The organism is Streptomyces sp. NPDC057424, from assembly GCF_042803315.1.
GTDB lineage: Bacteria > Actinomycetota > Actinomycetes > Streptomycetales > Streptomycetaceae > Streptomyces.
The window spans coordinates 1-56,445 of record NZ_JBHVCP010000035.1; the positions used below are offsets into that span (position 1 = coordinate 1).

The 56,445-nt window shown below is 70.9% G+C and carries 47 protein-coding genes and 4 pseudogenes (1 of these 51 only partly in view); 28 read left to right on the forward strand and 23 right to left on the reverse strand.

Going from position 1 to position 56,445, the window contains the following annotated elements; translation table 11 throughout:
- Window positions 1-98: 98 nt before the first annotated feature.
- Window positions 99-406: pseudogene (locus ACFU3E_RS24960) on the forward strand (ABC transporter permease); the annotation flags it as partial.
- 96 nt (window positions 407-502) lie between these two features.
- On the opposite strand, the gene ACFU3E_RS24965 reads toward ACFU3E_RS24960, so the two are convergent.
- On the reverse strand, window positions 503-1,417 hold the full coding sequence (locus tag ACFU3E_RS24965) for a helix-turn-helix transcriptional regulator (protein WP_384162263.1): 915 nt from the start codon (window positions 1,415-1,417) through the stop codon (window positions 503-505).
- 179 nt (window positions 1,418-1,596) lie between these two features.
- On the opposite strand from ACFU3E_RS24965, the gene ACFU3E_RS24970 reads away from it, so the two are divergent.
- The 3 genes from ACFU3E_RS24970 to ACFU3E_RS24980 all read left to right on the forward strand — a co-directional run bounded on the left by ACFU3E_RS24970 (window position 1,597) and on the right by ACFU3E_RS24980 (window position 4,019).
- The gene (locus ACFU3E_RS24970; protein WP_384162266.1) at window positions 1,597-2,637 is read left to right on the forward strand and encodes an NAD(P)-dependent alcohol dehydrogenase; all 1,041 of its coding nucleotides are present in this window, start codon (window positions 1,597-1,599) and stop codon (window positions 2,635-2,637) included.
- A gap of 147 nt (window positions 2,638-2,784) precedes the next feature.
- Window positions 2,785-3,168 carry a VOC family protein gene (locus ACFU3E_RS24975; RefSeq protein ID WP_384162269.1) on the forward strand — a complete coding sequence of 128 codons (384 nt, stop codon included), beginning with the start codon at window positions 2,785-2,787 and terminating at the stop codon, window positions 3,166-3,168.
- Window positions 3,169-3,257: 89 nt separating this feature from the next.
- Window positions 3,258-4,019 carry an SDR family oxidoreductase gene (locus ACFU3E_RS24980; RefSeq protein WP_384162272.1) on the forward strand — a complete coding sequence of 254 codons (762 nt, stop codon included), beginning with the start codon at window positions 3,258-3,260 and terminating at the stop codon, window positions 4,017-4,019.
- A 74-nt stretch (window positions 4,020-4,093) separates the two neighbouring features.
- Here ACFU3E_RS24980 and ACFU3E_RS24985 read toward each other — a convergent pair whose 3' ends face one another.
- The 3 genes from ACFU3E_RS24985 to ACFU3E_RS24995 form a co-directional block, all read right to left on the reverse strand.
- Window positions 4,094-4,789: a DUF4389 domain-containing protein gene (locus ACFU3E_RS24985; protein ID WP_384162275.1), complete on the reverse strand. Its 696-nt coding sequence runs from the start codon at window positions 4,787-4,789 to the stop codon at window positions 4,094-4,096.
- A 126-nt stretch (window positions 4,790-4,915) separates the two neighbouring features.
- On the reverse strand, window positions 4,916-6,040 hold the full coding sequence (locus ACFU3E_RS24990) for an AI-2E family transporter (protein WP_384162472.1): 1,125 nt from the start codon (window positions 6,038-6,040) through the stop codon (window positions 4,916-4,918).
- Between the two features lie 178 nt (window positions 6,041-6,218).
- Entirely contained in the window at window positions 6,219-7,496 is a 1,278-nt protein-coding gene (locus tag ACFU3E_RS24995; protein ID WP_384162278.1) for an ATP-binding protein, read from the reverse strand.
- Between the two features lie 450 nt (window positions 7,497-7,946).
- Between ACFU3E_RS24995 and ACFU3E_RS25000 the strand changes: the two genes are divergently transcribed.
- A complete protein-coding gene (locus tag ACFU3E_RS25000) occupies window positions 7,947-8,321 on the forward strand; it encodes a peptidase inhibitor family I36 protein (protein WP_384162281.1) in 375 nt (124 codons plus the stop codon).
- Window positions 8,322-8,372: 51 nt separating this feature from the next.
- Here ACFU3E_RS25000 and ACFU3E_RS25005 read toward each other — a convergent pair.
- Window positions 8,373-8,552 (reverse strand): annotated as a pseudogene (locus ACFU3E_RS25005) (winged helix-turn-helix transcriptional regulator); the annotation flags it as partial.
- A gap of 30 nt (window positions 8,553-8,582) precedes the next feature.
- Window positions 8,583-9,701 (reverse strand): hypothetical protein, encoded by a 1,119-nt coding sequence (locus ACFU3E_RS25010; RefSeq protein WP_384162284.1) that lies wholly within the window; start codon window positions 9,699-9,701, stop codon window positions 8,583-8,585.
- A gap of 118 nt (window positions 9,702-9,819) precedes the next feature.
- On the opposite strand from ACFU3E_RS25010, the gene ACFU3E_RS25015 reads away from it, so the two are divergent.
- On the forward strand, window positions 9,820-10,974 hold the full coding sequence (locus tag ACFU3E_RS25015) for a cystathionine gamma-synthase (protein WP_384162287.1): 1,155 nt from the start codon (window positions 9,820-9,822) through the stop codon (window positions 10,972-10,974).
- Between the two features lie 18 nt (window positions 10,975-10,992).
- On the opposite strand, the gene ACFU3E_RS25020 is transcribed toward ACFU3E_RS25015, so the two are convergent.
- The 3 genes from ACFU3E_RS25020 to ACFU3E_RS25030 all read right to left on the reverse strand — a co-directional run bounded on the left by ACFU3E_RS25020 (window position 10,993) and on the right by ACFU3E_RS25030 (window position 12,691).
- Window positions 10,993-11,241: a hypothetical protein gene (locus ACFU3E_RS25020; RefSeq protein WP_384162290.1), complete on the reverse strand. Its 249-nt coding sequence runs from the start codon at window positions 11,239-11,241 to the stop codon at window positions 10,993-10,995.
- Window positions 11,242-11,266: 25 nt separating this feature from the next.
- Window positions 11,267-11,770 (reverse strand): sigma factor-like helix-turn-helix DNA-binding protein, encoded by a 504-nt coding sequence (locus ACFU3E_RS25025; protein WP_384162293.1) that lies wholly within the window; start codon window positions 11,768-11,770, stop codon window positions 11,267-11,269.
- A 414-nt stretch (window positions 11,771-12,184) separates the two neighbouring features.
- Window positions 12,185-12,691, reverse strand: coding sequence for a MarR family winged helix-turn-helix transcriptional regulator (locus ACFU3E_RS25030; protein ID WP_384162295.1), 507 nt, complete (start codon window positions 12,689-12,691; stop codon window positions 12,185-12,187).
- Window positions 12,692-12,854: 163 nt separating this feature from the next.
- Here ACFU3E_RS25030 and ilvA point away from each other — a divergent pair, with 163 nt between their 5' ends.
- The 3 genes from ilvA to ACFU3E_RS25045 all read left to right on the forward strand — a co-directional run bounded on the left by ilvA (window position 12,855) and on the right by ACFU3E_RS25045 (window position 16,066).
- On the forward strand, window positions 12,855-14,084 hold the full coding sequence (gene ilvA / locus ACFU3E_RS25035) for a threonine ammonia-lyase (protein WP_384162298.1): 1,230 nt from the start codon (window positions 12,855-12,857) through the stop codon (window positions 14,082-14,084).
- Between the two features lie 150 nt (window positions 14,085-14,234).
- Window positions 14,235-15,212: an ATP-binding cassette domain-containing protein gene (locus tag ACFU3E_RS25040; RefSeq protein ID WP_384162301.1), complete on the forward strand. Its 978-nt coding sequence runs from the start codon at window positions 14,235-14,237 to the stop codon at window positions 15,210-15,212.
- Complete coding sequence (locus tag ACFU3E_RS25045; RefSeq protein WP_384162304.1) at window positions 15,209-16,066, forward strand: ABC transporter permease; 858 nt, start codon at window positions 15,209-15,211, stop codon at window positions 16,064-16,066. Before ACFU3E_RS25040 ends, ACFU3E_RS25045 begins: the two co-directional genes overlap by 4 nt.
- Window positions 16,067-16,124: 58 nt before the next feature.
- Here ACFU3E_RS25045 and greA read toward each other — a convergent pair whose 3' ends face one another.
- On the reverse strand, window positions 16,125-16,622 hold the full coding sequence (gene greA / locus ACFU3E_RS25050) for a transcription elongation factor GreA (protein ID WP_384162307.1): 498 nt from the start codon (window positions 16,620-16,622) through the stop codon (window positions 16,125-16,127).
- A gap of 178 nt (window positions 16,623-16,800) precedes the next feature.
- Entirely contained in the window at window positions 16,801-17,199 is a 399-nt protein-coding gene (locus ACFU3E_RS25055; protein ID WP_384162310.1) for a DUF4307 domain-containing protein, read from the reverse strand.
- A 147-nt stretch (window positions 17,200-17,346) separates the two neighbouring features.
- Here ACFU3E_RS25055 and mca point away from each other — a divergent pair, with 147 nt between their 5' ends.
- Window positions 17,347-18,228: a mycothiol conjugate amidase Mca gene (gene mca, locus ACFU3E_RS25060; RefSeq protein ID WP_384162313.1), complete on the forward strand. Its 882-nt coding sequence runs from the start codon at window positions 17,347-17,349 to the stop codon at window positions 18,226-18,228.
- Window positions 18,221-18,514 (forward strand): hypothetical protein, encoded by a 294-nt coding sequence (locus ACFU3E_RS25065; protein ID WP_384162316.1) that lies wholly within the window; start codon window positions 18,221-18,223, stop codon window positions 18,512-18,514. Before mca ends, ACFU3E_RS25065 begins: the two co-directional genes overlap by 8 nt.
- Before the next feature lie 185 nt (window positions 18,515-18,699).
- Here ACFU3E_RS25065 and ACFU3E_RS25070 read toward each other — a convergent pair whose 3' ends face one another.
- The gene (locus ACFU3E_RS25070; RefSeq protein ID WP_384162319.1) at window positions 18,700-21,897 is read right to left on the reverse strand and encodes a tetratricopeptide repeat protein; all 3,198 of its coding nucleotides are present in this window, start codon (window positions 21,895-21,897) and stop codon (window positions 18,700-18,702) included.
- A 169-nt stretch (window positions 21,898-22,066) separates the two neighbouring features.
- Between ACFU3E_RS25070 and ACFU3E_RS25075 the strand changes: the two genes are divergently transcribed.
- The 5 genes from ACFU3E_RS25075 (at window position 22,067) to ACFU3E_RS25095 (ending at window position 30,774) form a co-directional block, all read left to right on the forward strand.
- Window positions 22,067-24,100, forward strand: a complete 2,034-nt coding sequence (locus ACFU3E_RS25075) for a thioredoxin domain-containing protein (protein ID WP_384162322.1) — start codon at window positions 22,067-22,069, stop codon at window positions 24,098-24,100.
- A gap of 146 nt (window positions 24,101-24,246) precedes the next feature.
- Window positions 24,247-25,536: a glycosyltransferase gene (locus ACFU3E_RS25080; protein WP_384162325.1), complete on the forward strand. Its 1,290-nt coding sequence runs from the start codon at window positions 24,247-24,249 to the stop codon at window positions 25,534-25,536.
- Window positions 25,533-27,182 carry an ArnT family glycosyltransferase gene (locus ACFU3E_RS25085; RefSeq protein WP_384162328.1) on the forward strand — a complete coding sequence of 550 codons (1,650 nt, stop codon included), beginning with the start codon at window positions 25,533-25,535 and terminating at the stop codon, window positions 27,180-27,182. Before ACFU3E_RS25080 ends, ACFU3E_RS25085 begins: the two co-directional genes overlap by 4 nt.
- Window positions 27,179-28,372 (forward strand): glycosyltransferase, encoded by a 1,194-nt coding sequence (locus tag ACFU3E_RS25090; RefSeq protein WP_384162331.1) that lies wholly within the window; start codon window positions 27,179-27,181, stop codon window positions 28,370-28,372. Before ACFU3E_RS25085 ends, ACFU3E_RS25090 begins: the two co-directional genes overlap by 4 nt.
- Window positions 28,369-30,774: a galactose oxidase-like domain-containing protein gene (locus ACFU3E_RS25095; protein WP_384162334.1), complete on the forward strand. Its 2,406-nt coding sequence runs from the start codon at window positions 28,369-28,371 to the stop codon at window positions 30,772-30,774. The genes ACFU3E_RS25090 and ACFU3E_RS25095 overlap by 4 nt, the downstream gene beginning before the upstream one ends.
- Here ACFU3E_RS25095 and ACFU3E_RS25100 read toward each other — a convergent pair.
- From ACFU3E_RS25100 to ACFU3E_RS25115, 4 genes are all read right to left on the reverse strand, one after another.
- A complete protein-coding gene (locus ACFU3E_RS25100; protein WP_384162337.1) occupies window positions 30,771-31,493 on the reverse strand; it encodes a Mut7-C RNAse domain-containing protein in 723 nt (240 codons plus the stop codon). The two genes, ACFU3E_RS25095 and ACFU3E_RS25100, sit on opposite strands and share 4 nt — an antisense overlap.
- Window positions 31,494-31,497: 4 nt before the next feature.
- On the reverse strand, window positions 31,498-32,160 hold the full coding sequence (locus ACFU3E_RS25105; protein WP_384162340.1) for a TetR/AcrR family transcriptional regulator: 663 nt from the start codon (window positions 32,158-32,160) through the stop codon (window positions 31,498-31,500).
- Between the two features lie 5 nt (window positions 32,161-32,165).
- Entirely contained in the window at window positions 32,166-33,893 is a 1,728-nt protein-coding gene (locus ACFU3E_RS25110) for a DHA2 family efflux MFS transporter permease subunit (RefSeq protein ID WP_384162344.1), read from the reverse strand.
- Window positions 33,894-34,006: 113 nt separating this feature from the next.
- Window positions 34,007-34,720, reverse strand: a complete 714-nt coding sequence (locus ACFU3E_RS25115; RefSeq protein ID WP_384162347.1) for a hemolysin III family protein — start codon at window positions 34,718-34,720, stop codon at window positions 34,007-34,009.
- Between the two features lie 327 nt (window positions 34,721-35,047).
- Between ACFU3E_RS25115 and ACFU3E_RS25120 the strand changes: the two genes are divergently transcribed.
- A complete protein-coding gene (locus tag ACFU3E_RS25120) occupies window positions 35,048-36,877 on the forward strand; it encodes a phosphoenolpyruvate carboxykinase (GTP) (RefSeq protein WP_384162350.1) in 1,830 nt (609 codons plus the stop codon).
- A gap of 204 nt (window positions 36,878-37,081) precedes the next feature.
- Here ACFU3E_RS25120 and ACFU3E_RS25125 read toward each other — a convergent pair.
- A pseudogene (locus ACFU3E_RS25125) lies at window positions 37,082-37,306 on the reverse strand (hypothetical protein); the annotation flags it as partial.
- Between ACFU3E_RS25125 and ACFU3E_RS25130 the strand changes: the two are divergent.
- Both ACFU3E_RS25130 and ACFU3E_RS25135 read left to right on the forward strand, forming a co-directional pair.
- Window positions 37,303-37,596: pseudogene (locus tag ACFU3E_RS25130) on the forward strand (Scr1 family TA system antitoxin-like transcriptional regulator); the annotation flags it as partial. The pseudogenes ACFU3E_RS25125 and ACFU3E_RS25130 overlap by 4 nt on opposite strands.
- Window positions 37,577-37,789 carry a DUF397 domain-containing protein gene (locus ACFU3E_RS25135; RefSeq protein WP_384162353.1) on the forward strand — a complete coding sequence of 71 codons (213 nt, stop codon included), beginning with the start codon at window positions 37,577-37,579 and terminating at the stop codon, window positions 37,787-37,789. The pseudogene ACFU3E_RS25130 and the gene ACFU3E_RS25135, both read left to right, overlap by 20 nt.
- 695 nt (window positions 37,790-38,484) lie before the next feature.
- On the opposite strand, the gene ACFU3E_RS25140 is transcribed toward ACFU3E_RS25135, so the two are convergent.
- The 3 genes from ACFU3E_RS25140 to ACFU3E_RS25150 all read right to left on the reverse strand — a co-directional run bounded on the left by ACFU3E_RS25140 (window position 38,485) and on the right by ACFU3E_RS25150 (window position 44,025).
- Window positions 38,485-41,847, reverse strand: coding sequence for an RHS repeat-associated core domain-containing protein (locus tag ACFU3E_RS25140; RefSeq protein ID WP_384162356.1), 3,363 nt, complete (start codon window positions 41,845-41,847; stop codon window positions 38,485-38,487).
- A 414-nt stretch (window positions 41,848-42,261) separates the two neighbouring features.
- Complete coding sequence (locus ACFU3E_RS25145; protein ID WP_384162359.1) at window positions 42,262-42,681, reverse strand: hypothetical protein; 420 nt, start codon at window positions 42,679-42,681, stop codon at window positions 42,262-42,264.
- 132 nt (window positions 42,682-42,813) lie between these two features.
- Window positions 42,814-44,025 carry a pyridoxal phosphate-dependent aminotransferase gene (locus tag ACFU3E_RS25150; protein ID WP_384162362.1) on the reverse strand — a complete coding sequence of 404 codons (1,212 nt, stop codon included), beginning with the start codon at window positions 44,023-44,025 and terminating at the stop codon, window positions 42,814-42,816.
- Between the two features lie 126 nt (window positions 44,026-44,151).
- Between ACFU3E_RS25150 and ACFU3E_RS25155 the strand changes: the two genes are divergently transcribed.
- Window positions 44,152-44,874: a hypothetical protein gene (locus ACFU3E_RS25155; RefSeq protein WP_384162365.1), complete on the forward strand. Its 723-nt coding sequence runs from the start codon at window positions 44,152-44,154 to the stop codon at window positions 44,872-44,874.
- A gap of 162 nt (window positions 44,875-45,036) precedes the next feature.
- The gene (locus ACFU3E_RS25160; RefSeq protein ID WP_384162368.1) at window positions 45,037-45,963 is read left to right on the forward strand and encodes a serine protease; all 927 of its coding nucleotides are present in this window, start codon (window positions 45,037-45,039) and stop codon (window positions 45,961-45,963) included.
- Between the two features lie 21 nt (window positions 45,964-45,984).
- Here the strand turns inward: ACFU3E_RS25160 and ACFU3E_RS25165 are convergent, their stop codons facing one another.
- Complete coding sequence (locus ACFU3E_RS25165) at window positions 45,985-47,598, reverse strand: amidohydrolase family protein (protein WP_384162371.1); 1,614 nt, start codon at window positions 47,596-47,598, stop codon at window positions 45,985-45,987.
- Window positions 47,599-47,611: 13 nt separating this feature from the next.
- Complete coding sequence (locus ACFU3E_RS25170) at window positions 47,612-48,886, reverse strand: amino acid deaminase (protein ID WP_384162374.1); 1,275 nt, start codon at window positions 48,884-48,886, stop codon at window positions 47,612-47,614.
- A gap of 142 nt (window positions 48,887-49,028) precedes the next feature.
- Here ACFU3E_RS25170 and ACFU3E_RS25175 point away from each other — a divergent pair, with 142 nt between their 5' ends.
- The 4 genes from ACFU3E_RS25175 (at window position 49,029) to ACFU3E_RS25190 (ending at window position 51,888) form a co-directional block, all read left to right on the forward strand.
- On the forward strand, window positions 49,029-50,063 hold the full coding sequence (locus ACFU3E_RS25175; protein WP_384162378.1) for a sugar kinase: 1,035 nt from the start codon (window positions 49,029-49,031) through the stop codon (window positions 50,061-50,063).
- Entirely contained in the window at window positions 50,060-50,821 is a 762-nt protein-coding gene (locus ACFU3E_RS25180) for an IclR family transcriptional regulator (protein WP_384162382.1), read from the forward strand. The genes ACFU3E_RS25175 and ACFU3E_RS25180 overlap by 4 nt, the downstream gene beginning before the upstream one ends.
- Complete coding sequence (locus ACFU3E_RS25185) at window positions 50,818-51,228, forward strand: RidA family protein (RefSeq protein ID WP_384162384.1); 411 nt, start codon at window positions 50,818-50,820, stop codon at window positions 51,226-51,228. Before ACFU3E_RS25180 ends, ACFU3E_RS25185 begins: the two co-directional genes overlap by 4 nt.
- A gap of 159 nt (window positions 51,229-51,387) precedes the next feature.
- The gene (locus ACFU3E_RS25190; protein WP_384162387.1) at window positions 51,388-51,888 is read left to right on the forward strand and encodes a hypothetical protein; all 501 of its coding nucleotides are present in this window, start codon (window positions 51,388-51,390) and stop codon (window positions 51,886-51,888) included.
- 15 nt (window positions 51,889-51,903) lie between these two features.
- Here the strand turns inward: ACFU3E_RS25190 and ACFU3E_RS25195 are convergent, their stop codons facing one another.
- Window positions 51,904-53,256, reverse strand: a complete 1,353-nt coding sequence (locus tag ACFU3E_RS25195) for a M14 family metallopeptidase (protein ID WP_384162390.1) — start codon at window positions 53,254-53,256, stop codon at window positions 51,904-51,906.
- Window positions 53,257-53,484: 228 nt separating this feature from the next.
- On the opposite strand from ACFU3E_RS25195, the gene ACFU3E_RS25200 reads away from it, so the two are divergent.
- From ACFU3E_RS25200 to ACFU3E_RS25210, 3 genes are all read left to right on the forward strand, one after another.
- The gene (locus ACFU3E_RS25200) at window positions 53,485-53,922 is read left to right on the forward strand and encodes a LuxR C-terminal-related transcriptional regulator (RefSeq protein WP_384162393.1); all 438 of its coding nucleotides are present in this window, start codon (window positions 53,485-53,487) and stop codon (window positions 53,920-53,922) included.
- A 37-nt stretch (window positions 53,923-53,959) separates the two neighbouring features.
- Complete coding sequence (locus ACFU3E_RS25205; protein ID WP_384162396.1) at window positions 53,960-54,859, forward strand: anti-sigma factor RsbA family regulatory protein; 900 nt, start codon at window positions 53,960-53,962, stop codon at window positions 54,857-54,859.
- Window positions 54,860-55,239: 380 nt separating this feature from the next.
- Window positions 55,240-56,445: the 5' portion of an Nramp family divalent metal transporter gene (locus tag ACFU3E_RS25210; protein WP_384162399.1), read on the forward strand. The gene runs 111 nt beyond the window's last position; the window shows 1,206 of its 1,317 coding nt (coding positions 1-1,206); its start codon is at window positions 55,240-55,242; its stop codon lies beyond the right edge, outside the window.

The following is a 56,445-nucleotide window of genomic DNA, read 5'->3' on the forward strand; positions in this document are numbered from 1 at the left end:
CCCCGGACGAGGGGTGGGCGGCGGCCTTTCGGTCTCTTCTCATCCATCTCTTATGCGCGGCTCAAGTCCTCATCACCGACCGTCCCCAGCTTGCGGCCATGTTCTTCACCTGTCTGAGGCGCGAGTTGCGCCGCCGCAGAAAGGCGGCCCTCCTCGTCGCCTCCGGACTCGCGCTGGGTATCGCGCTGGTCATCGTCGTCACGTCCGTGTACGCCGGCATGGGCAGGGCGAGGACAAGGTCCTCCAGTCGCTGTACGGACTGGGCACGGACATGACCGTCACCAAGGCCGTGGCACCGGCCGGGAGCAGCTCCGAGCGGCCGCGCTTCCGCTTCGACGCCCAGGACGACGGCTCGGGCGGTGAGCAGAGCAGCGACCGCGTCATGGTGCAGGGCTTCCAGACGCTGGTCCGGCGGGCCCGCCGCGTCAGCAGGGTTCTCGCAGGACTGCCGCAGTGACAGTGGTGATCACCGGCCCGGGGGCGTCCGAGGCGCCGGCGGCTCTCACTCCGACGGGGTCGAAGTCCTGGTGCCCGAGCGGGTCGCGTCCGCCCCCCAGCTCGCCAGCAGGCGCAGAGCCTCGGCCGACGGGGTGTCCGGTTCCGCGTGGAACGTGATCAGGGACTGCTCGCCGTCGTCGACCAGGCGGAACGTCTCGAAGGACAGGGTCAGGTCGCCGACCAGGGGGTGGCGCATGCGCTTGACGCCGTAGCTCTTCTCCTTGACGTCGTGGGCGGCCCAGAGGCGGCGGAACTCCTCGCTCTTCACGGACAGCTCGCCCACCAGGGCGGACAGCTGCGGGTCGTCCGGGTGGCAGCCCGCGTCCATGCGCAGATAGCCGACCATGTCCTTGGCCTTCTGGTCCCACTCCACGAACAGCTCGCGGTACTCGGGCCGCAGGAACACCAGCCGCGCCCAGTTCCGCTCCGGCGCCGGCAGTTCCGCCCAGTCGCCGAAGAGGGCCGCGGCCATCCGGTTCCAGGCCAGGACGTCGGAGCGGCGCCCGACGACGTACGCGGGGACGCTGTCGATCGAGTCCAGCAGATGCCGCAGCGCCGGCCGCACCTGCTGGTTGCGCGCCACCGGCTTCTTCTTGTGCTGCTTCGGCTTCGCCAGATGCGTCAGGTGCGCGTGCTCGGCGTCGCTCAGCCGCAGGGCGCGCGCGATGGCGTCCAGCACCTCCGCGGAGACGTTGTGGCCGTTGCCCTGCTCCAGCCGCGTGTAGTACGCCACGGACACCCCGGCCAGCTGCGCGAGCTCCTCGCGGCGCAGCCCGGGCACCCGGCGCCGCCCGAAATCGGGCAGACCCACGTCCTGCGGCTTCAGCCGGGCCCGCCGGGTGCGCAGGAACTCGCTGAGCTCGGCGCGCCGGTCCAGGCCGCCACCGGCCGTCTGTGCGGGTTCGGGCTGTTCGTCCATGCCTCCAGTATTCACGGTCGTACGCACACGAGCCTGACCCCGCCAGTGGTACGCACCGTGTGCGTACGCAAAACCGTGGTCTGGGTGAGCACCGGCGGATCGGGCACGCTGGTGATCGTGCCCGGTCAGAAGATCCAGAAGGCAGCCGGGCACACAACCCCGCTAGGAGAACCCCCGGCATGACCACTGTTGCTGCGTACGCCGCTCCCGCTCCCAAGGCTCCGCTGGAGCGCACCACCGTCGAGCGCCGCGAGGTCGGCGAGTTCGACGTCCTGATCGACATCAAGTTCGCCGGCATCTGCCACTCGGACATCCACCAGGTCCAGGAGGGCTGGGGCGAGGCGATCTTCCCGATGGTCCCCGGCCACGAGATAGCCGGTGTCGTCTCCGCGGTCGGCTCGGGCGTCACGAGGTTCGCGGTCGGCGACCGTGTGGGAGTCGGCTGCATGGTCGACTCCTGCCGCGAGTGCGAGAACTGCAGGGCCGGCCGGGAGCAGTACTGCGTGAAGGGCAACGTCCCGACGTACAACGGCATCGGCAAGGACGGCGAGCCCACCCACGGCGGCTACGCGCAGAACGTCGTCGTCGACGAGAACTTCGTCGTCCGCATCCCCGACGGCCTGTCGCTCGATGTCGCCGCGCCGCTGCTGTGCGCCGGCATCACCCTCTACTCCCCGCTGCGGCGCTTCGGCGCCGGCCCCGGCCAGAAGGTCGCGATCGTCGGCCTGGGCGGCCTCGGCCACATGGGCGTGAAGATCGCCCACGCGCTCGGCGCCGAGGTGACCGTGCTGTCGCAGTCCCTGCGCAAGCAGGAGGACGGCCTGCGGCTGGGCGCGGACCACTACTACGCCACCAGCGACCCGAAGACCTTCGAGGAGCTGGCCGGCACGTTCGACCTGATCGTGTCCACGGTGTCCGCTCCGCTGGACTTCAACGCCTACCTGTCGCTGCTGAAGCCCGAGGGCACGCTGGCGAACGTCGGCGCCCCCGAGGAACCGATCTCCCTCAACCTCTTCTCGGTGATCGGCGGCGGCAAGACCCTCGCCGGTTCCATGATCGGCGGCATCGCGGAGACCCAGGAGATGCTGGACTTCTGCGCCGAGCACGGCCTCGGCGCCGAGATCGAGCTGATCCGCGGTGACCAGATCAACGAGGCGTACGAGCGGGTCCAGGCCAGCGACGTGCGCTACCGGTTCGTGATCGACACGGCGACGATCTGACACCGGGCCTCTGTGCAGCGGCCCTGAGGGGCCCCGGCCGTGCGCCGGGGCCCCTCAGGGCGTTCGTGATGCACGACGGGGTCCAGGCGGGGTACACATGGGGGAGTGCACCAAGGGGTTCGCCAGGTACGTCAGGGGAGGCCCACCATGACCGTGCAGCTGAACCACACCATCGTCGTCGCCCACGACAAGCGCGCCTCGGCCCGGTTCCTGGCCGATCTCCTGGGGCTCGACGTGAGTCCGCCCTACGGCCCGTTCCTCCCGGTCGAGATCCCCAACGGCGTGACGCTCGACTTCATGGACATTCCCGGCGACATCACGCCGCAGCACTACGCCTTCCTCGTCTCGGAGGACGAGTTCGACGAGATCTTCGGCCGCATCCAGGAGGCCGGCCTGACGTACTGGGCGGACCCGTTCCACAGCCGCCCCGGCGAGATCAACCACAACGACGGCGGCCGCGGAGCCTACTTCGACGACCCCGACGGCCACCGCCTGGAGATCATCACGAGGCCCTACGGCAGCGGCGGCTGAAACTCCCGCACCCCCGCTCGTCACATCGTCGCGCCGCAGCCCGTCATACCGGCGAAGGCGACCACACGATGAAGAGCTGGGGAGCAGTCATGACAACACCGATCCTGGTCACCGGCGGCACGGGCACCCTCGGCACCCACGTGGTCCCGCTGCTGCGCGCCTCCGGCCACGACGTGCGGATCCTCACCCGGCACGCCCGCCCCGCCGCCGACGGCGTCGAGTACGTCACCGGCGACCTGCTGAAGGGCGAGGGGGTCGAGGCCGCCGTCGACGGCACCCGGACCGTGCTGCACCTGGCGGGCGGCCCCAAGGGCGACGACGAGGCGACCCGCGCCCTGGCACGCGCGGCGTCCCGGGCCGGCGTACGGCACCTGGTCCACATCTCGGTCATCGGCGCGGACCGGGTGCCGCTGGCCTGGATGCGCACGAAGCTGGAGTCGGAGCGGGCCGTCGCCGGCTCGGGCATCCCGTGGACGACCCTGCGCGCGGCCCAGTTCCACGACCTCGCGCTGACCCTGGTCGAGAAGATGGCGAAACTGCCGGTCCTCCCGGTCCCCGGGGGGCTGCGGCTCCAGCCGGTGGATCCGCGTGAGGTCGCCGCCCGCCTCGCGGAACTGACCCTCGGCGCCCCGTCCGGCCTGGTCCCGGACCTGACCGGGCCGCACCTCTACGACCTCGCCGCCCTGGCCCGCCCATACCTCCGCCTGACCGGCAGGCGCCGTCCTGCGCTGCCGGTGCGCATCCCCGGGAAGGCGGGGCGGGCGTACCGGGCGGGGGCGAACCTGACGCTGGACGGGGCGGAGGCGGGGAAGCGGACCTGGGAGGAGTTCCTGGGGGAGAGGCTGGGCTAGGAGCCTCGGCCCGGCGTCCGGCCCGGCCCGGCGTCCGGCCCGGCGTCCGGCCCGTCCTGGGCCCTTCAGCCGGGTCAGGTCTTGGTCAGCGGGGATGCCGGTGGTGACGCCGGTGGTGCCGCGGGCTGGGGCTCCTGCCCGCCCATGTCGAGCCGGAACGGCGGGTACTGGTCGGTCAGCAGCGCGGCGTAGGCCGCCACCCGGGCCGCCCAGCGGGCGAGGCCGATCAGGAAGTCGAAGAGATGCCGCGGGTAGCGGGCGGTGAAGAGCAGGATGACCACGGCGACCAGGGAGAGGAAGGGCATCAGCCCGCCGTTCCGCCAGCCGTCCTCACCGCCCCAGCCGCCGCCGGTGAACATCGCGACGACGATGTACTGCGGGATCGCCAGCAGCCACCACTTCACCAGGACCAGCCCGCGGGACAGCCGCTCGGGATAGGCGACGTCGAAGCGCGCCGGGTAGTCGGGCACGTCGGCGAGGGTGAACGGCGGGTACCGGTCGGTGCCGAGCGCGGTGTGCGCGTAGTAGCTGACCCGCCAGTTCCAGCGCAGCACGCCGACGCTGAAGTCGAAGAGGGGCCGTGGGTAGCGGGCGGTGAACAGGATGGCGAAGAAGGCGATCACGGTCACGACGACGAACGCGATCCACAGGAACACCAGCACGATGTAGTGAGGGATGGCGAGTAGCCATTTCACCAGCCACATCCACCGGGACAGGCGGGGATCGACGGACGCCTCCAGACGCACGGGTGACGCGGCGACAGGAATCATGGGCGGCTCTCCTCTCGCCTGCAGACTCGCAAGCGAGGAGAGCCCCCGCGACCCGGGCGGGGCCGTTCGAGCGTCGGGCCGGATGCCCCTGCGGCCCCGCTACGACGGACCGCTACGACGGGACCGCTACGAGGTGGCGGCGGCTCCTGGGCCCGGTTCGCCGGTCCCCGGTTCATCGGCCGCCGGTTCATCGGTCGCCGACTCACCCGCGGGATCGACGAGCTGCTCGCGCACGTAGTTCCAGACCACCGCGATCAGCGCGGCGACGGGCACGGCGAGCAGGCTGCCCACGATGCCGGCCAGGCTGCCGCCCAGGGTCACCGCGAGCAGCACCACGGCCGCGTGCAGGCCGAGCCCGCGGCTCTGGATCATGGGCTGGAAGACGTTGCCCTCGAGCTGCTGCACCACGACGATGATGGCCAGCACGAGCAGCGCGTCCGTCAGGCCGTTGGAGACGAGCGCGATCAGTACCGCGACGAAGCCGGCGAACAGGGCGCCGATGATCGGCACGAACGCCGAGACGAAGGTCAGCACCGCCAGCGGGAGCACCAGCGGGACGCCCAGGATCCACAGGCCCAGGCCGATCAGGACGGCGTCGAGCAGACCGACCGCCGCCTGGGACCGCACGAAGGAGCCCAGGGTGGCCCAGCTGCGGTCGAACACGGCCGGGATGTCGGTGGCGAGCCGGCCGGGCAGCTGACGGGACAGCCACGGCAGGAACCGCGGGCCGTCCTTGAGGAAGAAGAACATCAGGAAGAGCGCGAGGACGGCGGTGACGACGCCGTTCACCACGGTGCTCACCCCCGTGACGACAGCGCCCACCATGCTGCCGACACCCTCCTGGGCGCGGGAGACCGCGCTGTCGAAGGCCTGGTTGATCTGCGCGTCGCCGATGTTCAGCGGCGGCCCGGAGGCCCACTCGCGCAGCCGCTGGATCCCCTCCACGACTCCGTCGGTCAGCTCCCCCGCCTGGGACGCCACCGGCACGGCGATCAGCGCCACCACACCCGCGGCGATCACCAGGAACGACACGGTCACGACCGACGCGGCCAGCGCGGGCGGCCACCCGCGCCGGCGCAGGAACCGGGCCACCGGCCAGGTCAGCGTGGTCAGCAGCAGCCCGACCACGAGCGGCCACACGATCGGCCACATGCGCCCCAGAAGCCACAGAGCCACCGTGAGCATGGCCAGCACCAGCAACAACTCCGCGGAGAAGCGCGCCGATATCCGGAGCGCGGCGCGGGATTTCATGGAACTCAAGGGGGCAGTCACGGGAGCACCCTATTGCCATGGTGCGAGCCGTCCGGCACGGGGCGCGAGATGGGTGTGGCCGGTGACCGCGGGGCCGCAAACGCCACCAACCGCATTCAGGTGAAGCACTTCGTCGATGCCGTCGGCGTGCTGGTGAGGCGGACAGCGCGTGGGCTTCTCAGAGCCGGCTGTACTTGTCTATGTCTTCCGCGAACTCTTCGATCGCCTGTGCGGTGAGCGTCGGCCGGGTGTCGGCGATGGCTGTCATGTAGTCCTCGGTCGCCGCCGGTCGACCCTGGCGAAGGGTGACTTCGCGCTCGAACGCCGCCTGTGCCCCCTTGCGGGCCGCGAACTCGATGTCGGCCGGAGTGAACAGGTCGCTGGCCTGGACGAGCTGGTCGATGTCCACCGACGCGGCGGAGGTCGTGAGATAGCGGGTCCAGATCGCCGCGCGCGCGGAGGCGTCCGGTGGGCCTATGGGGATGACGTAGTCGAACCGGCCCGGCCGCAGGAACGCCGCGTCGAGAGAGCGGATCGAGTTGGTGGCACAGACCAGCAGCCGCGCGTCGTGCTCGCGGAAGACGGGGATGAGTTTGAGCAGCTCATTGGTCACTCCGTGACCGGGATCGACGGCCTTCCCGGAGCGCGCGCCGGCGATCTCCTCGACTTCGTCGATGAAGAGCAGCACCGAGTCGAGTTCTGCCAGGTCCGCGAAGGTCTCCCGCAGGGCCGCGGCCAGGCCCTCGCTCGTGTCGGCCGCGAGCCGGGAGGGGAAGAGTTCCACGAACGGCCAGCCGAGCCGCGAGGCGACCGCTTTGGCGAAACTGGTCTTCCCCGTACCCGGCGGGCCGAACAGGATGATCGCCTTGGGCGGGGTGACGCCGTACCGGTCCGCCAGTGACGGCTCGGCCAACGGGAGCACGACACGGCGGTCGACGACCTGCTTCTCCCCCTCCCTGCCGGCCATGGCGTTCCACAGACCGTCGGGCAGCATGCGGCCGCCCAGTGCCGCGAGGACCTCCGTGTTGGCGGCTCCAGGGGATTCGACCTTCTCGTAGTAGGTGAGATCGTCGCGGAACAGGTAACCGGAGTTCTCCAAAGCCTTCGTCCCCGCGGCGCCGGCGGGCAGCAGCGCGCTGATGTGACTCACGTCCAGTGCCCGCAGCCGCCGTTCGAGATCGGCGAGGAGAGCACTCCCGACCCCCCGCTCGCGCCAGCGGGATGCGAGCGCCACCAGGAGGATCCACGCCCGCTTGCCCTGTGCCTGCGCGATGGCCACGCCGACGAGTTCGTCGCCGACCACTGCGACGACGGCCGTCTGTCCGGCCTTGGCCGCCGTCATGACCTCGGAGATCGCGAACACCCGGTCCTCGTCGGCCCGGCGGCTCTGGTCCCAGATCTCGATGGCCTGGTCGAGATCGTCGTCGTGATAGTCACGCAGATGCCAAGCGGGCATCGCCACCACCTCACACGGCGCGGGAGTCCCATTGTTCCGCCGCGGGCGTCCCGTGACCAACCGAGGCCGGATCCGGAAGCAGACCCCGATCGTCGGGCGGGCCCGAGTGCGCCGGGCGACGATCCGACGGTGACCTGCGTCCCCGGTCCCTTCCGCCGGCTCCACCCAGGCCGACACGCGCGCAAAACAGGCGTTCGGAACCAGCGCATCGTGAGCACGTCCAACGAGCACCCAGAGAAGTGTTCCGCGCCCCGGCTTGCACGAGCACCTCGGCCTGCCCACCGACGAGCCCCCGATCAGCGTCACCCGCGAATGCCGCACCCAGACATCTGTCAGGGACGCGAAGTCTCTGGTGCGGCCTACATTCGAGGCGCTGACTCCGAGGGCCCCTGTCCGCCACTGCGCCTGGAGTCGGACCCTGTTCCTGCGTCGTATCTCTGGGAGACCAACATGTTCAAGCGGAGTTCCGCAGCCCTTGCTGCCTCTGCCGCCGTCCTCGGCGTCATGACCATCGCGCCGAGCGCTTCCGCCGAGCCCAGTCCTCCGGACTGCCCCACGGGAAATGTCTGCGCCTGGAGTTCCTCCGGCTACCACGGTCCGACGATCCTGAAGACGGAAGGCAACTGGTCCGGGTCGCTGAGGGTGGGCTTCATCATGAACAACGGCTTTCCCAGCCCCGGTTCCGATCACATCCAGGCCACCTGGGTCTTCGAGGGCCGCACCTGGGACAGGTGCCTGCACTACAACCCGGGACCCGGCGAGTACAAGCTCTCCTTTCCGACGGGAGTGGAGCTGAAGAGTCTCACCTGGCGTGGTGAATGCTGATCAGTTGCACCATCCCGCCTCCCCGCGCCGAGCGGACGTGTCGTCACATCCAACCGGCCCGAGCAACGTCCGGCCCGGGTCGGCGAGTTCGTACTCGACGCGGGGCGGCGCCTCGCTACGAGCGTCCCGCTTCACCAAGCCGTTGAATTCCAGGCGCCGCAGCGTCCCGGTGAGGACTTTGGGGCTGATGCCGCCGATGTGGTCACGCAGTCTGCCCGGGCCGGCCGGGCCGCGCATCCCGCCCAGGCCTGAGGCCGCGCCTCAGTGCGGCAGGCTCGCCGGGCTGCCGCCGTTCGCCTCGTAACCCGCCACCGCCAGCGCCCGGTACACCGCGAACTCCGCCGCCGGGTCGGCGGACAGGGTCCAGGGCAGGGCGCCCACGTGGCCGTCGATGTGTATCAGCTGGTTCATGGCCTCCGACCAGCGCTCGCCGCGGACCAGGAAGAACACCAGCATGTGCCGCACGTGCGCCAGCATCGGGTCGTCGGGGCGGGCCGAGTGCACCGCGTGCAGCGCGCCGTGCACCGCCTTCGTGACGACCTCGCTCTGCCAGAAGCCGGCGACGAGGGTCACCTCGGGGAGGTGCTCGAACACCGCGAAGAGCGGCATCGCCGAGAGGAGGGAGCCCTGCGGTGCCCGGGCCGCCGCGGCCTCGGCGAAGGAGTAGGCCTCCGCACGGGAGCCGTGCCACTTCTCGCACCAGAAGTGCAGCGCGGCCAGGTGCGCCCCCATGTGGGCCGGGGCGCGGTCCAGGATCTTCAGCCAGATCTGCTCGAAGTCCTTCTGGGAGCAGCCGAGGCCGCGGGCCACGGACAGCTCGACGATGTACGGGATCGGGTCACCGGGGGCGAGCAGCGCCGCCTCGCCGCACGCCGCCCGCGCCTCCTCCATGATGATCCGGAACTCCTCCGTCCCGGGCGTCGCCGTCCGCCAGGCCTGCTGCACCAGGAACTCGGCGTGCACCGCCGCGCCGCCCGCGTCCTTGGGCGCCTCGGCCCGCCACACGCGCAACCACTGTCCGCCCGGAGCCTCGCTCGCCCCGCCGGGCCGCCGCGAGAGCTCCAGCGAGGCCGCGCCCGCGAAGGCCTGCACGCGCTGCCAGCGCCGCTCGCCCTCCGTCTCGGTGCCCGCCAGGAGCTGCTGTGCGGCACGGTAGTCCTGCGTGCGCTGCACCACGTCCAGGACGTCCAGCAGGTCCTGGTCGGGGCCGGGCATGCGGATGTCGAGCTCCTCCTCCAGGACGAAGCCGTAGTTCGCCGGGTCCGCGGCGTCCGGGTGGTCGGCCGAGACCAGCCCTATCGCGCCGCGCCCGCGCCGCAGGAAGGGGAGCAGCACGAAGCCCAGCATGACCAGCGCGATCAGGACCCAGAGAATCTCCATGCGACAAGCGAACCAGACGGTGCCGACAATTGGCCAACCTGCCCCCGGAACCTGTGGAAAACCCCGCTTCGACTCGTCCCCCGGCACTCTTCGCGTCGGCGCACTACCCTCGGTGCCCATGAGCGACAGGCACACCAGTCAGCACTTCGAGACGCTCGCGATTCACGCGGGCAACACCGCCGACCCCTTGACGGGCGCGGTCGTCCCGCCGATCTACCAGGTCTCGACCTACAAGCAGGACGGCGTCGGCGGGCTGCGCGGCGGCTACGAGTACAGCCGCAGCGCCAATCCCACCAGGACCGCGCTGGAGGAGAACCTCGCCGCCCTGGAGGGCGGCCGCCGCGGTCTCGCGTTCGCGTCCGGGCTGGCGGCCGAGGACTGCCTGCTGCGTACGCTGCTCGGCCCCGGCGACCACGTGGTCATCCCGAACGACGCGTACGGCGGCACGTTCCGCCTGTTCGCCAAGGTCGTCGCACGCTGGGGCGTGGAGTGGTCGGTCGCCGACACGAGCGATCCGGCCGCCGTGCGGGCCGCCCTCACCCCGAAGACCAAGGTCGTCTGGGTGGAGACCCCCTCCAATCCGCTCCTCGGCATCACCGACATCGCCGCCGTCGCCCAGGTCGCCCGGGACGCGGGCGCCCGCCTCGTCGTCGACAACACCTTCGCCACGCCCTACCTCCAGCAGCCGCTGGCGCTGGGCGCGGACGTCGTCGTGCACTCGCTGACCAAGTACATGGGCGGCCACTCCGACGTCGTCGGCGGCGCCCTGATCACCGGTGACGCCGGTCTGGGCGAGGAGCTGGCCTTCCACCAGAACGCGATGGGCGCGGTCGCCGGGCCCTTCGACTCCTGGCTGGTGCTGCGCGGCACCAAGACCCTCTCCGTGCGCATGGACCGGCACAGCGAGAACGCCGTCAAGGTCGCCGAGATGCTCACCCGGCACGCGCGCGTGACGAGCGTGCTGTACCCGGGCCTGCCCGAGCACCCCGGTCACGAGGTCGCCGCCAAGCAGATGAAGTCGTTCGGCGGCATGGTGTCCTTCCGCGTCGAGGGCGGCGAGGAAGCGGCCGTCGAGGTCTGCAACCGCGCCAGGATCTTCACGCTGGGCGAGTCCCTGGGCGGCGTCGAGTCGCTGATCGAGCACCCCGGCCGTATGACGCACGCCTCCGTGGCCGGCTCGGCCCTGGAGGTCCCCGGCGACCTGGTGCGCCTGTCCGTGGGCATCGAGAACGCCGAGGACCTGCTGGAGGACCTTCAGCAGGCGCTCGGCTAGAGAGGCCCCCGCGCGGGGTCACCAGCCGGTGAGGGGTGGAGTCGTGTCGGACGGCGGCTCCACCCACGGGCGGGCCGTCAGCGCCCACACCGTGAACGCCAGGGCCGCCGCGCACAGCAGCAGCCACATGAGGCGGCGGGCGAGCGCCCTGCGCCGGAGCATGCGGCCGCCGCGGCGCACCGCCTCCGTGTGGATCTCAGGGGGCACGGGCCGCGGCGCCTGCTCCAGGAGCCGCCGTACGGCCGCCTCGCGGTCGCTGCCGCTCATGGCGCTCTCCGCTCGCCTGCCGGGCTCATGACGGCACCGCCTTCCTGGCCGTCACCGCGGGCGCCGGCCCCCGCGGCCGGTGCAGCAGGGTCGACACGGCCCGGTGGCAGATCGCCCGTACGCGCTCCGGGGACAGGCCGAGCAGGGCCGCCGTCTGCTCCTCGGCCACGCCCTCGTGGAGTCTGAGCACCAGGATCAGCCGTTCCTGCGGGGTCAGCGGGGCCGTGGGGCTGGCGGGATGCGGCCGGGAGCGGCCGAGTGCGCCGTGCTGGTGCCACGCGCCGCGCGCGAAGCGGGCGGCCAGGTACTGGCGGGTGCGGTCGTACGGATCCTCGCCGTGCAGCCGGTCCCAGCACGCGTACGTGTGGGCCAGCGACAGCGTCAGCAGGCGCCGCGCACGCGGGTTGTCGTCGGGGGATTCCGCGGTGAGCAGTGTGGCGGCGTGCAGCAGCCGCCCGGCCGCGCCCGCGACGAACGCCTCGAACTCCCGGGCGCGACGGGTTGCCCGGGACGCATGCCGCTCCAGCACCGCGCCTCCCGCCTGACGGCGACCCTGAGGATGCGGGCCCGGCCGCGTACGGCGAGGGCCCGGTCTCATATCAGGCCAGGGACGGCCCCGAGGTCAAGAGCCGCGCACGGCTTGCCGCCGCGCCACACGCGCGTGCGGGGCCGGGCATCGCCGGGCGGCGGCATCCCCCGCAGGCCGTCACGGGCGGGTCGTGAGTCCGCCCCCGCCGACGTGGTGGTGGCGTTCCGCCGCTCCGGTCTCACGCGCGCGTGCGGGGCCGTACGGCGCCGACGGCGTGGGAGGCAGCCGGCTCCGTGCGTCACCGCGCGGCAGCGGGTAACGGGCGGCGGTGTCGGCGTCCGCCTCCGTGCCCCACGCGCGTACGGTCGCGTCGGGATCCCGCGTCGTACCGGAGCGTCCTCGCCGTGCGGGCGTTCAGGTCGCCGGCTGTGCCTCCGGCCCCGGCACGCCCTGCGCCGCCATCCGTGAGGACAGCGCGGTGTTGAAGCGCGTGAGGAGGTCGCAGAACGCCTCGCGCTCCTCGGGCTCCCAGTCGTGGGTCAGCTCGGCCATCAACTGGCGCCGGGAGGAGCGCACTTCCTCCAGGCGGGCCTGCCCGCGCGGGGACAACTGCAGCACCACCGCGCGCCCGTCCTCGGGGTGCGAGGTGCGCTTGACCAGGCCGGTGTCGACGAGCGGAGCCACCTGCCGGGTGACCGTCGACGAGTCGATCCCCATACTCGCGGCGAGCGCCTTGACGCCCATCGGGCCTTCCTTGTCGAGGCGGTTGAGCAGCAGGTACGCGGCGCGGTCCATGGAGTTGCGCACCTGCCCGACTCCGCCGAGCCGGGTCTGTTCGGCACGGCGGGCGAACAACGCCACCTCGTGCTGCAGCGTGTCGAGAAGACCGGTGTCACCGACGGTCGTCATGTCCATCGACATTTCAGGTGTTGTGGGCATCGCCGGGGGCTCACTTCGTGGAGGGCTGGCAGATTGGGGGACAGGGTACGCGGCCGGAAGGCAGGCCGTACCGGCGCTGTGCAAAGCGGGTCTCGTAGGTTGGTCACAACGGTCGTTCCCGCCTGTGAACTGCGATGCTGAGGTCATGAGCTACAGCACGGCTGACTCCTTTCGGCCCGTCACCCTCGACGACGTGCGCGGAGCGCAGAAGATGCTCTCGGGGGTGGCGCGGGTGACCGCGATGGAGGGCAGCAGGCACCTGTCCCAGATGGTCGGTGCGCCGGTCCACCTCAAGTGCGAGAACCTCCAGCGGACGGGCTCGTTCAAGCTGCGCGGCGCCTATGTCCGGATCGCCGGTCTGCTGCCCGAGGAGCGCGCCGCGGGTGTCGTCGCCGCGAGCGCCGGCAACCACGCGCAGGGCGTCGCCCTCGCGTCCGCCCTGCTCGGCGTGCGCTCCACCGTGTTCATGCCGAAGGGCGCCCCGCTGCCCAAGGTCAGCGCCACCGGCGACTACGGGGCCGAGGTGCGGCTGCACGGCCAGGTGGTCGACGAGACGCTGGCCGCCGCGCAGGAGTACGCGGCCGAGACGGGCGCGGTGTTCATCCACCCCTTCGACCACCCCGACATCATCGCGGGCCAGGGCACGGTGGGCCTGGAGATCCTGGAGCAGTGCCCCGAGGCGCGCACGATCCTCGTCGGCATCGGCGGGGGCGGGCTGGCCGCCGGGATCGCGGTGGCGGTGAAGTCCCTGCGGCCGGACGTGCGGGTCGTGGGCGTGCAGGCGGCGGGCGCGGCGGCCTACCCGCCCTCGCTGGCGGCGGGCCGGCCGGTGTCGGTCGAGAACCCGGCGACGATGGCCGACGGCATCAAGGTCGGGCGGCCGGGCGACGTGCCGTTCGGCATCGTCGGCGAGCTGGTCGACGAGGTGCGCACGGTCAGCGAGGACGAGCTGTCCGCCGCGCTGCTGCTGTGCCTGGAGCGGGCCAAGCTGGTCGTGGAACCGGCCGGGGCGAGCCCGGTCGCGGCGCTGCTGAGCGAGCCCGGCGCATTCGAGGGCCCGGTCGTCGCGGTGCTGTCCGGCGGCAACGTCGACCCGGTGCTGATGGAGCGGGTGCTGCGGCACGGCATGGCCGCGCAGGGCCGCTACCTGGCCGTCCGGCTGCGGCTGACGGACCGGCCGGGCGCGCTGGCAACACTTCTGGGTGTGTTGTCAGTGGTCGACGCTAACGTCCTCGATGTGAGCCATGTGCGAACCGACCCGCGGCTCGGGCTCACGGAGGCGGAGGTCGAGCTGCACTTGGAGACGAAGGGCCCGGCACACTGCTCCGAGGTGGGTCAGGCGCTGCGGGAGGCGGGCTACACGGTCATCGGCTGACCCGGCTCCCGAGCCGGTCGAAGATCCTTTCGTCTACGGAGCGCAACGCGGAGAAACTCATTGTGAGACGCGATACATCGCGTTATGGTGTGTCGGTGAGAACGCTCACCGGACGTCTGTCCGGTCATCCCCGAAGACGTGGAGACTCATATGCCAGGCGCCATCTACGCCGAAGGTCTGGTCAAGACCTTCGGTGACGTAAAGGCCTTGGACGGCGTCGACCTCGACGTGCCCGAGGGCACGGTCCTCGGCCTGCTCGGGCCGAACGGCGCGGGCAAGACCACCACCGTCCGCTGCCTGACCACCCTGCTGCGGCCCGACAGCGGCCGGGCGGTCGTCGCGGGCATCGACGTGCTCAAGCAGCCCGACGCGGTCCGCCGCTCCATCGGCCTGTCCGGCCAGTTCGCGGCCGTCGACGAATACCTGACCGGCCGGGAGAACCTCCAGATGGTCGCCCGGCTCTACCAGATGCGGGCGAAGGCGGCGAAGCAGCGCGCGGCCGAGCTGCTGGAGCAGTTCCACCTCGCGGACGCCGCCGACCGCCCCACCAAGACCTACTCGGGCGGCATGCGCCGCCGCCTCGACCTCGCGGCGGCCCTGGTCGTCTCGCCGCCCGTGATGTTCATGGACGAGCCGACGACCGGCCTCGACCCCCGCAACCGCCAGCAGCTGTGGGAGGTCATCAAGCACCTGGTCTCCGGCGGTACGACGCTGCTGCTGACCACGCAGTACCTGGAGGAGGCCGACCACCTGGCCCACGACATCGCGGTGGTCGACCACGGCAAGGTCATCGCCCAGGGCACCTCCGACCAGCTCAAGGCCCGCACCGGCGGCGAGCGCGTCGAGGTCGTGGTGCACGAGCGCGAGCACATCCAGGCCGCCGCCGAGGTCCTCGCCGGCTTCGGCAAGGGCGAGACCACCGTCGAGGAGCACATGCGCAAGCTCACCGCGCCCGTGACCGGCGGCGCCAAGCTCCTCGCCGAGGTCATCCGCGAACTGGACACCCGGGGCATCGAGATCGACGACATCGGCCTGCGCCGCCCGACCCTCGACGACGTCTTCCTGTCCCTCACGGGACACATGGCCGAGGCCAAGGACGTGGAGAACGACAAGGAGGCCGCCCAGTGAGCGCCGTCACCGACGCCGTGCGGGTCGCGCCCAGCGCGAACCCGGTCAGCCAGTCGATCCGGGACTCGCTGGTCGTCGCCCGGCGCAACCTGATCCGCATGTCCCGGATCCCCGAGATGATCATCTACGGGCTGATCCAGCCCATCATGTTCGTGGTGCTGTTCACCTACGTCTTCGGCGGCTCCATGCAGATCGGCAACAGCACCAGCGCCACCGACTACAAGAACTTCCTGATGGCGGGCATCTTCGCGCAGACCGTCACGTTCGCCACCGCCAGCTCCGGCGCCGGCATCGCCGACGACATGCACAAGGGCCTCATCGACCGCTTCCGCTCCCTGCCCATGGCACGCGGCGCGGTGCTCACCGGCCGCACCCTCGCCGACTCCGTGCAGACGGCCCTGACCCTGGTCGTCCTCGCCGTGGTCGCCCTGCTGGTCGGCTGGCGCGTCGGGTCGGACGGCAGCACCAACGCCGCCAAGGTCCTCGCGGCCTTCGGTCTGCTGCTCCTGCTCGGCTACGCGTTCACCTGGATCGGCGCCCTGATCGGCATGTCCGTCCGCACCCCCGAGGCGGCCACGTCCAGCGGCCTGATCTGGCTCTTCCCGGTCACGTTCATCTCGAACGCCTTCGTGGACACCAGCCACATGACCCCCTGGCTGCGCCACATCGCCGAGTGGAACCCCTTCAGTGCCACGGTCCAGGCCTGCCGCGTGCTCTTCGCCAACCCGGGCCAGTCCCAGTCGGACGCCTGGCCCATGCAGCACCCCGTATGGGCCTCGCTGATCTACTCGATCCTGATCCTGGTGGTGTTCCGGACGCTGGCCGTACGCAAGTACCGCTCGGCGACGGCATGACCATGCCCCCGGCGCCGCAGCGGCGTCAGGGGCACGTCAGGGCTCTCGGGTGGCCGGGTCAGCCCTCGTACGGCTCGGCCTTGAGGATCTTCACCGCGGCCTTCTTGCCGTTCGGCAGTTCGTACTCGGCGTCCTCGCCGACCTTGTGGCCGATCACGCCGGTGCCCAGCGGGGACTGCGGCGAGTACGTCTCGACGTCGGAGCTCGCGTACTCGCGGGAGGCGAGCAGGAACGTCAGCGTGTCGTCCTCGTCACCGTCGAACGCGATCGTGACGACCATGCCGGGCGCCACCGCGCCGTCCGCCGCGGGCGCCTCTCCGACCTTGGCGCTCTCGAGGAGCTGGGTGAGCTGGCGCACACGGAGCTCCTGCTTGCCCTGCTCCTCCTTGGCCGCGTGGTACCCGCCGTTCTCACGCAGGTCGCCCTCCTCGCGCGCCGCGGCGATCTTCGCCGAGATCTCCGCACGCGCGGGACCAGTAAGGTACTCAAGCTCAGCCTTGAGCTTGTTGTACGCCTCCTGGGTCAGCCAGGTGACGTTCTCGCTGGTCTGGGTCACAGGTGCTCCTCGTAGGTACTGGGAATACAAAGCATCGCCCTACCCAGAAGAATGTTCCTTCACGGAAGGGCGAAACCACGAGCCTAACAATTCAGGGGCCCAAGGGGGAGGACATAAGCCACCAGATTCCCGTCAATGCAGGTCAGGCGCTACGTATTCCAGGTGACGCCTGTTGCCGTCAGCCTGCGTGGCAGCCCAGCAGCTCGGCCGTCGTCCCCGGGGAGGTCGTGCGGAGCGTGACGACCTTGTCGATGCGGGTGGCGTCCCCGCCGAAGCGGAAGTCGGCCCGGCCCACCTCGGCCCCGTTCTCGGCCTGCGAGCGCACGGTGCAGTAGCCGTCGGTGCCGGCGTCCTTGTGGACCTCCAGATGCACCTGCACGGACTCCTTGCCCGGCTCGAAGCTGATCACCTCGGCGCTGATCTCGTTCTTGGCGACGTAGTGGTAGCCGAACCAGCCGACGAGCCCCAGCAGCGCCACCGCGAGGACGGCGCCCACGACCTTGAGGGTGCGGTCGGCGCGCTCGTCCGAGGAACGGCCGTATCGGCCCTCGGGCAGTCGCGTGCTCGCCGTACTCATGATCGTCCTCCTGGCAGGGCCGGGACGAAGGTCCCGGAAGGGGCCCCAGGACCTGGTCCCGGAATTATTCGCCCCCCGATTCGGTCACTATAGAAGCCGCTGATTGCGCCGACGCACACAGGGCGCCGACTTACTGAGGATTGAGTCTTGACTGACCAGTTGCGACTGATGGCCGTTCACGCACACCCCGACGACGAGTCGAGCAAGGGCGCGGCGACCATGGCGAAGTACGTGTCCGAGGGGGTGGACGTGCTGGTCGTGACCTGCACGGGCGGGGAGCGCGGCTCCATCCTCAATCCGAAACTGCGGGGCGACGCGTACATCGAGGAGCACATCCACGAGGTACGCAAGAAGGAGATGGACGAGGCCCGGGAGATTCTGGGTGTCAAGCAGGAGTGGCTCGGCTTCGTCGACTCCGGACTGCCCGAGGGCGACCCGCTGCCGCCGCTGCCGGACGGCTGCTTCGCGCTGGAGGACGTCGACCACGCGGCCGGTGAGCTGGTCCGGAAGATCCGCTCCTTCCGTCCCCAGGTGATCACCACCTACGACGAGAACGGCGGCTACCCGCACCCCGACCACATCATGACCCACAAGATCTCGATGGTGGCGTTCGAGGGGGCGGCGGACACCGAGAAGTACCCGGAGGCGGAGTATGGCCCTGCCTACCAGCCGCGGAAGCTCTACTACAACCAGGGCTTCAACCGCCCGCGCACCGAGGCCCTGCACCAGGCGATGCTCGACCGCGGTCTGGAGTCCCCCTACGGGGACTGGCTCAAGCGCTGGGAGGAGTTCGGCATGAAGCAGCGCACGCTGACCACGCACATCCCGTGCGCAGACTTCTACGAGATCCGCGACAAGGCGCTGATCGCCCACGCCACGCAGATCGACCCGGACGGGGGCTGGTTCAAGGTCCCGATGGAGATCCAGAAGGAGGTCTGGCCGACGGAGGAGTACGAGCTGGCGAAGGCCCTCGTCGATACCTCCCTCCCCGAGGACGACCTCTTTGCGGGCATCCGCGACAATGCCTGACATGAGCGCAAGCGCAAGCCTGGCAATGACGCACCTCGTCTCCTTCGCCAAGGAGGTCGACGAGGACAAGGTCACCCCCGGCGTCCTCGGCTTCATCGTCTTCGCGGCGATGGCCCTGGCGGTATGGGCCCTGATGAAGTCCATGAACCGGCACATGAACCGGGTCGACTTCACCCAGGTCCCGGACCCGGAGGCCGAGCGGCCGGAGCAGTCCCCGGCGGAGCCGTCCCGGACGGAAGCGGCGGACACGGAGCCCTCCGGCCAGGGCGGCAAGAAGCACAGCTGACCCCCCCCCCACTCGAGGGGACACCACCCGTCGGTGGCCGGTACCGGACGCCGCCGACGGGTGCCTCGCCCGCACCCGGGGAGCGCCGCCGACGAGAACCCGGCACACCCGGGGAGCGCCGTCGGCGGGCCCGCCCCGCGCGAGCGGGTGCCGGGCCGGGCCCTGTGCCACCCGCGCCCCGAGGCCTACGCCTTCGACTCCACGGCCACGCCCATGACCTCGCGCGCATGCCGGTTCGGCACCATGCCGAGCCGCCAGGCCTGCCAGCCCGCCTCCAGGGTCACCCCGCGCTCCAGCAGCAGCCGGTACGCGTCGAGGTACTCGTCCAGCTTCCCGTCCCGCAGCTCGTGGCTCGCGCGGGACAGCTGCGCCAGTTCCTCCTGGGCCACCGCCGTACCCACCTCCATGCCGCCCGCGGCCGCGTACGGGAGGAGGGTGCAGCGCAGGAAGCGGGCCCAGTCCTCGCCCCGGCGGTCGCCGTAGGACACGAAGAGCTCCACCGCCTCGTCGCACAGGGCCAGGGCCTGCTGGGTGCGGGCGTTGCCCGCGTCCACGACCGCCAGCTCCAGGCAGGTCCAGGCCTCGCCGTGGGCGACGCCGATACGCTGGAAGTCGGCCCGGGCGTCGACGAGCAACTGCCGTGCGAAGCCCGAATTGCGCAGGGACCCCGTCTGGGCCGCCCGCAGGTCGCGGGTGACGCGGGCCGAGTGGTGGCGGGCACAGGCCAGGCCGTAGACGTCCCGCATGCGGGAGAACATCGTGCGGGCGCGCTCCAGCTCGCGGACCGCCTGATCGAGACGGCCCGTCTCCTCCAGGGCCTGGCCCAGGTAGTACAGGGACCAGGCCTCGCCGCGCGCGTCCTCGTTGTCGCGGTGCCGGGCGGCCGCCCCGCGCAGCTCCTCCACCGCCGGGGACGCGTCACCCGCGACCAGCAGGGCACGGGCCAGCTGCGTCAGGGCCCAGGCCTCACCACGGGCGTCACGGGTCCGGCCGTACAGCTCCAGGGCCGCCCGCAGCTCGGCCTCGGCCAGCGGGACGTCACCCATACGCAGCCCCAGCTGACCGAGCTGGAAATGCGCCCACGCCTGGCCGTGCACGGACTCGCCCGCGCGGTGCAGCACCAGGGACTCGGTCAGCAGGTCCAGCGCCTCCGCCACCCGGGCCCGGTCCCGCTCCACCGCCGCGAGGGCGTGCATCGTCCACGCCCGGTCCGTGGCCAGCGCGGGGGAAGCCTGCAGCGCCAGGGCCTCGCGGAGCTTCGCCGACGCCTCCGTCAGATTGCCCTGGTGGTGCAGGGTGATGCCCAGGGAGCACAGCGCGCGGGCCGCACCGGCGTCGTGATGCGCCTCCCGGTACAGGTCCACGACCGAGGCGAGCGTCGTACGGGCCTTGTCCAGCTCACCCAGCTGCCGCGCCGCGATACCCGTACGCCACTGCACCGAGCGGACCAGCAGACCCTCGTCCACCGCCTGCGCCAGCTCGCTGATCTCGCCCAGGCGGTACAGGTCACCCCGCAGCAGGCAGTAGTCGCACAGGGCACCCAGCAGGTTCAGCACCGCCGCCTGGTCCACACCCTCGGCGTGCCGCAGCGCCGCCGTGATGAAGCTCGACTCGTCGTCCAGCCAGCGCAGCGCCTCGTCGAGGGAGGGGAAGCCGTAGGGGCTGAAGCGGTTGGTGCGGGTCGACATGTTGCCGTCGACCATCCGCAGCACCGAGTCGGCCAGCTCGGCGTAGTTCACGATCAGCCGCTCCTGTGCCGCCGTGCGCTCGGCCGGATCCTCCTCGTCGAGCAGACGGGACCGGGCGAAGGAACGGACCAGGTCGTGCAGCCGGTAGCGGTCGCCCCGGACGTGGTCGATCAGGCCGGCACGGGTCAGGACCTGCAGATGGCGCTTCGCCTCCGCCTCGTCCGTGGCCAGCAGCGCGGCTGCCGCGGCGGCGCCCAGCGAGGCCCGCCCGGCCAGGGCCAGCCGGCGCAGCAACCGCCGCACGGTCTCCGACTGGTCGGTGTAGCGCAGCCACAGGGCGCGTTCGACCGGCTCGACCGGGCCGTACGCCGCGAGGTCCGTGGCCAGCGCGCGCGGCGAGCGCGGACCGAGGCACGAGCCGGCGATGCGCAGCGCCAGCGGCAGCCCGCCGCACAGCTCCCGCACCCGGTCCGCGGACTCCGCGTCGTACGGCCCGGAACGGTCCTGCGCCGCCGCGCCCAGCAACTCCTCCGCACCCGCGGCGTCCAGCGGCATCACCGCCAGCTGGTGCACACGTGCCGGCAGGTCCGCCGGCTCCAGCGGGCCCCGAGCGGTCACCAGCACCAGGCTGTCGGACCGCTCCGGGAGCAGGGCGCGGATCTGCTCCGCGTCCGAGGCGTCGTCGAGGACGACCGTGACCGGCAGGCCCGTCAGATGCTGGTGGTACAGCTCGCTCAGCCGCTTGACCTGCTGGTCCGGGGAGGAACGCTCGCGGAACAGCAGCTGCTCGCGGGGTGCGCCGAGCCGGTTCAGCAGATGCAGCAGGGCGTCACGCGTGGGCAGTGGGGACTCTTCCCGCCCGTCGGCGCGCAGGTCGACGACGCAGGCACCGCGGAAGTAGTCCTTCAGGTCGTGCGTCGCGTGCACCGCGAGCGTCGTACGGCCGCTGCCGGGTGTGCCGTGCAGGACGATCACGGTCGGCTGTGTCTCGGTGCTCGCCCGGGCCGACTGCACCCACTGCCGGATCTGCGCCAGCTCGTGCCGCCGCCCCGCGAACGGCTCCGCCGGTTCGGGGAGCTGCCCGAAGGACTGGTCCAGCACGTTGCGCCCGCGCGCCGCCGCGCTCTTGTCCGCACCCCGCAGCCGCGGCCCCGGCTTCTTCGGCCCGGTCGAGGCCGCGAGCACCCGCTGCTGGTCCAGGAACGGCCGGATGCCCCGCACCTCCAGCGCCGTCAGCCACTGGAGCCGCAGCTGCTCGGGCCCGCCCGGCTGGCTCACGGCACCGGCGCGACGACTCGCGGCCGGCAGATGCGACCCGACCACCTTCACGACGGTGGCCGCGGCGCCCACGACACCGACCGTGACACCCGCGCCCAGCGCCGTTCCGGTGTCCGTGCCGAGGGCCATGTCGGCGACGACCGCCGCGACCGCCGCGACCCCGGCCACCAGCAGGGGCGTCCCGGCCCCGTCCCGGGCGTAGCGCTGGCCGAAGGTGAGCTGACCGGCCGCCGCCTCGTCCAGAGCGCGCGTGTAGGCCTCGTACTCCTCGGACGCGCTCCGCGCCATCACATCGAGCGCCCCGCGCGCCCGAGCGAGCAGTACCTTCCCGTCGGTGCGCCCGCCCGAGCGGCGCACCTCCTCCTCGACAGCCCGCGCCAACAGCCGCTCGGCCTCCGCCCGATGACTGTCCCGCATGTCATGTCCCCCTCCGGCGGCAACTCCTGTGCCTACGAGTGTCCTTGGTGGGACGCGTCAGCGCGAGGGGGCAACGATCAACGGATCCGGTCCGGTGACCTGCGAGCTGCCCGCTCGCCCGAGGGACGCGTTCCCCGGCCGGGTGGCCGCCGTGAGGCAGGATGGAAACATGCCGAACCGACTGGCTCATGAGACGTCCCCGTACCTGCTCCAGCACGCCGACAATCCGGTCGACTGGTGGCCCTGGTCGGACGGGGCTTTCGAGGAGGCGCGCCGACGGGGTGTCCCGGTGCACCTGAGTGTCGGCTACTCGAGTTGCCACTGGTGCCACGTCCTCGCGAAGGAGAGCTTCCAGGACGAGGTGACCGCCGCCGTCATGAACGAGCACTTCGTCAACATCAAGGTCGACCGCGAAGAGCGCCCCGACGTCGACGCCGTCTACATGGAGGCCGTGCAGGCGGCGACCGGGCAGGGCGGCTGGCCCATGACCGTGTTCCTCACGCCGGACGCCGAGCCGTTCTACTTCGGTACGTACTTCCCGCCCGCCCCCCGCCAGGGCATGCCGTCGTTCCGGCAGGTGCTCCAGGGCGTGCACCAGGCGTGGGACGAGCGGCGGGACGAGGTGACCGAGGTCGCCGGGAAGATCGTCCGGGACCTGGCCGGGCGGGAGATCTCCTACGGCGACGCGCAGACCCCCGGCGAGGAGGAGCTCGCGCAGGCGCTGCTCGGGCTCACCCGGGAGTACGACCCGCAGCGCGGCGGGTTCGGCGGGGCGCCGAAGTTCCCGCCGTCCATGGTGCTGGAGTTCCTGCTGCGCCACCACGCCCGCACCGGCGCCGAGGGGGCCCTGGAGATGGCGCAGGACACCTGTGAGCGGATGGCCCGGGGCGGTATGTACGACCAGCTCGGGGGCGGCTTCGCCCGCTACTCCGTCGACCGTGACTGGATCGTGCCGCACTTCGAGAAGATGCTGTACGACAACGCCCTGCTGTGCCGGGTGTACGCCCACCTGTGGCGGTCCACAGGCTCGGAGCTGGCGCGCCGGGTCGCTCTGGAGACCGCCGACTTCATGGTGCGCGAACTGCGCACGAACGAGGGCGGGTTCGCCTCCGCGCTGGACGCCGACAGCGACGACGGCACGGGTAAGCACGTCGAGGGCGCGTACTACGTGTGGACGCCGGAGCAGTTGCGGGAGGTTCTCAGTGAGCAGGACGCCGACCTCGCCGCGCAGCACTTCGGTGTGACCGAGGAGGGCACGTTCGAGGAGGGCGCTTCCGTCCTCCAACTGCCCGTGCGGGACGGTCTGTCCGACGCGGGGAAGATCGCCTCGATCCGGGAGCGGCTGCTGGCGCGGCGGGCCGGGCGGCCCGCGCCCGGCCGGGACGACAAGGTCGTCGCCGCCTGGAACGGCCTGGCGATCGCCGCGCTCGCCGAGACCGGCGCCTACTTCGGCCGGCCTGATCTGGTCGAGGCCGCCGTTGCCGCGGCCGACCTCCTCGTCCGGCTGCACCTGGACGAGCAGGCCCGGCTCACCCGCACCAGCAAGGACGGCCACGCCGGTGCCAACGCGGGTGTCCTGGAGGACTACGCGGATGTGGCGGAGGGTTTCCTCGCGCTCGCGTCCGTCACCGGGGAGGGTGTCTGGCTGGACTTCGCCGGGTTCCTCCTCGATCACGTGCTGGCCCGCTTCACCGACCCCGAGTCGGGCTCGCTGTACGACACGGCGGCCGACGCCGAGCGGCTGATCCGCCGCCCGCAGGACCCGACCGACAACGCGGCCCCGTCAGGCTGGACGGCGGCCGCGAACGCCCTGCTGAGTTACGCCGCGCACACCGGCTCCGAGCCTCATCGGGCCGCCGCCGAGAGGGCGTTGGGTGTCGTGAAGGCGCTGGGCCCGCGGGTGCCCCGGTTCATCGGCTGGGGGCTGGCCGCGGCGGAGGCCGTGCTGGACGGTCCGCGTGAGGTCGCGATCGTGGGCCCGGCCCTGGACGACGAGGGCACAAAAGCCTTGCACCGCACGGCACTTCTGGGCACCGCGCCCGGTGCGGTGGTCGCCGTGGGCGCCCCGGGCAGCGACGAGTTCCCGCTGCTCGCGGACCGTCCGCTGGTCGATGGTGAACCGGCCGCGTACGTCTGCCGTAACTTCACCTGCGACGCCCCGACGACCGAACTCGCCCGCCTGCGTGCGGTCTTGAGTGGCTGAAGTCACGTATCAACGGAAACATGGTCTTTATCTGAACAGCCCCCAGGCTTCACAGTTCCCCCCTAATCTCTGCACAGTGACGTGGCGGATGAGGCCGCACCGGCCCACCGTCACGACAGGGGGTTCTGGGATCTGGGGGGATCTGTTTGCTGACGTCTGTCTTCATCGCTGCCGTTTCACTGGCCCTGTTCTGGATGGCGGCGTTCACCCTGTGGTGGCAGATGCACGCCTGGCGTACGCCGGAAGTGCTCGCCTCCACCCGGTTCAGCAGTCCGGACGGGGACGAGCACGTCTCCTTCTCGCTGCTGCTGCCCGCGCGGCACGAACAGGCGGTGCTGGACCACACGATCCAGCGGCTGCTGGAGTCGAGCCACACCGACTTCGAGATCATCGTGATCGTCGGACACGACGACCCGGAGACCACCGCGGTGGCCGAGCGGGCCGCCGCGCGTGATGGACGGGTCCGGGTCGTCGTCGACACGCACGAGAAGAAGAACAAGCCGAAGGCGATGAACACGGCGCTGCCGCACTGCCGCGGCGACGTCGTCGGGGTCTTCGACGCGGAGGACCAGGTCCACCCCGAGCTTCTCGCCCACGTCGACCACGCCTTCCGCACCACCGGCGCGGACGTCGTCCAGGGCGGGGTGCAGCTGATCAACTTCCACTCCAGCTGGTACAGCCTGCGCAACTGCCTGGAGTACTTCTTCTGGTTCCGCTCGCGGCTCCACCTGCACGCGCAGAAAGGTTTCATTCCGCTCGGCGGCAACACCGTCTTCGTCCGCACGGACGTCCTGCGGGAAGCCGACGGCTGGGACCCGAACTGCCTCGCCGAGGACTGCGACCTGGGCGTCAGGCTCTCCAGCGTCGGCAAGAAGGTCGTCGTCGCCTACGACTCCGACATGGTGACCCGCGAGGAGACCCCGGGCTCGCTGATGTCCCTGCTGAAGCAGCGCACCCGCTGGAACCAGGGGTTCCTGCAGGTGTACCGGAAGAAGGACTGGAAGCAACTGCCCACCCTCGGGCAGCGGCTGCTCGCCCGCTACACCCTGATGACGCCGTTCATGCAGGCCTTCACCGGCCTGATCATTCCGCTGAACGTGGCGATCGCCCTGTTCCTGGACGTGCCCGTCGGCATCGCCTTCATCACCTTCCTGCCGGCCGTCACCGCCCTGGTCACCTTCGTCTTCGAGGTCGTCGGGCTGCACGACTTCGGCAAGCAGTACGGGCTGCGCGTCCGCTTCGGGCACTACCTGAAGCTGATCCTCGGCGGCCCCTTCTACCAGGTCCTGCTCGCCGGCGCGGCCGTGCGGGCCGTGTGGCGTGAGCAGCGCGGCCGCAACGACTGGGAGCTTACGTCCCATGTCGGCGCGCATCTCGACGAGGCGGCAGTGAGCCGGGAGGACGTTCCCGTGACCCGAGAGGACGTTCCCGCGTGACCTCCACCCTTCCCGCGGTGACCGCTGCGAAGGTCCCCGCGCAGCGCCGGCCCGCGCTCCGCACCGGTGCGCACCGGCGACCGGAGCCGCCGAGCCGGCTGCGCTCCTCCCGGTCCGACCTGATCCTGTGCGGTGTCCTGCTCGTGGCGATCCTCGTCGTGCAGGGATGGAACATCGCCGACTACCCGGCCCTCAGCGACGACGAGGGCACCTACCTCGCCCAGGCCTGGTCGGTCCAGCAGGGCAACGGCCTCGCCCACTACACCTACTGGTACGACCATCCGCCGCTCGGCTGGATCCAGATCGCCCTGCTGACCTGGATCCCCGCGCTGATCAGCCCCGAGTCGATGACGGTGGGCACCATGCGCGCCGCGATGCTGGTGATCAGCGGCATCAGCGCCGTCCTGATCTTCGTGCTGGGACGGCGCCTGGCGCTGCCCCGCTGGGCGGCCGCGCTCGGCATGGTGTTCTTCGGGCTCTCGCCGCTGTCGGTCGTCCTCCAGCGGGAGATCTTCCTCGACAACCTCGCGGTGATGTGGACGCTGCTGGCCTTCACGCTGGCCGCCTCCCCGAGCCGTCACCTCTGGCACCACTTCGGTGCGGGCATCGCGGCCGCCACGGCCGTCCTCACCAAGGAGACGATGCTCGTCGTCCTGCCCGCGCTGTTCCTCACCATGTGGCGCCACAGCCACAAGGACACCCGCAAGTTCGCCCTCACCGGAGCCGTCACGGCCTGCGCCCTGATCGGCTTCTCGTACCCGCTGTTCGCCCTGCTCAAGGGCGAGTTGCTGCCGGGCGCCGGGCACGTGTCCCTCTGGGACGGCGTCACGTACCAGATGACCAGACCCGGTTCGGGCTTCATCCTCGACGAGGGCTCCGGCTCCTGGGGCGTGCTCCAGTCGTGGCTGTACTACGACAAGATCCTGCCCCTGGGCGGCCTCGCGGGCGCCCTGCTCCTCCTCGTCACCTGGCGCTGGTCGGTCACCGCACGCGCCCTGGCCGGACCGGCCCTGGCCGTGGCGATCCTCGCCGCGCTGGCCCTGCGCCCGAACGGCTACCTGCCCGCGATGTACGTCATCCAGGCCCTGCCGTTCCTCGCGCTGGTCCTCGCCGGAGGCACCGCCTCCGTCGCCCACGCGGTGCTGAGCCGCTGGCGCTCAGAGGCGGAGAAGCGGTACGTCAGCGTGGGCCGGTACGCGCTCGCCGCCGTCCTCGCACTGGCCGCCGGCGCCTATGTCGTACCGCACTGGTACGACGGGGCCCGCACGGCCGTCACCACCGACGCCAACGCCCCCTACAAGGCCGCCTCCAAGTGGCTGGCCACGGAGGTCGAGGACCCGGAGCGCACCCGGGTGCTGGTGGACGACGCCCTCTGGCTGGACCTGGTGCACCAGGGCTACCGGCCGGGCCTCGGCGTCATCTGGTTCTACAAGGCCGACCTCGACCCGGCGGTGACGAAGACGATGCCGCGCGGCTGGAAGGACCTCGACTACGTCGTCGCCTCGCCGACCGTCAGGCGGGACGCGGCCGACCTGCCCAACGTCAAGGCCGCCATGGAGCACTCGGACCCGGTCGCCACCTTCGGCACCGGCGAGGACCGCATCGAGATCCGCCAGATCCAGACGTCCGCCGGAGGCGCGCGATGAGCCAGGAGTCCACCGTCCCCGCCGAGGTCGTCGAGACCGCCGAGATCCCCGAACCGGGCGCCGTCACCATCGTCGTACCGACGTTCAACGAGTCGGCGAACGTTCGGCAGCTGCTGCGCCAGATCACCGAGGCCGTCCCGGCCCGGCTGCCCTGCGAGGTCGTGTTCGTGGACGACTCCACCGACGACACGCCCCAGGTCATCGAGAAGGCGGCGCAGGACTGCCCGTTCCCGGTGACCGTGCTGCACCGCGAGGAGCCGGTGGGCGGGCTCGGCGGCGCGGTCGTCGAGGGCCTGAAGGCGGCCACCTCGGACTGGATCGTCGTCATGGACGGCGACTGCCAGCACCCGCCGTCCCTCGTGCCCGACCTGGTCGCCACCGGCGAGCGGGCGAACGCCGGGCTCGTCGTCGCCTCCCGGTACATCAAGGGCGGCAGCCGGGCCGGACTCGCGGGCAGCTACCGCGTGTTCGTCTCGCGCGGGGCGACCTGGCTGACCAAGGCGCTGTTCCCGCGCCGGCTGCACGGCATCAGCGACCCGATGAGCGGCTTCTTCGCGATCCGCCGCAGCGCCGTCACGGCCGAGGTCCTCCAGCCGCTCGGCTACAAGATCCTCCTCGAACTGGCCGTCCGCAGCCGCCCGCGCACGGTCACCGAGGTGCCCTTCGTCTTCCAGGACCGGTTCGCCGGGGAGTCCAAGTCGACGGCGCAGGAGGGCTTCCGCTTCCTGCGCCATCTGGCCGGGCTGCGCACCGCCTCCCCGGCCGCGCGCATGGTCGGGTTCGGGCTGATCGGGCTGACCGGCTTCCTGCCCAACCTGGTCGGCCTGTGGGCGCTGACCGCCGCCGGCATGCACTACGTACCGGCGGAGGTTCTCGCCAACCAGCTCGGCGTCGCCTGGAACTTCGTGCTCATCGAGCACCTGCTGTTCCGCGAGCGGCGCCGGCACCGGCGCTGGTGGGACCGGGCCGGGCGGTTCGCGCTGCTCGCCAACGCCGATCTGGTGCTGCGCATCCCGCTGATCGCCCTGTTCGTGCACCAGTTTGATCTGGGTGTGCTGTCGGCCACCGCGCTCGCGCTGGTGACGACGTTCGTCCTGCGCTTCGCCGGGACCGAAGCGCTGGTCTACCTGCCGCGCCGGGGTCGTGAGGAGTCCGTGCGCGGCGGCCGCACCGCAAGGAGAGCCCTGTGAACAAGTACCGGAGAAGAACCGCACTCGTCGGCGTGGGCGCGCTCACGGCCGGCCTCCTGCTGACCGCGCCCCAGCCCGCCTCCGCCGCCAACCTCATCAAGAACCCCGGCTTCGAGACCGCCGGCACCGGCGACATGCCGTACTGCTGGGAGAAGTCCGGCTGGGGCGACAACGACTTCACCTTCACCACCACGGCCGACGCGCACACCGGCTCCAAGGCCATGAAGGTCGAGCTGACCCGCCGCGTCGAGGGCGACCGCAAGGCGCTGATCACCGAGTCCGTCGCGTGCGCCCCGGTGGTGACGCCGGGCAAGCAGTACGACCTCGGCCTCTGGTACAGGACGACGACCCCGGACGCGGCGATCACCCTGTTCCGGCACGACACGACGGCCGGCTGGCAGTACTGGACCGACCTGAAGACGCTGGACATGGCGGGCGACTGGACCGAGGCCACGGTCCGCACGCCCGAGGTCCCGGCCGGCACCGACCGCATCTCCTGGGGCGTCTCCGTCTACGGCACCGGCTCCGCCACCACCGACGACTACACGATGGACCAGGTCCCCGACCCGGTCCTGCCCCCGGAGTGCACGGGCACGGCCGAGCAGTGCGCGAACGGCAAGTGGGACGTGCTGCCCACGCAGAACCCGGTGCGCTCCATGCACTCCGTCGTGCTCCACAACGGCAAGGTCCTGCTGATCGCGGGCTCCGGAAACGACGAGTCGATGTTCGAGGCCGGCACCTTCACCTCGGCGGTGTACGACCCGGCGGACGGCTCCTACAAGGTCATCCCGACGCCGAAGGACATGTTCTGCGCGGGGCACGTGCAGCTCCAGGACGGGCGCGTGCTCGTGATGAGCGGCAACAAGGGCTACCCGACGGCGGACGGCCGCGTCGGCTACCAGGGCTACAAGGACTCGTACGTCTTCGACCCGGAGACCGAGACCTACACGAAGACCAACGACATGAACGACGGCCACTGGTACCCGTCGGCGACGATCCTCGGCAACGGTGACGTCATCTCCTTCGGCGGGCTGCGCGAGGACTCCACCGGCTCGGTCGCCGCCGAGCTGTTCTCCGAGGCCGAGCAGCAGTGGCAGCCGCTGTGGAAGGTCAACCAGACCTGGTCGTACTGGGGCCTGTACCCGTCGATGATCCTCATGCAGGACGGCCGCCTCTTCTACTCGGGCAGCCACGTCTTCGGCAACAACATCCCCGGCACCGGCTCGGCGATCTACGACTACGACGCCAACACCATCACCCAGGTCCCGGGCCTGCGGGACAAGGACGAGCGCGACCAGTCGGCCAGCGTGCTGCTGCCCCCGGCGCAGGACCAGAAGGTTCTCACCCTCGGCGGCGGGAACATCGACTCCAACCCGGAGGCGAACCGCCTGACCGACATCATCGACCTCAAGCAGCCGAACCCCTCCTACGTGGCCGGGCCGCCGATCCCGCAGGGCACGGTCGACCTCGGCAACGGCCCGGTCCCGCAGACCGGCGACCAGGGCAAGATGTACGTCTCCGCGGTGCTCCTGCCCGACGGCAAGGTGCTGGAGACGGGCGGCGCGCTGCACAACCGTGCCAACCCGGTCTACGAGACGTCGATCTTCGACCCCGAGTCGGAGACCTTCGACCCGGTGGCCGTCGACCCCGAGGCGCGCGGCTACCACTCCTCGGCGTTCCTGCTCCCCGACGGCCGCGTGATGACCACCGGCGACAACCCGGGCAACGGCTCCTGGAACCACGACGTGTCGGTCTACAGCCCGCCCTACCTGTTCAAGGGCCCGCGCCCCACGATCACCTCGGTGATCGACACCGAGTGGAACTACGGCGACACCCAGCGGATCACCGTCGACCGGCCCGTCGCCAAGGCCGAGCTGATCCGCCCGGCCGCCGTCACGCACTCCTCCGACCCGAACCAGCGGTTCGTGGACCTGCCGCTGTCCGTCGACGGGAACAACGTCGACCTGAACGTGACGAGCAACCCCAACCTGGCCCCGCCCGGCTGGTACATGCTCTTCGCGGTCGACGCGAACGGAGTGCCGTCGGTCGCCGAGTGGGTGCACCTGCAGGGCCCGCAGGCGCTGAAGGCGACGGACGCCTCGGCCCACGTCCACGACTTCGCGGACTCGCCCGAGGGCAAGGTCGCGGGGCCCGGCAAGAAGCGCGCCTCGCAGAAGGTCAGCCCCACGATCTCCGGCTGCGACCGGCACTACGGCTCGATCAACGTCTGCGTGCCGACGGACTTCCCGGCGGAGGTGAGGAAGTCGACGGCGGCCCGCTGCGAGTGGCTCAAGGCGAACGACTACGGCCGCCTGAAGGTCAACGGCAAGGACGACCCGCTGCGCCTGGACCGGAACGGGGACGGAATCGCCTGCGGCAAGGGAGACATGAGGAGGAGTTAGCCGCCGAACTCGGCGAGGGCGCGCTCCACGATGGCTTCCAACTGCTCGTGGTGCGCGCCCTTCCAGTACGCCCGGCCGCACGCGGCGCACTGCGCGAACACGTCGTACGTCGCGTGCGTCCCGTGCTTGAGCTGGGCCGCGACCTCGTCCTTGGTCGCCTCGCGCAGCAGCCCGTTGCAGGCGGTGCAGCGCGTCCACGGGAGCAGCTCGGGCTGGAACCGGTCCAGGACGTCCCGCAGCTGCTCCTCGGGTCGCGTGCTGTAGACGAACGCCCCCGCCCACAGCTCGCGGCGCCGCAGCAACCCCCGGTCGCGGCTCAGCATGACCCGCTGCTCGGCCGCCGAACGGGCCGCCAGCGCCGGGTCGCCGATGTCGGTCGACTCGTACGCGGTGTCCACGCCGAGCAGCCGGAGTCGGCGGGCCAGCGTGCCGAGGTGCACGTCGAGGAGGAAGCGCAGGTGACCCGGGACCTGCTGGGGGCGCGCGACGGTCCGTACGGTCACCGACTCACCGGCCGCCGGGACGTGCGCGAAGGGCACCTCGCGGCCGTCCACGAGCAGCGCGCCGACCTCGGTCAGCGGCACACCCAGCGACTCGATGACATGGCCGAGGCTGGAGACGCCGTCCGTGGCGGCCCGCAGGGTGCCCGCCTGCCGGGCACGGGGTACGAACACATGAAGCTCGGAGGCGAACTCGACCTGGATCTCGGGACCGTTCACCCGGTCAGGATGTCATGGGGGCCCCGGAAGCGGGTGGCCGTTTCGGCAGGTCCTTGAGGGTGTCGAGGGTGCGGTCGACCAGTTCCGGCAGGTCGTCCCGGAAGTCCCGTTCGACCCAGTAGATCATCGCCTCCAGCAGGGCGCCCATCAGTCCCATCGCGTACACCCGCACCTCGAGCTCGTCCTCGTCGCGTCCGGTGCGTTCCGCCAGCGCCCGGCACAGCAGGCGGCCGGTGACGGACATGCTCTCCAGCATCCGCGCGCGCAGCGCGGGCACCTCGACCATCAGCCGGATGCGCAGGATCATCTCGTCCTGCTCGGAGTCCGCGGTGTCGGCGAGGGCCATGGTCATTCCCTGGCGGATCGACCAGCGCAGCGACTCCAGGACCGGTTCGTCCCGGGGCCGTGCCCGCAGCAGGTCCTCCACCAAGGGGTCGTACTCGTCCGTCAGGACGATGTCCTCCTTGGTGGGGAAGTAGCGGAAGACGGTGCTCGGCGAGACCTCGGCGCGCTCCGCGATCTGCTCGACCGTGGTGGCGTCGTACCCCTGTTCCTTGATCAAGGCGTACGTGGCGTCCCTGATCGCGATCCGTGTCTTGATCTTCTTGCGCTCCCGCAGGCTCAGATGCCGCGCGGCGTCGGGAACAGGGGTCCGTGCCGTGGTCATACGGCTCATTGTCGGTCATCGGCCTCCAGCCGGGCCACGCCCGCGTCCGAGGCCGCCTCGGCCTGCGGCTCCCTGAGCTCCCTGGCCCCTCCGGCCCCTCTGGCCCCTCCGGCCCCTCTGGCCCCTCCGGGCTCCCTGGCCCCTCCTGCCTCCTCGGCCCCTCCGGCTTCCCCGGCCCCTCCGGCTTCCCCGGGCCCGCCGAGCCCTCCGGGCTGTCGGGCCTGCGCGGCGGTCCGCGGGTTGGGCAGCAGCAGTGCCGTGAGCGCCGCCGTCACCAGGGCCGCGACACCGCAGACCACGAGGACCGTGGACATGCCGTCCACATATGCGGCGTCGGCGGAGCGGGCGAGCTCCGGCAGCCCCAGCTGCTCGGCCACGGCATGTGCGCCGCTGAGCGAGTCGCGTGCGGCGTCCGCCGCCCCCTGGGGCAGTCCGGCGGTGTCGAGCCGGTCGTCGTAGGCGCCCGCGACGAGGCTGCCGAGCAGCGCGATGCCGACGGCGCCGCCCACCTGGCGCAGCGTCATCAGCAGTCCGGAGCCGCTGCCCGCCTCCTCGGCAGGGATGCCGCCGAGCGCCGCGTCCATCGCGGGCACCATCGCCAGACCGAAGCCCAGGCCCGCGATCGTCAGCCACAGGGCGGTGAAGCCGTAACCGGAGGCGGGCTCCGTGCGGGAGCCGAGCAGCGCGGCGCAGCACAGCACCAGCAGACCCGTGGTGACCACCGGGCGCGGTCCCGTGCGCCGCACCAGCAGGGTGCTCAGCCGTGCGGAGACCATCAGCCCGGCCATCATCGGCAGCAGCCGCAGCCCGGTGCCGAAGGCGTCGCTGCCGCCGACCTCCTGCAGATACGCCGGCAGCATGAACAGCAGCCCGGAGAAGACGAACGTGCCGAGCGTCGCCGCCAGGCTGTTGAAGAGAAACCCCCGGTGGCCGAGCAGTGTCAGGTCCAGCATGGGCCGCACCGCGCGGCGCTCCCGCGCGACGAGGGCGGTGAGCAGCGCGGCGGACACGGTGAACGAGCCGAGCACCAGAGCGCTGCCCCAGCCGCGCCCGGGCGCCTCGATGATGCCGAAGACCAGGGCACCCAGCCCCAGCGCGCTGTACGCGGTCGACAGGGCGTCCACCCGGGGTGAGGACGGGTCGCGGGACTCGGGCAGCAGGAGCAGACAGGCGGCGATGCCGATCGCGGCCATGGGGATGTTGATCAGGAAGATCGAGCCCCACCAGTAGTGGTCCAGCAGCAGCCCGCCGACCAGCGGTCCGAGCGGCATCCCCGCGGCCATGGACGCGGTGACGGCGGCGACGGCCTTGCCGCGCTCCTCCTCGCCGAACATCGACGGCAGCACGGACAGGCCGAGCGGAATCACCAGCGCGGCGCCGAGACCCATCAGGGAGCGGGCCGCGATCACCAGCTCCGGGGTGTCGACCACCGTGCCGGCCAGCGACCCGGCGAGGAACACCACCAGGCCCGTGACCAGCATCCGGCGCCGCCCGAACCGGTCGCCGAGCAGTCCGGCGGGCAGCATCAGCGCCGCGAACACGACGACGTAGGAGTCGACGATCCACTGCAGCTCGCCGGTGGTCGCGCCCAGTTGCGTGGCCATCGTCGGCAGCGCCACGTTGAGGATCGTCAGATCGAAACCCAGCGCGAGCATGCTCGCGACGAGGGCGCCGAGCGCCCACCAGCGGCGGGGGCCCCCGCGCCTGAGGTCCTGCTGAGTGACAGTAGCCATGAAATGAGAGTTACTCTCAAAAGAGTCTCACTGTCAACGTGTGGGGAAACGTGTGAGGGCATGAGAAAGGGCCACGGCGCGGAAAGCCGTGGCCCTGTGCTGCGCGGCAGCTGCTACCCGTGCTGGTACGCCACCAGCGAGATCCCCACGTAGTGCGCTACGAAAGCCGCCAGGGTGAAGGAGTGGAACACCTCGTGGAAGCCGAACCAGCGCGGTGACGGGTTCGGCCGCTTGATGCCGTAGACCACGCCGCCCGCGCTGTAGAGCAGGCCGCCGACGATGACCAGGACGAGGACGGCGATGCCGCCGGTCCGCATGAAGTCCGGCAGGTAGAACACGGCCGCCCAGCCCATCGCGATGTAACAGGGCGTGTAGAGCCAGCGCGGGGCGCCGACCCAGAAGACGCGGAAGAGGATGCCGGCCGCTGCCGCGGCCCAGATGCCCCACAGCAGCCACTGCCCCTTGCTGCCGGGCAGGAGCAGCATGGTCAGCGGTGTGTACGTGCCCGCGATGATCAGGAAGATGTTGGCGTGGTCCAGCCGGCGCAGGACGCCGTCCATGCGCGGGCTCCAGTTGCCCCGGTGGTACAGCGCGCTCACGCCGAACAGCAGGCATGCCGTCAGTGCGAAGACGCCGCAGGCGATGCGTCCTCTGGGGGAGTCGGCGAGGGCGGTCAGGGCCAGGCCCGCGACGAGAACGGCCGGGAACATGCCCAGGTGCAACCAGCCGCGCAGCTTCGGCTTCACCGGGTGCGGCAGGGAGAGCGCCTGCGGACCGTGGCCGTCGGCCGCCGAGTCCGTGGGCGCGTCGGGGACGAACGCAGTCATGACCGAATGGTAGCTACGGAACCGTAAGTGGCGTATCGGTGCCACGGATTGACAGGCGAAGAGTGGCCATCCTCTCACGGCGACCTGATGATGGTCACGCAAACGGACTGCCCGGTGAACGCAACGTGCATGTAAAGGGGCTCGGGAAACCGTGGCGAGCCTCACGTTGCTCACCTGTGCGCTCCTCTGGACAGATGGGCGCGTACGTCGGATGATCAAATGAGTGCGGTCGGCACCGGATGAGCGCCAAGATCCACCCTGAAGCATCCGGGTCGCAGCCCCCACGGGGCCTCCACATCACAAAAAAACCCTCATTTAGGAGCAATCGTGGCGCGCGACATCGCGGCTCCCCCCGTCCCCACCACCCATCAGGGGCTGATTTCGTGGGTCAACGAGATCGCTGAACTGACGCAGCCGGACAACGTGGTCTGGTGTGACGGATCCGAGGCCGAGTACGAGCGACTGTGCGAGGAGCTCGTGGAGAGGGGCACCTTCCGCAAACTCGACCCGATCAAGCGCCCCCACTCCTACTACGCCGCCTCCGACCCCACCGACGTCGCCCGCGTGGAGGACCGGACGTTCATCTGCTCAGAGAAAGAGGCGGACGCGGGCCCGACCAACCACTGGAAGGCCCCCGCCGAGATGCGGGAGATCTTCCGGGGCTCCGGGGGGCAGGGCGGGCTGTTCCGCGGCTCGATGCGCGGCCGGACCATGTACGTCGTGCCGTTCTGCATGGGCCCGCTCGGCTCGCCGCTGTCCGCGCTCGGTGTGGAGATCACCGACTCGGCGTACGTCGCCGTCTCGATGCGCACGATGACGCGCATGGGCCAGGCGGTCCTGGACGAGCTCGGCTCCGACGGCTTCTTCGTCAAGGCCGTCCACACCCTGGGCGCCCCGCTGGAGCCCGGCCAGGCGGACGTCCCCTGGCCCTGCAACCAGACGAAGTACATCTCGCACTTCCCCGAGGACCGCGAGATCTGGTCCTACGGCTCGGGCTACGGCGGCAACGCCCTGCTCGGCAAGAAGTGCTACGCCCTGCGCATCGCCTCCGTCATGGCCCGTGACGAGGGCTGGCTCGCCGAGCACATGCTCGTCCTCAAGCTCACCCCGCCGCGCGGCGAGTCCAAGTACGTCGCCGCGGCCTTCCCCAGCGCCTGCGGCAAGACCAACCTCGCCATGCTGGAGCCGACCATCCCCGGCTGGACGGTCGAGACCATCGGCGACGACATCGCCTGGATGCGCTTCGGTGAGGACGGCCGGCTCTACGCCATCAACCCCGAGGCCGGCTTCTTCGGCGTCGCGCCCGGCACCGGCGAGCACACCAACGCCAACGCGATGAAGACGCTGTGGGGCAACTCCGTCTTCACGAACGTGGCGCTGACGGACGATGGCGACATCTGGTGGGAGGGCATGACGGAGGAGACTCCGGCCCACCTGACCGACTGGAAGGGCAACGACTGGACCCCCGAGTCCGGCGTCCCGGCCGCCCACCCCAACGCCCGCTTCACCGTCCCGGCCTCGCAGTGCCCGATCATCGCGCCCGAGTGGGAGGACCCCAAGGGGGTGCCGATCTCGGCGATCCTCTTCGGCGGCCGCCGCGCCACCGCCGTGCCGTTGGTGACGGAGTCCTTCGACTGGAACCACGGCGTCTTCCTCGGTGCCAACGTGGCCTCCGAGAAGACCGCCGCCGCCGAGGGCAAGGTCGGCGAGCTGCGCCGCGACCCGTTCGCGATGCTGCCCTTCTGCGGCTACAACATGGGCGACTACATGGCCCACTGGGTCGACGTGGCCAAGGACAAGGACCAGTCCAAGCTGCCGAAGATCTACTACGTCAACTGGTTCCGCAAGGACGACGAGGGCAAGTTCGTCTGGCCCGGCTTCGGCGAGAACTCCCGGGTCCTGAAGTGGATCGTGGAGCGCCTGGAGGGCACGGGCGAGGGCGTCGAGACGCCGATCGGCATCCTGCCGGCCAAGGACGCCCTCGACACCGACGGCCTGGAACTGGCCGACTCCGACCTCGACTTCCTGCTCACGGTCGACAAGGAGGTCTGGCGCGAGGAGGCCGCCCTGGTCCCCGAGCACCTCAACACCTTCGGCGACCACACGCCCAAGGAGCTGTGGGACCAGTACCGCGCCCTGGTGGAGCGCCTGGGCTGAACCCCACCCCCGAGCTCCGCGGCCGGTCAGGTCCGGGATGTGCCCTGACCAGCGATCGTCACGTCTGACCGGCCGCGGGACACACCGGCGGGACCCGCACAACGGCGTGCGGGGTTCCGAGACCGGCGCCGCACTCCGTCCGCCCCGACGGGACCGGCGGCGACGGGCTCACCCCGCCCCCTTCGGCACGGCCCGCCAGCGGGCTCACGAACGTGCCGATGGCTGACCGAGCGCTCCGGCCGACGGCCTACGTCGACCGGGGCGCTCGGGCGTATCCGGGGTGCCGGCGGCGGTGACGGCGACGGCTTCGGCGTCGGTGAACAGTTCGCACCACACCGTCTTGCGGCCGGCCTCCTGCTCCACGCCCCACCGCAGGGCCAGCGCGTCCAGCAGCGCCAGTCCTCGGCCGGATTCCGCCTCGGTCAGAGCGGATCGCGGAACTCGCGCGACGCCGCCGGATCGTTCCCCAGATCCTTCCGTGGAACTGCGGGGCGTATCCGCTGATGCTGGGCTCGGCCATGGTCATGGCCTTCCCGGGTGCCCCGCCCCTGGTTTACACGGAGGCGCAGTACAGCGGGGACACCATCGATGATCCGGCCCTCGTGAGGCAGTACCGCGCATACGATCGGCTCAGGGCCGCCGCACTGCCCCCGGAGGCGTTCCTCGCCCTGATCGAGCAAGCGGCTGAGGATGACCGAAATGGCGAACAACGCACCTGACTCGAGCGCAGGGATCTGGCGCAAGAGCACCTACAGCAACGGCGACGGCGGCACCTGCGTCGAGGTCTGCGACGCCCACACCGCCGTCGTCCCCGTCCGTGACTCCAAGGTCCCCCACGGCCCGGTCCTCACCATCACGGCCCCGGCCCGGACGTCCTTCGTATCGTCCCTCAAGTCGGCCCCCTCGGCCTGAGCTGCCACCTTCCCAAGGTCGGCGCGGATCACCGTGCCTCTCCTCCTGGTCCGGAGCCGGCCTTTCGGCGGGCTCTGGTGATGCTGCCCGCCAGGAGGCCGGCCGCGCCGAACAGCACGGCTGACTCCCCAACGGCCCAGTCGAACAGGCCGGCGACGGCAGCGATGGCTCCGACGAGGCTGGTGAAGGCCGCCTGACCGACGACAAGCAGCCAGCTGTTCGAAGGCACCCTGCTATCGCCCACTACGTAGCGCGAGACGAGCGGTACGCACGTGCTGAGACAGGCGATTCCCTCCTACCTGGTCCCGCCGTCGGCCACCGTTGGAGTACGGGAGCCGACGGCGGTGAATTATGACTCCCAAGTGCTGCTGCTGTCCCACCAGTTGCAACCGACGTCCAACCAGAACGAGCGGTCACCGGGGCTGCCTGTTCTTGGCATTTCCGACGAACAAGTAGAGGGCCCCGAATATGCATAGCGTCATGACGAGAACGACCCAGCCGCCGGAATTTCCTGCCACGATGAGGAATACTGACAGGACTACTCCAGCTACCGTGAAAAGGGCGGAAAATAGCATCCACCTCTTCACTGCTGCGCGCTGTTCCAGCGACCATCCAACCTTTGGCATTTACGATCCCCTTATTCCTCGGCCCTGCGGCGGGGCGCTGGCATGCCCCGCCGCAGGATCCCGATCTCTCTAGCCTCCGCTAACAGCGTTGGAGGCAATCTGTCCGGCACTCCATGAAATCGCGTAGCATCCAGCGGTGGCTCCCAACGAGCCTCCCACTGTCGCTGGGGCTGACGCAGCGACTGCCGTTCCGCACGCAGCCCCAGCAAGTCCACCCACTACTACTCCAGCAACGTCGCCCCACAGCGCTCGAGTATCTCCTTGTGTCAGGTGGGCGATACCTGTAATGCCATCTCCGACCAGACCAAGAGCGTCTATGAGTCCGAGTCCGGACGGATCGATATTGTTGATGGGATCGCCGCCCGCATAAAGGTACGGGTTCTTCTCCTGGCCGGAGGGGTCGGGCTGGGTGAAGCGGCCGAGGGTGGGGTCGTAGTAGCGGTGCCCCATCTTGTACAGGCCCGTCGGGTCCAGGTAGGCGCCGGTGTAGCGGTGCGGCTGGGGGGTGGCCTCGGTGGTGGTGCCGCGGGGGAGACCGGTGGGGCCGTAGGCGTAGGTGTGCGTGCGCTTGCCCGTGTCGTCGACGAGGCCGAGGACGTTGCCGGTGGCGTCGGTGAGGTAGTAGTAGGACTTCCCCCCAGTCGTCATGGAGTTCAAGGTGCCCGCCGGTTCGCGGATGAATCCGGTGTCCACGCCGTTCGTCGTCGTGGAGGCCAGACCGAGCGCGGTGTGGTGGAACCACGTCGAACCCAGCTTGGTGCGCTCGGAGTTGTCCGTGCCCGCGTGGACCAGGTCGTAGGACTTGCCGCCCGTGGTGATGCCGGAGAGCTGGCTGTAGTCCGTCCAGGACTCACCCGTGCGGGCGGTGGTGCTCGCGCCTGCCGTCTCGTTGCCGAGCTTGTCGTAGGACCAGCCGGTGGTGGAGCCGTTCTTGCCGGTCAGCTCGCTCGCGTCGTCGTAGGTGTAGGTGGTGCCGCCGGGGCAGGCGTTCTTCGTGCCGTCCTGGCTCGTGAGGTTGCCGGTCTTGTCCCAGCAGTACAGCCATGACGCCTTGCGCGTGCCTGCGGAGTCGGCTTCCAGGGCGTAGCGCAGGCGGTCCTGGGAGTCGTAGTCGTAAGTGGTCTTGTACTTGGTCAGGTTGTCGGTGCGAGTGCGGATCTTCGTCGTGTCCTTGCCCGCGGTGTTCTTGTAGCCGTAGGCCAGGTCGATCAGTGTGGTCGAGCCCGAGGTGGTCTTGACGGCCTCGGGGCGGCCGTTGTCGTCGATCGTCACCGACTGCGTCGTGCCGCCGGGGTAGACGGTCCTGGTGCGCTTGTCGTTGTCGTCGTGGTCGAAGTCGGTCTTCTTGCCGTCCGGGGCGGTCAGGTAGTCCAGGCGGCCGGCCTTGTCCCAGGTGTAGTCGGTCTTGCCGGTCGGGTCGGTGTAGTAGTCGACCTCGCCGCCCGGGGTGTAGGCCAACGCCGTCTGGGCGCCGTTCTGCAGGGTCCGGACGCTTTCGCGGTTGAGCTTGTCGTAGGTCCAGCCCGTGGTGCCGGAGGCGTCCGTGCGGGTCCTGACGTTGCCGTCGCCGTCGTAGGAGTAGGTGACCGTGGCGTTGGTGGAGGACACCTTCGTCACGCGGTCGCGGTTGTCGTACACGTAGACCGTCTTGACGCCGCGTCCGTCGGTGACGGTCTCCACCCGGCCGAGCGCGTCGTAGGTGTAGCCCGTCTTGCCCAGCGGCGCCGGCGGGGTGACCGTCTTGAGGTTGCCCTTGGTGTCGTACGTGAACGAGGTGACCTTGCCGTTGCCGTCCTTGGCGGTGCAGCGCTGGCCCTCGAAGCCGCCGCAGGTCGGTGTGTCCTTGTTGTAGGTGTACTCGCGGGTGCCGCCGGCCGTGCCGGAGGTGGTCACCGACATGGTGTTGCCGTTGGTGTCGTACTTGAAGGTGTCCTTGCGGCCGTCCGCGGTGGTGAAGTCGTTGGGCAGGTCGGTGCCGGCGATCGTCTGGTAGTTCGTCACGGACGCTGTCGCCCCGAGCGGGAGCTTCTGGGAGAGGGCGTTGTTGCGGCCGTCCCAGCCGTAGGTGGTGGTGTTGCCGCCCGCGCCGTCCGCGCCCGTGCCCATCGCGTCGATCGCGCTCTGCACCAGGTGGTTGGTGTACTTGGCGTGGCGGGAGTGGTTCAGGGGATCGGTGACCTTGGTGACCTCGCCGTCCGCGTTGTGGGCGTACCGCGTCTCGTCGCCTTCGGGGTCGGTGACCGTCGTGGTGCCCGCGTCGGCCGGGGTGGCAGCCGTGTAGTCGTAGCGCCAGGTCGGACCCGTGTGGCCGCCGCCGGAGGACTCGGTGGCGCGCTGCATGGACGTCACACGGTTGTGGTCGTCGTAGGTGAACAGGGTGACGGTGCCTTCGGGGGTGGTCACCTTGGTCAGGCGGCGTGAGGAGTCGTAGGCGTAGGCGGTGGCCTTGCCGTCGGTGTCGGTGACCTTCGCCAGGTTGCCCGCCGGGTCCAGGTCGAAGACGGCTGTGCGGCCGGTGTGGTCCTTGGCCTGCCACTGGCTGGGGTTCGTCTTCACCAGGTCGATCCAGCGGCCCGAGCGGGTCTCGGTGAGCTTGAAGCCCTTGTGCTCGCTGCCCTCGTCGTGCTGGTCGACGGTGATCGTGCCGTCGTTCCTGTCCGTGACCTTCGTCAGCGTGCCGTGCTCGTCGAAGGTGTCCTTGGAGCCGGACTTGCGGTCGGTCAGGGTGTAGGTGCCGTCCGCGTTCTTCTTCAGGTCCTTGGAGTAGCCCGTCGGTGTGGTGTAGCCGCCGGTGCTCGTCTCCTTGAACCGCAGGGCGTCGCCGGTGGCGTCGTGGACGACCACCTCGCCGTCGCCGGCCTGGAGGTAGCGCTCGTACGCCTGCCACCAGCGCTGCGACACCTTCCCCCACGGCGCTTCCAGAGAGTTGTAGGTGCGCGCCAGCAGCAGCTTCCGACCGACACCGGCGATGTCGAAGTCCGTCGCGGCGAGCATCAGGTTGCCGTTCGAGACGTTCACCCGCGCCACCAGCGCGTCACTGAGGCGCGTGTCGATGATCCGGTGCCAGGGCACCGCGCCCTGCCCCTCGGGAACAAACGGAGTGGCCTCGGCAGCGGCCGCCGCACGCCGGGCACCCGCCTCGCCGCCCGTACGGGCCTGCTGCGCGGCACGCCACGCGGCAACCGGGGCCGACGGCTTGGCCTCAGCCTGCGATTCCGGTGCCTTGACCGATCCGGCCGGTGTCGCGGCAGCCTCCACCTTGGTCGGTCTCGTCCAGGGGCTCTCCGGCTCCGGTAACTCCGGCTTCGGCGCCGCCGCCAGCCCCGGTGCCGCCGAGAGCACCACAGCGGCGGTCGTGATCGCGGACAGGAGAGCGGTTCTGTGTGTTCTTCGGGCACGCCAAAGTGACGTGCTTCCCGCACGTGAATGCATCAGCTTCCCCCACGGAAGTCAGGCAGAACGCGTGACCGATGCGGTCACTTCGGCCGCACAAGTTGTCACAAGAAGCGCACAAATCGGCGCGGTGTGCCCTTGAACGTCCTCTGCATGCGGGCTGGAATCAGCCCCGCCGCTTCCCCGCGTCAAACCGGGGCGATACCGCCTCAACTGCCGTGCGGCATGGCGGAATGCGCGGTTCTATCCTGACTTGTGAGGGGTACGTTGACCGAAACCCACCGCAGGTGGCCGACGGCCGGGGCGCGACCGGCTGCTCCCGGTGCGCAACAGGCGTGACGGGCTTCGGGTGCGGGTACCCGATGGCCCTCGCGGAGGGTTAATGGCGCCCGGTCCGCGCGTCGCTGCGGGTGCGCGCGGACCGGGGCCGTCAGGGGGAGCCCGGAACGGGGCTCAGCGGGAGGCGAGTTCGCGCGGCTCCAGCGCCGCCGTGTGGGCGTCCATCCGCTCGGCGGCCAGGATCGCGGCCGCCGTGTCGGCGCGGGAGGCGGCGACGACCAGCGCGCGGCCCGCCAGGGCGTGCGCCCGCCGGTGCAGGTCGGTGGCGCTCGGCTCGCGTCGGCCGCTCATCGGCGCGCGCACCGGGGCACGTCCGCCGCGCAGCCTGCTCACCTGCTCCGCGAGCCGCTCCGCCGCCGTGTCCAGGTCGGCCGAGCCCTGCGCCGCACGCAGCTCGTCCGTGACGGCGAGCAGGGCGGCTAGGTGGCCCGCGAGCTGGATGTCCAGCTCTTCCTCGCGGGAGCGGTGGGGGAAGTCGGGGTTGGGGCCGTCCACCGTGCTGTGGACCGACTTGGCGCGGATCGGTTCGTACATGGGAGGGCCTCCAAAGTTTTACAGGAAACCATCCTAGCTTAGATTTCGTCTAAAGTTGAGCTGTTCACAAAGCCGGACTGCCCGCACACGAAGCGTGAGCGGGCAGTCGGAGCGAGTCTCGGGCTCGTGGGGTCAGGGCTGGCCGTAGCCGTCCAGGAAGCGGCCGATCCGGCCCATCGCGTCCCGCAGGTCGGTGACCGAGGGCAGGGTCACCACCCGGAAGTGGTCGGGCTCCGGCCAGTTGAAGCCCGTGCCCTGGACGACCATGATCTTCTCGCGCCGGAGCAGGTCCAGGACCATGCGGCGGTCGTCCTTGATCTTGAAGACCTTGGGGTCGAGGCGCGGGAAGAGGTACAGCGCGCCCTTGGGCTTCACGCAGCTCACACCCGGGATCTGGGTCAGCAGTTCGTACGCCGTGTCCCGCTGCTCGCGCAGCCGTCCGCCCGGCAGCACCAGGTCGTTGATCGTCTGCCGCCCGCTGAGCGCGGCGACGACCCCGTGCTGTCCCGGCATGTTCGCGCACAGGCGCATGTTCGCCAGGATCGTCAGGCCCTCGATGTAGGAGTCGGCGTGGGCCCGCGGCCCGGAGATCGACATCCAGCCGACCCGGTAGCCGGCCACGCGGTAGGCCTTCGACATGCCGTTGAAGGTGAGGGTGAGCAGGTCCGGGGCGACGGAGGCGGTCGGTGTGTGTGTGGCCTCGTCGTAGAGGATCTTGTCGTAGATCTCGTCGGAGCAGACGAGCAGGTTGTGCCGGCGGGCGATGTCGGTCAGGCCCTTGATCATCGCCCGGTCGTAGACGGCCCCGGTCGGGTTGTTGGGGTTGATGATCACGAGCGCCTTGGTGCGGTCGGTGACCTTGCGCTCGATGTCGGCGAGGTCCGGCATCCAGTCGGCCTGCTCGTCGCAGCGGTAGTGCACGGCGGTGCCGCCGGAGAGGGAGACGGCGGCGGTCCACAGCGGGTAGTCGGGCGCGGGTACGAGGACCTCGTCGCCGTCGTCCAGCAGGCCCTGCATCGCCATCACGATCAGCTCGGAGACGCCGTTGCCGATGAAGACGTGCTCGACGTCCGTCTCGATGCCGAGGGTCTGGTTGTGCATGACGACCGCCCGGCGCGCGGCCAGCAGGCCCTTGGCGTCGCCGTAGCCGTGCGCCGACGACACGTTCCGGAGGACGTCCTCCAGGATTTCCGGCGGGCACTCGAAACCGAACGCGGCCGGATTGCCGGTGTTCAGTTTGAGGATCCGATGACCGGCAGCTTCCAGCCGCATCGCCTCCTCGAGCACCGGACCCCGGATCTCGTAACAGACGTTGGCGAGCTTGGTCGACTGGATCACCTGCATGTCTGGGAGCTTACGGCCCGGTATCGCGTCCCGGGCCGTGTTTTCCGCCACGTGAGACGCGGGGTTTTGGGGCGATATCGCCGCACGCTGTCCCACCAGCACCTTCAGTCTCTAGAATGCGCCGCCATGTCCAAGTCATTCGAGTACGCCGACGGAGTGACGGACGGCGGGCCGCAGGAGCCCCCGAACGTGTACCTGCCGCAGGCTCCCGAGCCTCCGGTGTACGACGCGTACGCGGACCCGGCGGCGGCGCACGGATGGCGGGACGTGTACGACGGCGCGGACCGGGATGCCGCCGGGGGGGCCGCGTACGCGGACGGCGGCGCGAACGCCCCGGGCGACGTGGGTGCCACCCGCGAGCTGCCCGTGGTGCCGGCGCGGAGCCGGTCCGGCGCGGGCCACCGCGCCCGGCGCAAGCCGGCTCCCCGGCGCGGTCGCCGCATGGCGGTGGCCGCCGGTGCTGTGGGTGCGGTGTCGGCGGTCGCGCTGATCGCCGGCTTCTCCCTCTCGGGCGGGTCCTCCGGCGGCGCGCGGGACGGCGAGGGCGGTCGCACGGGCCCGACGGCTGGGGAGTCGCCGCCCGCGGGCACCGGTCCGGCGGCGACCCCGGCCGCTCCGCTCACCGGCCGGACGGGGGCTTCTGACGGGCCGTCCGGCGACGCGTCCGCGACCCCGTCCGCCGCGCCGAGCCGGACCCCGTCCGCATCCGCCACGGACAGCGCGCCGCCTCAGGCCACCCCCACGGCCAGTGCTCCGGCGGACTCCGGTCCCACCGTCACGGCATCGGCGCCCGGCAGGCCCGACGGGAAGCCCGGACGCGGCCCGGGAGGCACCAAGGGACCCAAGTGACCGACCCGTCAGGGCGGTTGAGTAGGGTCAAAAAGGGACGTCAAGGTTCCGGTTGTGGAACAGGTTCTTGTGCCGCCCCCTCGCGACGATCACAATGCACATGACAACAGTGCAGGCGGCCGGAGGATTTCCGGCCGCCTCCGTCGCAAGAGGGGACCCCCCATGAGAAAACCTCTCGCCGCCGCGTTCTGCGCCCTGGCGATAGCCGGGGCCGGCGCGGCCCCCGCGACCGCCGCCGATGCTGCCCCCACGGGCGTCGGCAAGGCCGCGGACACGGGCAAGGTCACGTCCGCCGTCTCAGGCGTGGTCACGTCCGTGGAGCAGACGCTGTCCGGACTCCGCGGCCCGCAGGCCAAGGCCGTGAACTTCGCCGGCACCGTCGCGCTCAGCAACTGCTCCGGCTCCGTCGTCCGCATGCCGGACGCCGAGGACAACGACCCGGCGCTCGTGATGACCAACGGCCACTGCCTGGAGTCCGGGTTCCCCGGCCCCGGCCAGGTCCTCGTCGACAAGGCCTCCAGCCGCACCTTCAGCCTGCTCAACGCCTCCGGCTCGCGCGTCGCCACCCTGCGCGCCGCCAAGCTCGCCTACGGCACGATGACCGACACGGACGTCGCGCTGTACCAGCTCACCACCACGTACGCGCGGATCAAGAGCTCGTACGACATCAACGCGCTGACGCTGAACGACAGCCGCCCGGCCGCCGGCACCGCCATCGGCATCCCTTCCGGCTACTGGAAGCGGATCTACAGCTGCTCCATCGACGGGTTCGCGCCCACCCTGAAGGAGGGCGACTGGACCTGGAAGGACTCGGTCCGCTACACCTCCGCCTGCAACACCATCGGCGGCACGTCCGGCTCGCCCGTCGTCGACCAGGCCACCAACAAGGTCGTCGCCATCAACAACACCGGCAACGAGGACGGTGAGCGCTGCACGGTGAACAACCCGTGCGAGGTCGACGCGAACGGCAACGTGACCGTCCGCAAGGGCATCAACTACGCCCAGCAGACCTACGGGATCCCGGCGTGCTTCGGGATCGACAGCAAGCTCGACCTGAGCGCGAGCGGCTGCACCCTGCCCAAGCCGTAAGGCAGGGTGCCGGCCGGGCGGTCACGCGGGAGGAGTCCTGCGGACCGCCCGGCCCGCCAGCACGTCCGTGCGCCGGCCGTCCTCGATCACGAACCGGCCGTCGACCAGGACGTACGGGATGCCCGTCGGCAGCGTGCGCGGTTCCTCGAAGGTGGCGCCCGTCGCCACCTTCGACGGGTCGAAGAGCACCAGATCGGCCCGGTAGCCCTCGCGGACCAGACCCCGGTCGGGCAGGCGGAGACGCGCGGCCGGGCGCGAGGTGAGGTGCGCGACGCACTCCTCCAGCGACAGCACCCCCGACTCCCTGACGTAGTGCCCGAGATAGTGCGGGAACGTGCCGTAGGCGCGCGGGTGCGGCTTGGCGCCCTGGAGGACGCCGTCCGAGCCGCCGGTGTGCACCCGGTGCCGCATGATCTCCCGGACGTTCTCCTCGTGGCCCACGTGCTGGAGGATCGTGGGGGCCAGCCGGTCCGCCAGCAGCAGTCCCCGGGCGGTCACCCAGGGCGCCTCGCCCCGCCGGTCCGCCGACTCCTGGACCGTCCGGCCGACGAAATCCGCCAGGGCCGGATCGCCCACACCCGAGATCTCGATCGTGTCCCACTCGACGGGCACGCCGTGGCAGCCGTCCGAGCCGGTGACCTCCAGGTGGTGGCGGATGCGTTCCGCCGTGCCGTTGTCCGCCAGCCGCCCGAGGGTCTCCTCCGGGCCGCCCTCGCCCGCCCAGCTCGGCAGCACCGCCGCCAGCGTCGTACAGCCCGGGGTGTACGGGTAGGTGTCGAGGCTGATGTCGGACCCGGCCGCGAGTGCCTCGTCCAGCAGGGTCAGCAGCTCCGGCGCCCGGCCCTTGTTCACGCCGAAGTTCATGGTGGCGTGGGCGAGATGGAGGGAGCAGCCCGCCTCCCGGGTCAGCGCGACCATCTCCTCGTACGCCGCCAGGGCCCCGGCGCCGTAGGAGCGGTGGTGCGGGCAGTAGTAGCCGCCGTACGACGCCACCACCCGGCACAGCTCGGTCAGTTCGGCGTCCTTCGCGTACATGCCCGGCGTGTACGTCAGGCCCGACGACATGCCGACGGCGCCCTGCTCCATGCCCTCGGCGACCAGCCGGCGCATCCGGTCCAGCTCGTCCGGCGTCGCCTCGCGGTCCTCCCAGCCGACGGCGAGCGCCCGGACCGTGCCCTGCGGGATCAGATACGCCGCGTTCACGGCGATCCCCCGGTCCAGCCGGTCCAGGTAGCCGCCCACCGACCGCCAGTCGAAGTCGATGTCGTCCCCCGGGCCGTTCCACCCGGCGATCGCCCGGCGCACCTCACCCAGCGTGCGGTCGTCGACCGGCGCGTACGACAGGCCGTCCTGGCCGATGACCTCCAGGGTGACGCCCTGCGCGGCCTTGGCACTGTGGTCCGGGTCGCGCAGCAGCGCCAGGTCGCTGTGGGCGTGCATGTCGACGAACCCGGGGGAGAGGACGAGCCCCTCGGCGTCCAGCTCGCGGCGCGCCTTCGGCCGCTGGCAGCCGGCCGCCGCGGCCTCCTTGACGATGGAGACGATCCGGCCGCCGTCGACCACGACATCGGCCCGGTACGCGTCCGCGCCGGAGCCGTCGACGACGTCGGCGTCCCGGATGACGAGCTCTTCCATCGCCCCCGGCCTCCTAGAAGAACGTACGCACGTAGTCGACGACCGTGCCGTCCGCCTCCGCGACGGGGATCAGCTGCCACTTGTCGAACGAGGTGCACGGGTGGGACAGCCCGAGCCCGACCCAGTCGCCGACCTCCAGATCCGTCTCCGGTGTGGTGGCGAGCCAGGCGTGCTGGTCGGACAGGGCCGTCACCGAGACACCGGTGGCCGGGCGCTCGGCGCCGTCCCGGCGGATCACCTGGGCGAAGGGCAGGTCGATGTCGTAGGCGGCGTCCCGCTTGCCCGCGTTGACGAAGGCCTGCCCGGCCGTCGGCCGCGACACGACCTGCGTCCACAGCCGGAACGCCGGCTCCAGTGCGCCCTCCTCGGGCACCCGGTTGAAGGGGGTCAGCTTGCGGTAATGGCCGTCGTCGTGCGAGACGTACGCGCCCGAGCGCAGCAACTTCAGCACGGGGCGGGACAGTCCGGGGATCTCCGCGAAGACCTCGGCGACCGCGTCGAACCAGGCGCTGCCGCCCGCGCTGATCACGATCTCGTCCACCCCGGTGAAACGCCCGGCCTCGTCGAAGCCGGCGGCGAGGGCGACCAGCCGCCGCAGCCACGCCGTCACCCGCTCGGTGTCGGCCTTCGGCACCTCGCCCTCGTAGCCCGCGACACCGGCGAGCCGCAGCGTCCGTGTGCCCGCCACCGCGTCCGCGACCGCCGCGCCCTCCGCCTCCGTGCGGACCCCGGTCCGGGCGCCCTCACCGGCGGCGAGTTCGACGACGACGTCCAGGGGACGCGTGGCACCCTGCAGCGCGGCGTCCATCAGCTCGACGCCGCGCACGGAGTCGACGTAGCAGACCAACTCGAAGTCCGGGTCGGCGTCGAGCTCGGCCGCGATCCAGCGCAGAGCCGCCGCGTCGACCAGCTCGTTCGCCAGGAACACGCGCCGGGTCCCGAACGCCCGCGCCACCCGCACCTGGTGCGGCACGGCCAGCGTGATGCCCCACGCCCCGTGCTCGATCTGCCGCTGGAACAGCTGCGGCGCCATCGACGTCTTGCCGTGCGGCGCGAAGGCCATTCCGTGCCGGGCCGCGTACGTCTCCATCAGCTTCAGGTTGTGCTCCAGGCGCTCGGCGGACAGCGCGAGCACGGGTGTGGCGAAACCGCCGGTGAAGAGGTTGCGGCGCTGCCCGGCCAGCTCGGCGACGGTCAGTCCGTCGGCGTCCGGCGGGAGGCCCTTGAAGCGGTGGTCGACGCGTTCGGCGGCGAGCCGGGCGAGGGACTGGGCAGTGTCGGCCGTCATGAAGCCTCCCTGATCAGCTGTGTTGCAATATCTGCAACCTTCATTGCGCATGTCGCTGAGCGCTGTCTAACATCTCGGCCACCGCCGGTCAATGAAACCGCCACCGGCCGCCCCGGCACCCCGACGAGGAGCTACGAGCATCGTGACCCCGACCGGACCCCGCAACGCCCCCGACGTCGTGGACGTCGTCGCGCTCGGCGAGTCCATGGTCACCCTCCTGCCCTCGCGGCCGGGCCGCCTCGCCGACGTGCCGTCCTTCGAACGCGGCATCGGCGGGGCGGAGTCGAACGTGGCGTGCGTGCTGGCCGCGGCCGGACACTCCGCGCGATGGGTCAGCAGGGTGGGGGACGACCCGTTCGGTGATCACCTGGTCGGGGCGATCGGCGGCTACGGCGTCGACGTGGCGCACGTCAGGCGCGACCGCGACCGTCCCACCGGCATCTACTTCCGCACCGCCGGGGACCGGGCCGGAGACGCGCACGAGGTGGCGTACTACCGGGCCGGTTCCGCGGCGTCCGCGATGAGCACGACGGACCCGGACCCGGCGGCGGTGCGCGCCGGGCGCGTGCTGCACCTCTCCGGGATCACGGCCGCGCTGTCCGGGACCTGCCGCGACCTGCTGCGCGGCCTGACCGCCCGCCGCCCCGGCCGCCCCCTGGTCTCCTTCGACGTCAACCACCGGCCCGGCCTGTGGTGCGACACGGACGCCCCGGCGGTGCTGCGAGACCTCGCCCGGGGCGCGGACCTCGTGTTCGTCGGGCAGGACGAGGCGTGGGGGCTGCACGGCGCCGACGCCGTCCGCGCCGCCCTCCCCGAGCCCGAGGCGCTGGTCGTCAAGCAGGGCGCCGCCGGAGCCACCGTCTTCGAGAAGCGGGACGCCACCTTCGTCCCCGCACCCCGGGTCGACGTCGTCGCCGCCGTCGGAGCCGGGGACGCCTTCGCCGCCGGGTTCCTCTCCGCCACCCTGCGCGGACTGCCCGTACGCGACCGGCTGCGGCACGGGCATCTGATGGCCGCCGCCGCCCTCACCGTCCCCGGCGACCTCGCGGCCCCTCCCACTCGGCAGCACGCCGACCGCCTCGCCGCCCTCGGCGACGCGGCATGGGGGAGACTGCGACTCGGTCCGGGCTGGACCGAGGAGACACAGCGGGCCGACGAGGAGGCACCCACACCGTGAGCCAGACCGTCGACCGCGCGCTCAGCATCCTGCCGCTGCTCGCCGAGGGCCCCGCCGACCTGGGCCAGGTCGCCGGCCGCCTCGGCGTCCACAAGTCCACGGCCCTGCGCCTGCTGCGCACCCTCCACGAGCACGGGCTCGTCTACCGCCAGTCCGACCAGCGCTACCGCCTCGGCGCCCGGCTCTTCACCCTCGCCCAGGAGGCGATGGAGAACCTCGACGTCCGCGAGATCGCCCACCCCCACCTGGTCCGCCTCAACGAGAACTGCGGGCACACCGTGCACCTCGCCGTGTACGAGGAGAACGAGGTCCTCTACATCGACAAGGTCGAGAGCCGCTACCCCGTGCGGATGTACTCCCGCATCGGCAAGCCCGTCGCCATCACCGTCGCCGCGGTCGCCAAGCTGCTGCTCGCCGACCTGCCCGAGCACGAGCGGCGGGCGGTCGCGGAGAAGCTCGACTACCCCGCGTACACGTCCCGTTCGACACCCCACGCGACCGCGTTCCTGAGCGAGCTGGAGAAGGTGCGCGAACAGGGCTGGGCCACCGACCTCGGCGGCCACGAGGAGTCCGTCAACTGCGTCGCGGCGCCCATCCGCGGCGCCGACGGCCGGGTCGTCGCCGCGATGTCGGTCTCCGCGCCGAACGTCGTCGTCACCGCCGGCGAACTCCTCACCCTCCTGCCGCTGGTGCGCCGTACGGCGGACGCCATCAGCGGCGAGTACTCCGGCAGGACACCAGTGAAGGGCACCGTATGACGGACAAGACCGCACTCACCCCGAAGACCCACACCACCCCGCCGGCGAAGTTCTCGCACGGTGTGAGGAAGGGCAACATCCTCCAGGTCGCCGGCCAGGTCGGCTTCCTGCCCGCCGAGGAGGGCAGGGCCCCCACGCCCGCCGGGCCGACCCTGCGCGAGCAGACCCTCCAGACCCTGGCCAACGTCAGGGCGGTCCTGGAGGAGGGCGGCGCATCCTGGGACGACGCGATGATGATCCGCGTCTACCTGACGGACGTGGACCACTTCGCCGAGTTCAACGCGATCTACGACGCGTACTTCGAGGAGCAGGGCCTGACCCGGCCGCCCGCCGCGCGCACCACGGTCTACGTCGGTCTGCCCGCGGGTCTCCTCGTCGAGATCGACGCGCTGGCCGTTCTCGGCTGACCCCACCCCCACCCTCGAGACCTGGACGGTGCTGGAGAGTGTGCTGTCGGTGGCGGGGTTGGTGGTGACGGTGGTGTTGAGTCTGTTCGTGTAGGAGTCTGATAACGAAGTCGGGGTCGACTGTGTGCCGCACAGGTTTGTCGACCATACTGCTCCGCTGTGGAGCAGCGCATAGGTTCGAGCAGCCAGCCCCTGGAAGGCGCCGGATTCGACCCGGCCTTCATCCCCGGGCTCACGCCACCAGCGTCCGGACGGACGGAGGAGGACGGGCCGGAGAAGGAGCCTGAGGTCGCAGACCCCGAGGAGGCCGTCACCGAGTCGGAAGAGACGGCGGAGGCGTCCCCCTCCGAGCCGGAGGAGGACACCGAGGCCGGCGGCCCCGTCTTCGAGGCGTCCGACCGCCGCGCCCGGATGGTCGCCGACCGCAGAGGCGTACGCATGTCCCTCGACGACCAGGAGTGCGAGTTCCGCTGGGACGAGATCGGCGCGGTGGAGACGGAGACCGCCCGCTTCGGCAAGCGGTACACCGTCACCGTCCACACCCCTGACCGGCGCTGGTACCCGATCGAGATCGAGGCGCCGGCCAGGAGCCACTTCAAGGAGTGGGACGAGCAGTTGGACGCGGTGCTGGACGCCTACTTCGAGGAGGGCGCCGACTAGGGCCTGTCGTCGGCCCTAACCGCAGTACTGGCTCTCCTTGCCGATCGACCGGTACATACAGTCCGCGTTCTCCAGCAGTTGGAGCACCGCGTCGCGGTTGCGGGAGGTCTCCCGCCCGATCACCTCGTCGGGCGGGTAGAACCCACCCCCACCGGACCTCGGGTACATCTCGAACGTGTAGCCGAAGATCTTGTGGGCGCCCCAGAGGTAGTCGTCGATCGACCCGTCCGTGATGTACAGGTCGCTGGACTGCTTCGCCGTGTAGCCGTTGCTGGCGGCCATCTTCTGCCCGACCGTCTTGAACGCCGCGTGGTCGTCCGCGGTCATCCCGGTCGTCGTGTCGGAGTTCGTGTAGCCGAACGGCCACAGCACCAGCTCGCTGTACGTGTGGAAGTCGACCCCGGCCTTGATCTGCTGGGTGCCGCCGACGACCCGGCTGCGCACGAAGTCGGCGACGACCTTCACCTCGGGCGCGGACTCCGCCGACCGGCCCCGGTAGGTATCGGAGGACGTCGAACCCGAGGAGCCGCCGCAGCAGCCCCAGCGGTAGTTCCAGTTGCGGTTCAGGTCCGTACCGACGTACGAGGAACCGGAGTTGGGCTGCCGGTTCTTGCGCCAGGAGCGGTACGAGCCGGTGGCGATGTCGTACTCGCCGCCGTCCGGGTTGATGTCCGGCACGATCCAGATCTCGCGGTTGTTCACCATGCTGGTGACGCGCGAGTCGGAACCGTAGTCGGAGGTCAGCTCGCGCAGCAGGTAGAGCGCCATCTCGACGGTCAGGTGCTCGCGGGCGTGCTGGTGGTGCGTGAACAGCACCTCCGGCTCGGACTCGTCACTGGCCACGTTGTCGCTGATCTTGATGGCGACGATGTTCCGGCCCTGGTACGACGTGCCGATCACGCGCTGGCTCGCGATGGACGGGTTGGCCGAGACGATCGAGTTGATCTCGCTCGTCATCTCCGCGTAGTTGTGGTACTTCGAGTCGGCCGACGGGAAGTCGTGGAGCCGGACGTCGTCCTCGCCGGCGGACCGGTCGGGCACCGCGCCGAGCGGGGTGACCTCGTAGCCCAGTGCGCGCAGTTTCCTGATCTGGCCCGCGCGGCCGGAGACGACGACACCGTGGCTGTGCGCCTCGTCGACGGTCACGCCCGTGCGCTGAAGTGCCGTGCGGTCCCCGGCCGTCGCGTGCAGATGGACCTCGTACTGCCGGACGTCGTCCGCCGAGGCGGCCGCCCTGGGCGCGCTGTCGGCGGTGGCGTCCGTCGTCGTCGCCGACAGGGGAGCCGCGAGGGCGAGGGCGAGGAGGGAGGCGAGGGCGGCGGTGCGTCTGCCGGTGCGGGCACCGGATCCTCGTATGTGAAGTCGCATGAAATCTCCTTGTGGGAGGTGGGGTTGTTCCGTGCGACGTACGTGGTGCGGGTGGCGCATATCGTCTGCTGATGGCATGAGCAGGTCAAGACTGAAAGTGGCCGCGCAGTGTACGCGCACGCCCCCGCGGTCGAGGTGTCCCGACGGAAGTGCACCCGCAGGTGTGGCCCCGGCGTGCATATATGTACGCACCGGGAGACAGTGAGGGTCCGCGCAAGGGGAGCCGGAGTGTCCGGATCCCCGGACCCCCACCCCTCAGAGGACTGGCTGATCATGGGCGGATCAGCGCCACGACGGGACCACCTGCCGGCCGGCGCGACCAGCTTCGTCGACCGGCGTGGCGAACTGGCCCAGGGCCGCGAACCGCCGGCCCGCGCACGGATCGTGACGCTGACCGACCCGGGCGGCGACCCGACCGCCGCCGAGGGCTACCCGGCCCTCACGCTCTTCGGCGACCGGGCCGCCGCCGTCCCCGGCTTCCGCCTCACCCCCGCCAACCGCGCCTCCGTCGCCCCGCTCGTCGCCGAGGGACGCGCCGACCAGCAGATCGCCGACCGCCTGGTGATCGCCCGCCGCACCGCCGAAGGCCATGTGGAACGCATCCTCAGCAAGCTCGGCTTCGGCAACCGCAGCCAGATCGCGGCCTGGATGACGGCTCAGCGCTGACCCGCCGCACCCGCACCCACCCACCCGAGGGGATCACGTGACCACCGGAGAACCCAACCTATTCGACCACCGCATGGCCGTCTTCGACTCCGACGACGGCTTCCTGGCCGCCGCCCTGCCCTTCCTCGGCGAAGGCCTCGGCGCCTCCGGCGAACCGCCGCCGGTGGCCATCGCCGCCCCGCACAACCTGGACCTCCTGCGCGACGCCCTCGGCCGCGACGCGAAGGACGTCACCTGCATCCCGCACGCCGACTGGTACACCGGCTCCGCCGCCAACGCCGTGGCCCAGGCCGCCGCGTACCTCACCACGCACGCCGGCCCCGGCGGGGGGCTCCACCTCGTCATGGAGCCCGTCTGGAGCGGTCGCGCCGGCCGCTCCGCCCGCGAGACCACCGAGTGGATCCGCTACGAGGCCCTCGCCAACCTCCTCTTCGCGCCCATGTCCACGACCACCCTGTGCGCCTACGACACCCGCACCGCAGGGCCCGCCGTCATCGCCGCGGCCCGCCGCACCCACCCCGACACGGAGGTGTACGAGGACCCGCTGCGGCTCGCGGCCGAACTCGACTCCGTACCGCTGCCGTTGCCCCCGGCCGATGCGCTGTCCCTCGCGGAGCCGGACGCCGCGGCCGTACGGGGCTGGGCGGTGGGCCGGGGACTGACGGCCGCGGACGCCGAACTGTTCGCCGCCGCCGTCGCGGAGACCGCCGCCGCCCTCGCGCCCGTCGGCGGTGACGTCCTGCTGTGGGGCGAGGCACCCGCCTGCGTCTGCGAACTGCGCTCTGCCCGCCGTCTCGACGACCCGCTCGCCGGCTTCGTCCCGCCGGCCGCCGGCCCGGAACCGGGCCCGGGGCTGTGGTACCCGCGTCAGGTCTGCGCGTACGTGGACATCCGCGACGACGCCGGGGGAGCGACGGTCCGCCTGCAGTACGCATAGCCCCCACCTGCAACTCTCCGGGCGCCCCCCGGGCCCAGACGCCCTCTCCGGTCCGTTCCCGCAACCACCGCTGGGAGCAGGCCAGCTGAGTGCCGAGTACGCACCCCGGCCCTCCGCCGTGCGCGAGGCACCCGCGGAGGTCCGCGGGCAGGCGGAAGGACGGGGTCTCGGCGAGCTCGCCGACATGGCCGAACTGCTCGTCGGCGAACTTGCTCCTGGTGGACGCGCTCGCCCGGCGCTGGGGCTGCCACCGGGACGGGCCGGGCAGGACCGTGCGGTTCGAGCTCGGCACGTGCGGGGCTGTTCGCGCAGTTCCCCCCTGAGGTGACTCCGCTCAGGCCCTCTTGTCGGCCCGGCCTCCTTGCGGTTTCTTGATCTGCATGGCGGACACCACGGGAAACACCACCGAGAACGAGGCCACACATCCACCACAGCCCAGGAAGGCGAGCTGGAAGTACATCGGCCCGGGCATCGTCGTCGCGGCGACCGGTGTCGGCGCCGGTGACCTGGTCGCCACGCTGATCGCGGGCAGCAACTTCGGCTACACCCTCCTGTGGGCCGCGGTCATCGGCTGCCTGGTGAAGATCTCCCTCGCCGAGGCGGCGGGCCGCTGGCATCTGTCCACCGGCCGCACCCTGTTCGACGGCTGGGCGAGCCTCGGCCGCTGGACGACGTGGTTCTTCGCGGTCTACGTCGTCGTCTGGGGCTTCGTCTACGGCGCGGCGGCGATGTCGTCGAGCGCGCTGCCGCTGCAGGCACTGTTCCCGGACGTGATGGACCTCAAGTGGTGGGGCATCGCCTGCGGTCTGGCCGGTCTGGTCTTCGTCTGGTTCAACAAGTACGCGGTCTTCGAGAAGGTCATGACGGTCCTGGTGGGCGTCATGTTCGTGGTGACGGTGTACCTGGCCGTCCGGGTCACGCCGAACATCCCCGACGCCTTCGCCGGGCTGCTGCCGGTGCTGCCGGACGAGAAGGACTCCATCCTCAACACGCTGGGCCTGATCGGCGGCGTGGGCGGCACGATCACGCTCGCGGCGTACGGCTACTGGGTCAACGCCAAGGGCTGGACCGACACCGGCTGGATGAAGGTCATGCGCCTGGACAACCGCGTCGCCTACGCCACGACCGGCATCTTCGTCATCGCGATGCTGTTCGTCGGCGCGGAGCTGCTCCACTCGGCGAACATCGCGATCGCGAGCGGCGACAAGGGCCTGATCCAGCTGGGCGACATCCTGGAGGAGGAGTACGGCTCGGCCACGGCGACGTTCTTCCTCATCGGTTTCTTCGCCACGTCCTTCACCTCGCTGATCGGCGTCTGGCACGGCGTGAGCCTGATGTTCGCCGACTTCGTGACCCGCCTGTCGGGCAAGGGCCGGGCCAAGGGCGAGGAGGTCGCCTCGGGGACACGTGAGCGTTCCTGGCCGTTCCGTGCCTACCTGCTCTGGCTGACCTTCCCGCCGATGATCCTGCTCTTCGAGGGCCAGCCCTTCCGCCTGATCATCATCTACGGCGTCCTCGGCGCGGCCTTCCTGCCGTTCCTCGCCGGCACGCTGATCTGGCTCCTCAACTCCTCCCGCACACCCCGC

What these genes read in the sequence shown, in the direction of transcription:
- ACFU3E_RS25075 (WP_384162322.1), top strand. Translation starts at nt 22,067, where the DNA reads ATGCCGAACCGACTGGCTCATGAGACGTCCCCGTACCTGCTCCAGCAC.
- ACFU3E_RS25030 (WP_384162295.1), bottom strand. Translation starts at nt 12,691, where the DNA reads ATGTCGATGGACATGACGACCGTCGGTGACACCGGTCTTCTCGACACG.
- ACFU3E_RS25155 (WP_384162365.1), top strand. Translation starts at nt 44,152, where the DNA reads ATGTCCAAGTCATTCGAGTACGCCGACGGAGTGACGGACGGCGGGCCG.
- ACFU3E_RS25185 (WP_384162384.1), top strand. Translation starts at nt 50,818, where the DNA reads ATGACGGACAAGACCGCACTCACCCCGAAGACCCACACCACCCCGCCG.
- ACFU3E_RS25165 (WP_384162371.1), bottom strand. Translation starts at nt 47,598, where the DNA reads ATGGAAGAGCTCGTCATCCGGGACGCCGACGTCGTCGACGGCTCCGGC.
- ACFU3E_RS25010 (WP_384162284.1), bottom strand. Translation starts at nt 9,701, where the DNA reads ATGGAGATTCTCTGGGTCCTGATCGCGCTGGTCATGCTGGGCTTCGTG.
- ACFU3E_RS24985 (WP_384162275.1), bottom strand. Translation starts at nt 4,789, where the DNA reads ATGATTCCTGTCGCCGCGTCACCCGTGCGTCTGGAGGCGTCCGTCGAT.
- ACFU3E_RS25070 (WP_384162319.1), bottom strand. Translation starts at nt 21,897, where the DNA reads ATGCGGGACAGTCATCGGGCGGAGGCCGAGCGGCTGTTGGCGCGGGCT.
- ilvA (WP_384162298.1), top strand. Translation starts at nt 12,855, where the DNA reads ATGAGCTACAGCACGGCTGACTCCTTTCGGCCCGTCACCCTCGACGAC.
- ACFU3E_RS25195 (WP_384162390.1), bottom strand. Translation starts at nt 53,256, where the DNA reads ATGCGACTTCACATACGAGGATCCGGTGCCCGCACCGGCAGACGCACC.
- ACFU3E_RS25150 (WP_384162362.1), bottom strand. Translation starts at nt 44,025, where the DNA reads ATGCAGGTGATCCAGTCGACCAAGCTCGCCAACGTCTGTTACGAGATC.
- ACFU3E_RS25110 (WP_384162344.1), bottom strand. Translation starts at nt 33,893, where the DNA reads ATGGCTACTGTCACTCAGCAGGACCTCAGGCGCGGGGGCCCCCGCCGC.
- ACFU3E_RS25040 (WP_384162301.1), top strand. Translation starts at nt 14,235, where the DNA reads ATGCCAGGCGCCATCTACGCCGAAGGTCTGGTCAAGACCTTCGGTGAC.
- ACFU3E_RS25140 (WP_384162356.1), bottom strand. Translation starts at nt 41,847, where the DNA reads ATGCATTCACGTGCGGGAAGCACGTCACTTTGGCGTGCCCGAAGAACA.
- ACFU3E_RS25115 (WP_384162347.1), bottom strand. Translation starts at nt 34,720, where the DNA reads ATGACTGCGTTCGTCCCCGACGCGCCCACGGACTCGGCGGCCGACGGC.
- ACFU3E_RS24970 (WP_384162266.1), top strand. Translation starts at nt 1,597, where the DNA reads ATGACCACTGTTGCTGCGTACGCCGCTCCCGCTCCCAAGGCTCCGCTG.
- ACFU3E_RS25105 (WP_384162340.1), bottom strand. Translation starts at nt 32,160, where the DNA reads ATGACCACGGCACGGACCCCTGTTCCCGACGCCGCGCGGCATCTGAGC.
- ACFU3E_RS24965 (WP_384162263.1), bottom strand. Translation starts at nt 1,417, where the DNA reads ATGGACGAACAGCCCGAACCCGCACAGACGGCCGGTGGCGGCCTGGAC.
- ACFU3E_RS25090 (WP_384162331.1), top strand. Translation starts at nt 27,179, where the DNA reads ATGAGCCAGGAGTCCACCGTCCCCGCCGAGGTCGTCGAGACCGCCGAG.
- ACFU3E_RS25145 (WP_384162359.1), bottom strand. Translation starts at nt 42,681, where the DNA reads ATGTACGAACCGATCCGCGCCAAGTCGGTCCACAGCACGGTGGACGGC.
- ACFU3E_RS25065 (WP_384162316.1), top strand. Translation starts at nt 18,221, where the DNA reads ATGCCTGACATGAGCGCAAGCGCAAGCCTGGCAATGACGCACCTCGTC.
- ACFU3E_RS24980 (WP_384162272.1), top strand. Translation starts at nt 3,258, where the DNA reads ATGACAACACCGATCCTGGTCACCGGCGGCACGGGCACCCTCGGCACC.
- ACFU3E_RS25135 (WP_384162353.1), top strand. Translation starts at nt 37,577, where the DNA reads ATGGCGAACAACGCACCTGACTCGAGCGCAGGGATCTGGCGCAAGAGC.
- ACFU3E_RS25170 (WP_384162374.1), bottom strand. Translation starts at nt 48,886, where the DNA reads ATGACGGCCGACACTGCCCAGTCCCTCGCCCGGCTCGCCGCCGAACGC.
- ACFU3E_RS25055 (WP_384162310.1), bottom strand. Translation starts at nt 17,199, where the DNA reads ATGAGTACGGCGAGCACGCGACTGCCCGAGGGCCGATACGGCCGTTCC.
- ACFU3E_RS25015 (WP_384162287.1), top strand. Translation starts at nt 9,820, where the DNA reads ATGAGCGACAGGCACACCAGTCAGCACTTCGAGACGCTCGCGATTCAC.
- ACFU3E_RS25160 (WP_384162368.1), top strand. Translation starts at nt 45,037, where the DNA reads ATGAGAAAACCTCTCGCCGCCGCGTTCTGCGCCCTGGCGATAGCCGGG.
- ACFU3E_RS25020 (WP_384162290.1), bottom strand. Translation starts at nt 11,241, where the DNA reads ATGAGCGGCAGCGACCGCGAGGCGGCCGTACGGCGGCTCCTGGAGCAG.
- ACFU3E_RS24995 (WP_384162278.1), bottom strand. Translation starts at nt 7,496, where the DNA reads ATGCCCGCTTGGCATCTGCGTGACTATCACGACGACGATCTCGACCAG.
- ACFU3E_RS24990 (WP_384162472.1), bottom strand. Translation starts at nt 6,040, where the DNA reads ATGAAATCCCGCGCCGCGCTCCGGATATCGGCGCGCTTCTCCGCGGAG.
- ACFU3E_RS24975 (WP_384162269.1), top strand. Translation starts at nt 2,785, where the DNA reads ATGACCGTGCAGCTGAACCACACCATCGTCGTCGCCCACGACAAGCGC.
- ACFU3E_RS25000 (WP_384162281.1), top strand. Translation starts at nt 7,947, where the DNA reads ATGTTCAAGCGGAGTTCCGCAGCCCTTGCTGCCTCTGCCGCCGTCCTC.